Origin of the sequence: Streptomyces flavovariabilis (assembly GCF_000725785.1) — a bacterium.
GTDB lineage: Bacteria > Actinomycetota > Actinomycetes > Streptomycetales > Streptomycetaceae > Streptomyces > Streptomyces hawaiiensis.
Genome location: NZ_JNXD01000017.1, coordinates 1 through 57,671, shown reverse-complemented (window position 1 = coordinate 57,671; position 57,671 = coordinate 1). Strand labels below are relative to the sequence as shown.

The window sequence follows — 57,671 nt, the reverse complement described above, 5'->3', positions numbered from 1 at the left end:
CCGAGACGCCCGCCGCCTCCCCGGCCTCGCCGGTGACGGAGACGTACGAGGCGGCATGCTCGGTGGCGCCGACCTTCCGCGAGTGCGGCGCGGTCGCGCTGCTCAGCGGGGACGTGGCGACGGCCCTGCGGCTGATGCGCGTGGCCCGGGCCGGCGGTGACGGCTCACCCGCCGGGCCCGTCGGACACGGCACCGTCGCCACCGTCGACGCCGTCTCCACGGCCTGGGCCGAGCGGTTCGCGCGGGCGCTGGCGCCGCTGCGGACGGACGGCCCGGCGAGCGAGCGCCAGCCGCGCGTCTCGGCGCCGCTGCCGCAGGCGGCCCGGCTGCTGGACGAGCTGGGGCTGGCCCGTGCCACCCCGGCGTCGCTGATGGCGCGCTGGGCGGACGCGGCCGACGACGCCGATGCGCTGGGCGGGCGCGTACGCGCGGTGCTGGGCGCCGGGCCGCGCGGGCCGGTCTGCGCGGACCTCGCGGTCCAGGGACCGCATCTGCTGATCGAGGGCCCGCCGGGCAGCGGCCGTACGGAGCTGCTGCGGGCGATCGTCGCGTCCCTGGCCGCCGCCGAGCGGCCGGACCGCCTCGGCATCGTGCTGGTCGACGGCCAGGGCGGCCCGGGGGCGGGCGGCGGACACGGCGAGGGACTGCGGGTGTGCACGGACGTACCGCATGTCACCACGCTGCTCCTGGCGCACGACCCGGTCCGGATGCGGGAGTTCGCGCAGTCCCTGAGCGCCGAGCTGAAGCGGCGGGCCGAGCTGCTCGGCCGGTCCGACTTCGCCGAGTGGCACGCCGGGCGCGAGCTGTCGGGCCGTATGGTCGCCCAGCGCACGGCGACGGCACGGGGTGGCGCCCAAGCTCAGGCCGCCGCCGCGGGAGGCTCCGGCGACCTCGACTCCCCGACCAGTTCCACGATTCGGCTGCGACCCGGAGCGGCCCGGCGGCAGACGGAGGCGGCCGCGCCCCCGCTCCCCCGGCTCGTCGTGGTCGTCGACGACCTGGACGCGCTGGTCTCCCCGGCGCTCGGCTCGACCGGCCGGCCCGCGGCCGGGTCGGTGATGCGCGCGCTGGAGGCCGTGGCCAAGGAGGGTGAGCGGCTCGGCGTCCATCTGGTGGCGGCCACCGGCCCGTGCGCCCGTACGGCGGAGACGGAACCGGCGCGCCGGGCCACCCTGCGCGTCACGCTCGACCTCCCGGCCCCGGGCCGTGGGGGCACCTCCCTGTTCGAGCGAAGCCGAGAACCTGGGGGAGAGCCGGCGCCCGGGCGGGGCCGGCTGACCGGTGCGGACGGGCGGGTCACGCCGTTCCAGGGCGGGCGGGTCACCGGCCGGATCCCCCGGACGGCGACGCTGCGCCCCACGGTCGTACCCCTGGAATGGCACCGCATGGGTGACCCTCCGGCCCGGCGTCCGGTGCGGGAGCTCGGAAACGGCCCGACCGACCTGGCACTGTTGGCCAGCGCGCTGGAAAGGGCGGCACGGGAGGTCGCGGCGGCGAAGGTGCCGTCGCTCCTGTGACCGGGGACGGCCGCCGGCCCCACGGGCGTCCTGGGGCCGCGTCCCTGGTCACGAGGGAGTCACGATCCCCCGCTTGACAGCCGACGCCATCTTGCCGCCCCCGCACACCCGGGCGTAGACCAGATCGCACGGGAGCGCGCTCGACGTTCGACGAGGAACGAAGAACGGGGCAGTCATGCGCATGACGAGCAGCACCATCCGGACACGCTGGTCGCCCAAGCGGGACAAGGCGACCCCCCAGCACCGCAGAGCCGCCAAGGCCGCGGCAGCCGTCGCCGCGGGAGCGCTTGCGCTCTCGCTCACCGCCTGCGGAGGCGACGACAACGACAGCACGGGAAACACGGGCGACAGCGAGGAGACCGCCAACAGCGTCACTCTTCCGAAGCTGGACGGCACGAGCCTGGAGATCGCCGCCGTGTGGAGCGGTACGGAACAGGCCAACTTCAAGAAGGTCCTGGCGGAGTTCGAGAAGCGCACGGGCGCCAAGGTCACGTTCGTGCCCGCCCAGGACCCCATCGTCAACTTCATCGGCTCGAAGGTGGCCGGCGGGCAGCCGCCGGACATCGCGATGCTGCCGCAGCCGGGCGCCATCAAGCAGGCCGTCGACCGGGGCTGGGCCAAGCCCCTCGGCTCCGAGGGCCTCAAGGAGCTCGGCGAGAACTACTCACAGGGCTGGCAGGACATCGGCAAGGTGGGCGGCAAGCAGTACGGCGTCTACTACAAGGCCGCCAACAAGTCCCTGATCTGGTACAACAACCAGGTCTTCGAGAACGCCGGGGCGAGTGAGCCCGAGACCTGGCCGGACCTGCTCAAGACCGCGCAGACGGTCTACGACTCCGGCGTCACCCCGTTCTCCGTCGGCGGCTCCGAGGGCTGGACGCTGACCGACTGGTTCGAGAACGTGTACCTCTCGCAGGCCGGGCCGGAGAAGTACGACCAACTGGCCAAGCACGAGATCAAGTGGACCGACCCGTCCGTGAAGGACGCGCTGACCACGCTCGCGCAGGTCTGGGGCAAGCCGGACTACATCGCGGGCGGGGCGAACGGGGCGTTGCAGACCGACTTCCCGGCGTCCGTCACCCAGGTCTTCACCGGCGGGGACCAGCCCAAGGCCGCGATGGTGGCCGCGGGTGACTTCGCGCAGGTCAACATCCCCTCCAACATGAAGATCGGCACGGACGCGAAGGTGTTCCCGTTCCCGGCGGTCGGTGACAACGGACCGGTGGTCTCGGGCGGCGACGCGGCCGTGATCCTTCAGGACTCGAAGGGGTCGCAGGCCCTGGCCACCTGGCTCGCGTCGCCCGACGCGGCTCAGATCCAGGCCAAGCTGGGCGGCTACCTCTCGCCGAACAAGAACGTGCCGAACTCCGCGTACCCGAACGCGGTGCAGCAGAAGATCGCCAAGGCGCTCATCGACGCCGGTGACGACTTCCGCTTCGACATGTCCGACCAGGCCCCGCAGGCCTTCGGCGGGACGCCCGGCAAGGGCGAGTGGAAGATCCTCCAGGACTTCCTGAAGAACCCGAAGGACATCGCGGGGACGCAGGCGAAGCTGGAGGCCGAAGCGGCCGCGGCCTACGGGAACTGACGTCATGACGCCGGTTCCGGCGGCAGGGGGCACCAAGCCCCCTGCCGCTCCCAAGTCGCGCAAGAGTGTGACCGGCACCCGCAGGACCGTCGCGGCGCTGTTCCTGCTGCCCGCGCTCGTCCTGCTCGGCGCGCTCGTGGTGTACCCGATCGGGTACTCGGTCGTGCGCAGTTTCTACGACCAGTCCGGTGACGGCTTCGCCGGAATAGACAACTACAAGGCCCTCTTCACCGACGAGGGCATCCGCACCGCGCTGAAGAACAACATCATCTGGGTGGTGTTCGCGCCGACGGTCGCGACGGCGCTCGGCCTGATCTTCGCGGTGCTGACCGAACGGGTGCGCTGGGGCACGGCGTTCAAGCTGGTCGTCTTCATGCCGATGGCGATCTCGATGCTGGCGGCAGGCATCATCTTCCGCCTGGTGTACGACCAGGACCCGGACAAGGGCGTCGCGAACGCGGTGTGGGTGGGCGTGCACGACACGTTCTCCCAGGCCTCGGCGTTCCCGAAGGCCCACCCGGGCCGGGACTCGCCGCTGGAGCCGGCCGGCGGCGGCGCGTTCATCACCACGTCGCCCGTCCGCACCGGCGAGCCGGTCTCGCTGCCCCTGGTGGGGGTGGCGCCCGACATGATGCCGGACGGCGCGAAGGCGGCCGCGGCGCCGGAGCCGGAGCCGGAGCCGGACAAGGTCACGGGGACGACCTGGCAGGACTTCACGCGCGGCAAGGGCGTCGGCACGCTCAACAGCGTCGACACGGCCGAACTGGGCTATCCCGGCATGAAGATCGAGGCCGTGAAGGACGGCAGGGTGGTGGCGTCGGCGACGGCCGCCGGCGACGGCACCTTCACGCTGCCCGCCTCGGCCGACGGGGCCCAACTCCGGCTCCCGGCGAGCAACTTCAAGGAGCCGTACAACGGCCTGGACTGGCTCGGCCCGTCCCTGGTCACCCCGGCCATCATCGGCTCGTACATCTGGATGTGGGCCGGCTTCGCGATGGTGCTGATCGCGGCCGGGCTCGCGGGCATTCCCCGGGAGCTGCTGGAGGCGGCCCGGGTCGACGGCGCGAGTGAGTGGCAGGTGTTCAGACGGGTCACGGTGCCGTTGCTGGCGCCGGTCCTCGCGGTCGTCGCCGTCACCCTGATGATCAACGTGCTGAAGATCTTCGACCTGGTCTTCATCATCGCTCCCGGCTCCTCCCAGGACGACGCGAACGTCCTCGCACTGGAGCTGTACCGCAAGGGCTTCTCCGAGGACCAGCCGGGCATCGCCAGCGCCATCTCGGTGTTCCTGCTGCTGCTCGTGATCCCGGTGATGTGGTTCAACGTGCGTCGGCTGCGGCGGGAGGTGCGGCGATGAAGGCGAAACAGTCGCTGGGGTCCCGACTCGCCGAGGGCGTCAGTGGTGGGCTGGTACGGGTGCTCCTCATCGTGGTCGGCCTGTTCTGGCTGGTGCCGACGATCGGTCTGCTGCTGTCCAGTCTCCGCTCGCCGGAGGACATCGCGGCGAGCGGCTGGTGGAAGGTGTTCACCGAGCCGTCCCAGATCACCTTCGACAGCTACTCGAAGCTGCTGCAGAACGAGGACATCACCAGCAGCCTGCTGAACACCGTGTGGATCACCGTCCCGGCGACCCTGCTGGTGGTGATCATCGGCTCGCTGGCGGGCTACGCCTTCGCCTGGATGGAGTTCCCGGGCCGGGACTGGTGGTTCCTGGGCGTGGTCGGCCTGTTGGTCGTGCCCGTGCAGGTCGCGCTGATCCCGATCGCCGAACTCTTCGGCAAGCTCGGCATCTTCGGCTCGGTGATCGGCGTGGTGCTCTTCCACGTCGGATTCGGTCTGCCGTTCGCGGTGTTCCTGCTGCGGAACTTCTTCGCGGAGATTCCGAGAGAGCTGCTGGAGGCGGCGCGCCTGGACGGGGCCGGTGAACTGCGGCTGTTCTTCCGCGTCGTGCTGCCGCTCGGCGGACCGGCGATCGCCGCCCTCGGCATCTTCCAGTTCCTGTGGGTGTGGAACGACATGCTGGTCGCGCTGATCTTCTCGGACTCCGGGAGCCAGCCGATCACGGTTGCACTCCAGACGCAGGTACGGCAGTTCGGCAACAACATCGACGTGCTGGCACCCGGCGCGTTCATCTCGATGGTGGTCCCGCTGGCCGTCTTCTTCGCGTTCCAGCGGCAGTTCGTGTCCGGCGTGATGGCGGGCGCGGTCAAGTAACAGTCGGAACAGAGTAGTTGAAGGGGCGGGCCGCGGGCGGTCCGCCCCTTCCACGTTCCCCCGGATGCCGTAGCCACCGTAACCAAGTCGGCCCACCGGCCGTTCCCGGGCCGAACGCCCGCGCCGACCGATGGATGGCCTCTTGCCCAGGTTCAGTGTCATTGTCCCCGCGTACCAGGTTCAGGCGTACCTGCACGAGTGCCTCGAATCGGTGCTCTCCCAGTCCTGTCCCGATCTGGAACTGATCGTCGTCGACGACTGCTCGCCGGACGCGTGCGGCGCGATCATCGACGAGTTCGCCGCCCGCGACACGCGCGTACGCCCCGTCCATCTGCCGCAGAACGTGGGCCTGGGCCGCGCGAGAAACGCCGGTGTGGCGCACGCGAGCGGCGACTACCTGCTGTTCCTCGACAGCGACGACACCCTGACGCCCGACGCGCTGCGCTCGATCGCCGACCGGCTGAAGGAGACGGGCGAGCCGGACGTGCTGGTCTTCGACTACGCGCGCACGTACTGGACGGGTGAGGCGATCCGCAACCAGGCGGCCCTGCAGCTCACCGAGCAGGGCCCGGCGCCGTTCCGCCTGGAGGACCGGCCTGGGCTGCTGCGACTGCTGATGGTCGCCTGGAACAAGGCCTACCGGCGGGAGTTCGTCGAGCGGGAGGGGTTCGCCTTCCCGCCCGGCGTCTACGAGGACACGCCGTGGACGTACCCGGTGCTGATGACCGCCGAGTCGATCGCGACCCTGGACCGGGTCTGCGTGCACTACCGGCAGCGGCGGCAGGGCAGCATCCTGCGCACCACCAGCGAGCGGCACTTCGACGTCTTCGAGCAGTACGACCGGGTCTTCGCGTTCGTCGACGAGCGCCCCGGGCTGGCCCAGTGGCGGCCGGTGCTGTTCCGCCGCATGGTGCACCATCTGGCGATCGTGTACTCCCGGCGGGACCGGCTGCCCCGGGGTTCGCACGCCGACTTCCTGCGCCGGGCCCGCGCCCACTACCGCCGGTACCGCACCCCCGGCGTACCCGTCCCCCTGCGCTGCCGGATCCACCACGTCCTGATCCGCTTCGGCCTGCACCGCACCTACCGCACCCTCCAGCTGGCCTCGGCCCTGCACCGCGCCACCGCCAGGGCCGCCGGGAAGCTGCTGCGGGGCCTGCGGTCGGCCGCCCTCAGGACCCACTACCGCATCCAGCGCTGCCTGCCGCTGCGCGCCGACCGCGCCGTCTTCGCCGCCTACGACGGCCGCGGCCACGGCTGCAACCCGGGCGCGCTGGAGACCGCGTTCCGCGGCCTCGCGCCGCACATCCGCACGGCGTGGATCGCCCGCCGCGAGCACCACCACACGATCCCGCCCGGCCCGCGCCGCCTCGTCCCCGGGACGGCCGCCTACTGGACGGCGCTCGCCCGCTCCCGTTACCTGGTCAGCAACACCGGCTTCGACGACCACCTGGCCAAGCGGCGGGGCCAGGTCCTGGTGCAGACCGGGCACGGCACCCCGCTGGGCCACATCGGCCTCGACCTCCAGGAGCGCCCCGCGGCGGCCCGCGGCCGGGACTTCGCACGGCTGCTGAAGGACGTCGACCGGTGGGACTACGTGCTGTCCGCCAACCGCCACACCACGCTGACCCACGAGCGCGTCCACCCCGGCCGCTACACCACGCTGGAGTACGGCTACCCCCGCAACGACGTGTTCCGGACCGCGACCCCGGTGGACGTGGCCCGGCTGCGCGCCTCGCTCGGCATCCCGCGGGGCGCGGTGGCGATCCTGTACGCGCCGACCCACCGCGACTACCGCCGCTCCCAGCGCCACCCCCTCGACCTCCAGCGGATCGTGCGGCGCCTCGGCCCGCGCTTCGTCGTCCTGGCCCGCGCCCACCACGCCTACGACGCCCCGCTCACCAGCACCTGCGGCCGGGTCGTCGACGTCTCCGGCCACCCGAGCGTGGAGTCGCTCTGCCTGGCGTCGGACGCCCTCGTCACGGACTACTCGTCGCTGATGTTCGACTACGCCAACCTGGACCGGCCGATCGTGATCCACGCCGACGACTGGGAGGCGTACGACGCGGCCCGCGGCACCTACTTCGATCTGCGCGACGTCCCGCCGGGCGCGGTCGCACGCGGCGAGGACGAGCTGATCGACATCTTCGCCACCGGCCACTGGCGCGGCTCCCGGTCGGCCCAGCTGCGGGCGGCGTTCCGCGAGCGGTTCTGCACCTACGACGACGGCCGGGCCGCCGAGCGGGTCGTGCGCCGCGTGGTCCTCGGGGAGTCGGAGCTGCCGCCGGTCGTGCCGCTCGGCGAGCGCCGCCCGGTGCCCTCGGCGGCGGCCTCGCTGGTCCGCGAGCCGCTCACCACGGTGCCGCTGCCGGCCGGTCCCCACGCCGTCACCGACAGCCTCTGACCACGGTTCCCACCCCGGGGAGTCCGCATGCCCTCCAGCCCGTCGCGGCCGGCACCCAGCCGGCCGCCCTCCTGCCGTCCGTCCGGGCGGCGGGGACGCCCGCGCGCCGTGTGAGACGGCCCGGCCTCCGACAGACCAGCCTCCTGACAGAAAGAGCGCAATGCCCCGCTTCAGCATCGTCGTCCCGTCCCATGGGGTCGCGGGCCGGCTGTCCCTGGCACTGGACTCCGTCCTCGCCCAGTCGTTCGGCGACTTCGAGCTGATCCCGGTGTGCGACGCACCCGACGCACCGGCGGCGGACGTCGTCACCGGGTACGCCGAGCGGGACTCCCGGGTGACGCCGGTGCACTCGCCGCCGTCGGCCGGACTGGCCGGGGCGCGCAACACCGGGCTGAAGGCGGCGGTCGGCGGCCATGTGCTGTTCCTCGACGGCGACGACGTCCTGGTCCCGGGGGCGCTGGCGGCGCTGGACGCCCGGCTCGGCGAGACCGGCGACGTGGACGTGCTGTACTTCGAGCACGAGCGCACCCCCTGGTGGGAGGGCGAGCCGACCAACCCGGCCGCGCCCCTGCTGGCCCGCACGCCGGAGGGGGCCTTCTCCCCCGGCCTGGCCCCGCGGCTGACGGGCGTGGCGCTGCCGGCGTGGAGTGCGGCCTACCGCCGGGCCTTCCTCACCGAGCAGGACCTCGCCTTCCCCGGGGGCCACTTCACCGATGTCGGCTTCGGCGGGCTGGTCACCCTGCGGGCGGAGCGGGTGGCGGCCCTGCGCACGGTCGTCGTGCGGCATCTGCTGCGCCGGCAGGGCAGCCGGCTGAATCTCCCCGGCGAACACCACACCGAGCTGCTCGACCAGGCCGAACTGGTGCTGACGCGGGCCACGGAGCAGGGGCTGGCGGCGGACCGGCTGACGCCGCTGTTCGAGCAGCTCTTCGCCGCCGTGCTGAAGACGGCCGCCCACCCCCGGCGGCTGACGTCCGGACGGCGGGCCTTCTTCCGGCGGGCGAGCGCGCTCCACCGGCGGCACCGCCCCGCCGGCTACCGGTCGCCCGGGGGCAGCCTCGGCGTCCAGCACCGGCTGCTCGCCTCCGGGTCGTACCCGGTGTTCCGCGCCCTGCGCGCCGCCAACCGCGGTGCGCTGCGGGCCGCCGCGCTGCTCCCCCGCCCCCGTGGGCTGCGCACCCGTCTGCGGTACGCGGCGGGCCTGCGTCTCCCGCTCGACGAGAACCTCGTCGTGTACTGCGCGTACTGGGGCCGCGGCTACGCCTGCAACCCGGCCGCGATCCACGCCAAGGCCCGCGAACTCGCCCCGCACCTGCGCGCGGTGTTCCTGGTGGAGCCGGGCGCGGTGGGCAGCGTGCCGCCGGACGTGGAGTACGCGGTGATCGGCAGCCGGAAGTACTGGCAGGTGCTGGCCCGCGCCAAGTACCTGGTCAACAACGCCAACTTCGCGGACGCCGTGGTCAAGCGCCCCGGCAGCGTGCACCTCCAGACCCAGCACGGCACCCCGCTGAAGACCATGGGCGCCGACCAGTCGACGTACCCCGTGGTGGCGGCGGCGACCGGGAGCTTCGCCAAGCTGCTGGCCCGGGTGGACCGCTGGGACTACAACCTCACGTCCAACCGCCACTCGACCCAGATGTGGGAGTCGGCGTTCCCCGGCGACCACGAGACCCTCGAGTACGGCTATCCGCGCAACGACGTCTACTGCTCGGCGTCCGCCGAGGACGTCGCCCGCGTCCGCAAGGAACTGGGCGTCCCCGACGGCAAGAAGGCCCTGCTCTACGCGCCCACGCACCGCGACTACGCCACCGGCTTCGCGTCGGGCCTGGACCTGGCCGAGTTCTGCGAGGCGATCGGCGACGACTACGTCGTCCTGCTGCGCGCCCACTACTTCTACGACCAGGGCTCCTCCCGGGGCGGCGGCCGGATCATCGACGTCACCGGGCACCGCTCGTCGGAGGACGTGTGCCTGGCCGCCGACGCGCTGATCACGGACTACTCGTCGATCATGTTCGACTACGCCAACCTGGACCGGCCGATCGTCGTGTACGCCGACGACTGGGACGTCTACCGGGAGACGCGGGGCGTCTACTTCGACCTGATGCGGCTCCCGCCCGGCCGCATCGCCCGTACGCCCGGGGAGCTGGCGGCCGTCTTCCATGACGGCTCCTACGCGGACGAGTCCGCCACCTCCGCGCGGGCCGCGTTCCGGGAGCGCTTCTGCCAGTTCGACGACGGGCGGGCCGCCGAGCGCGTCGTGCGCCGGGTGCTGCTGGAGGAGCCGCCCGAGTCGATCCCGCCCGTGATCCCGCTGGCGGAGCGCGTCCCGGCCCCCGCCGCCACCCTCGTGAGGAGCTGACCGAAGAAGTGCCCCGCTTCAGCATCATCGTCCCCGTCTACAAGGTGCAGGGCTTCCTGCGCGCGTGTCTCGACTCGGTGCTCGGCCAGTCCTACGGCGACTTCGAGGTGATCGCCGTGGACGACCGCTCGCCCGACGGCAGCGGCGAGATCCTCGACGAGTACGCCGCCCGGGACGCCCGGGTGCGGGTGCTGCACCTGCCCGAGAACGTCGGTCTGGGCCGGGCCCGCAACGCCGGCCTGGCGCAGGCGGCCGGCGACTACGTCCTGTTCCTGGACAGCGACGACCAGTACACGCCGGGTCTGCTGGCCGCCGTCGCCGCGCGCCTGGCGGCGACCGACGACCCGGACATCCTCGTCTTCGACCATGTGCGCACCCACTGGTGGGGCCGGGGCGGGCGCAGCGAGGCGGCGGACCTGCTGGCCACGGCGGGCCTGGAGACGTTCGGCATCCGGCAGAGCCCGCAGTACCTGAACCTGTTCCTGGTCGCCTGGAACAAGGCCTACCGGCGCTCCTTCTTCCAGGAGCACGGGCTGGAGTACGCGCCCGGGCTGTACGAGGACGCGCCGGTCACCTACCGGTCGATGGTGCTGGCCGACCGGATCGCCTGTCTGGACCGGATCGGCGTGGAGTACCGGCAGCGCCGCCAGGGCGCGATCACCAAGACGCCCGGGCGCCGGCACTTCGACATCTTCCCGCAGTACGAGGGCCTGTTCGCGTTCCTGGAGCAGCGCCCCGACCTGGACTGGGCGCGGCCGCTGCTGCTGGAGCGGGCGCTGGACCACATGCTGTTCGTGCTGGCCCGCGAGGACCGGGTGCGGCCCGCGGACCGGGGCTACTTCTACCGCGAGATCCGCTCCTTCCACCGCCGTCACCTCCCCGAGGGCGGCTTTCCGCAGCCGGACGGCTGGCGCGGGGTCGAGATGCGGCTGCTCGCGTCGGCGCCCTACGCGTCGTACGCGGCGGCACGCGGGCTGCGGGATCTGCGCGCGGCGGCCCTGGGCGGGCGGCGGCGGGTGGCGAAGAAGGCGTCGGAGTCGGCCCTGCGCGGCTGGTACGCGGCCCAGTCGAAGCGCCCCCTCGATCCGCACCTCGCCGTCTACTCGGCGACCCACCACCGGGGCGTGACGGGCGACCCGGCGGCGATCCACGCCAAGGCCCTGGAGATCGCCCCGCACATCCGGGGCGTGTGGGTGGTCCGGGAGGACGCGGTGGACGCGCTGCCGCCCGGCGTCGACCATGTGACACCGGGCTCACGGCGCTACCACGAGGTCATGGCGCGGGCCACGTACTGGGTGAACAACGTCAACTGGCCCGGCACCCTGGCCAAGCGGCCCGGCAGCGTCCACATCCACACCCACCAGGGCACCCCGCTCAAGTACATGGGCGCCGACCTGCTGACCAAGCCGGGCGCCCGGCAGGGCTTCGACGTGCCGCAGATGCTGCGCCGGGCCGACCGCTGGGACTACAGCCTGGTCGCGGGGCGGCACGCGGAGCGGGCCTGGGAGCGGGCGTACCCGTGCCACTTCACCTCGCTGCGGACCGGCAGCCCGCGCAACGACGTGCTGGTCGGGGCCGGCCCGGAGCGGGGCCGGGAGGTGCGTGAGCGGCTCGGTGTCCCGGCCGGTGACACGGTCGTGCTGTACGCGCCGACCCGGCGCGACTACCGGCGGGGCGGCCATGTCGACCGGTTCGACCTGGCCCGGTTCGCCGAGGACCTGGGCCCCGGGCACACGCTGGTCGTCCGTCTGCACCCGTCGCTGGCGGTGGGCGTCGCGCGGGGTCTCGGCCTGGCCGACCTGCACCGGCGGGGCGTGGTCGTGGACGCGACGGACGAGCCGCACGTCGAGGACGTGCTGCTCGCCTCCGACGTGCTGGTCACCGACTACTCCGCCCTGATGTTCGACTACGCCCTGCTGGACCGGCCGATCGTCGTCCACGCCGACGACTGGGGGGCCTTCGCGGCGAGCCGGGGCGCCTACTTCGACATCACGGCCGACGCGCCCGGCCATGTGTCGCGCTCCTACCGGGAGCTGGCCTGGCTGTTCGCGTCCGGCACCTGGCAGGACGCGGAGGCGGCGCGGCTGCGCTCCGGCTTCCGGGAGCGGTACTGCGAGTTCGAGGACGGGCGGGCCGCCGAGCGGGTCGTGCGCCTGCTGATGCTGGGCGAGCGGGGCGGGGCGCTGCTGCCCGCGGCCCGCCGTACCGAGGGTTCCCGCACACGTCCCGAGGCGCTGATCGAGAGATGAGAACTCCCGCGACCCCCGAGGCCGTCCCCTCCCTGCCCGGCCAGCGGGCCTCCTCGGCCCGGCCGCCCGCCGCCGCCGAGCGGCTGCGGCGGGCGGGCGCGTGGCACGCGGCCCTGGTCGCCGTGCCCACCGCGGCCCTGTTCGTGCTGGGCTACCGGCGTCGCTGGATCTGCGACGACGGGCTCATCTACCTGCGCCCGGTCCGGCAGATCCTGGCGGGCAACGGGCCGGTGTTCAACGTCGGGGAGCGGGCCGAGAGTTCGACCGGCACCCTCTGGCAGTGGCTGCTCGCCCTCACCACCTGGGTCACCGGTGAGGACCCGGCGTTCCTCGCGGTCGGGCTCGGCCTGGGCCTGAGCACCGCCGGGTTCGCGTTCGCCCTGCTCGCCACGTGCCGGCTGCACCGGGGCGCGGGGCTGCTGCTCCCGGCCGGTGTGTTCGTGCTGCTGGCCGTGCCGCCGTTCTGGTCGTACATGACCTCGGGTCTGGAGAGCGGTCTCGGCGCCTTCTGGACCGGCCTGTCGTGGTGGCTGCTGACGCGGACCCGGCGCGGTCAGCGGGCCCGGGAGACGTACGCGGCCGCCTTCGTGTTCGGGCTGGGTCCGCTGGTCCGGCCCGATCTGGCGGTGGTCACGGCGTGCTTCCTGGCCGCGCAGTGGTGGGTGCTGCGCCCCTCGCGGCGGGGCACGGCGGCGATGCTGGCCTCGGCGGGAGCGGTGCCGCTGGCGTACGAGGTGTTCCGGGCGGGGTACTACGGGATCCTGGTGCCGCTGCCCGCCATCGCCAAGGAGGCGAGCGCCAGCGACTGGGGCCGGGGCGCCGGGTATGTGCAGGAGACGCTCGGGCCGTACTGGCTGTGGCCGGCTCTCCCGGTGCTCGGGGTGCTGGCCGCCCTGCTCGTGCGGCGCACCCGCCGGGAGCAACGGGACCGCGCCCCGGGGCGGGCCTCGCTCGCGGTGCTGCTGGCGCCGTTCGCGGCGGGCCTGCTGCTCGCCGGGTACGTCGTCCGCGTCGGCGGCGACTACATGCACGCCCGCATGATCCTTCCCGCGCTTCTGCTGCTGCTCCTGCCGGTGCTGGTCGTGCCCGCCACCAGGTTCACGGGTGTCGCGAGCGCGCTGCTGGTGGTGTGGCTGTGCGCGGCGGTCAGTCCGCTGCGGGCGCCGTTCGACGTGCGCAGCACGCCCGGGTCGTTCAACGTGCGCAGCTCCGACGTGGAGGGCCTCGGCGACCACAACCCTGTGCGCACCGCCACCTGGGTGGCCAACTGGCCCGCCCTGCCGGAGGGGCGCGCCATGCTGGCCCGGGCCGAGCGCGCGCCCGCGCCGACGCTGCTCTACTTCGACGCGGGGCGTCGGCTGCACGCCACACCGGCGCGCGCGGACTCCCCGTACCAGGTGGTGATCGTGGGACGTCACCTCGGAGTGACGGGAGCGGCGGCGCCGCTGGACGCCTATGTCAACGACGCCTGGGGGCTGGCCAGTCCGATCGGCGCGCATCTGGCGCTGGAGCGGTGGAGCTGGCCCGGGCACGAGAAGTTCCTGCGCAACTACTGGGTCTTCGCCCAGTGGGCGGCCGAGCATCCGCCGCAGCGCGACCTGCTGCGGGCCGGGGCCCCGCGGGATGCGGTCGAGGCGGCCCGGGCCGCGCTCGGGTGCGGCGAACTCGCCGAGCTCAGGGAGTCCGTGCGCGCGCCGCTCACCGCCGAGCGGTTCTGGCGGAACCTCACCGGGGCGGCCGAGCGGACCCGGTTCCGCTTCGCGCGCTGGCCGGCCGCGGCGCAGCAGGCGCTGTGCGACCGACCGGCAGGTGGGCGTAGCGGCCTCACCCGATGAAGTGATCCGGTGTCAGGGCATGCGTAGGGCGGGAACATTCGGCGCATGCCCCAGACCCCTTCCGCCCTCCTGTGAGCGCCCCGGTCCTCGTCCGGCGGGCCGTGCGCGGTGCGACGGCGCTGCGCGGCGGCCGTGCCGGGCGGCTCACCCCGTACCAGGTCTTCGGCGCCCTGTTCTGGCTGATGATGACGCTGGCGTACTGGCGCGTCCCGCTGTGCTGCGACGCCGGACAGCACGCGGCGGTCGTCGAACGCCTGAAGGACGACCTGCTCCACCCGGCCCACACGATGGCCGATCTCCCGGGCGAGGGCAGCCCGTACTACGGCCCGTACGCCGTCGCCCAGGGCGTCCTGGCCCGGCTGACGGGGCTGGCGGGCTGGGAGGTCGTGAAGCTCGCCGGGCCGGTGCATCTGCTGGTGCTGCTGACGGGGCTCGGCCGTTTCGTCAGGAGCCTCACCCCGCGTCCCTGGGCGCCGGTGTGGGCCCTGCTGTTCATGACGCTGCTGTGGGGCACCGCGCGGATCCTGTGGAGCGGCTACCTCGGGCTGATGTCGATGACGACGAACCTGGGCTACCCGTCCGCGCTCGCGATCGGGCTGACGTTCTGGGCCTGGGCCTGGACGGGCACCCGCGCGCGGGACGACGCCCCCGCCGTGCGGTTCGTCGGCCCGAGCGGGCTCGGCGGCTGGTGGGGGTACGCCGGGACCGGCGTCCTGTACGGGCTGATCCTGCTCACCCATCCCGTCACGGCGGCCTCGGCGCTCACCGGGGCGGTGGCACTCGTGGCGTCCCGGCAGCGCGGCTGGCGCCGGCCGGTCGTGGCCCGCTGGGCGCTCACCGCGGCGGCCTGCTCGACGGTCGCCCTGACCTGGCCGTACTACGACGTCCTGACGCTGGTGGGCGACACCGGCATGGACGCGATGCACCGGCAACTGTACGAGAGGATGCTCGCCAACTCCTGGCTGGCGCTGCTCGGCCTGCCCGTGCTGTGGCTGCGGGCGCGCGGGTCGGCGCGTGATCCGCTGGTGCTGATGTTCCTGCTGGAGTGCCTGCTGGTGGCGTACGGCTGGGTGAGCGGGCATTACACGTACGCCCGGGCCCTGTGGGCCGTGCTGGTGCCGCTGCAGTTCGCGCTGGCGGTGGAGCTGGCGGCGCCCCGGCCCTGGCGCCGGGCCAGGCGGGTGCTGGGCGGGGCGGCGGCGGTCGGGGTCTGCGTCGGGTTCGTCACCGTGCACGCCGGGGCGGTCGTGCCGCGCTCGGTCGACCCGGTGGGATTCACGCAGCCGACGCGCTGGCCGTCGTACGACTGGGCGGCGCGGCACATCGGCCCCGGCGAGGTCGTGATCACCGACGGGTACTTCGCCGGGCACGCCATCGCCGGGTACGGCCCGAACCTCGCCGCGCCCATCTGGCCCGACCCCGCCCTGGACGAGCGGGAGCGGAAGCGCCGGGCGGCCGACGTCCGCGCCTATCTGGCCCCCGGCTCGACCCGCGCCGAGCGGTCCGCCGTCGTCCGCCGCTATCACGTGCGCTGGCTGCTGCTGACGCGCTGGCACCCGGTGCCCGAGGAGGCCGTGGTGGTGGCGTGGAGCAGACGGACGGGGGAGGTGCTGGCGCGGGTCGGGGGGTGACCTTCGCGGGCTTTCGGGACTACTCGATGACGAGGTCGACCTCGATGTTGCCGCGGGTGGCGTTGGAGTACGGGCAGACCTGGTGGGCCTGCTCGACCAGCTTGCGGCCGGTCGCCTCGTCCACGCTGTCGGGCAGCTCCACGCGGAGGGTGACGGCGAGCCCGAAGCCCTCGCCCTGCTTGCCTATGGAGACCTCGGCGGTCACGGCGGCGTCGCTGACGTCGACCTTGGCCCCACGGCCGACGAGACCGAGGGCGCTGCCGAAGCAGGCGGCGTAACCGGCGGCGAAGAGCTGCTCGGGGTTGGTGCCCTGGCCGTTGCCGCCCAGCGCCTGGGGCATGCCCAGGGCGAGGTCCAGCACGCCGTCGGAGCTGACGGTCCGGCCCTCGCGGCCGTGGGTGGCGGTGGCGACAGCGGTGTAGAGCGCGTCCATGGAAAACCTTCCCTCTCACGTCAACGTTCGGCGGCCCGCTTCCGGGCCGCCTGACACCCAGGATTAGAGCACACAATTTAGTTGTGCGCAATTGAATGACGGGCGCGAGCTATCCTGGAGGCATGAACACGCCCGACGACGACTGGCTCCGCCTGGACCAGCAGATCTGCTTCTCCCTGCACGCGGCCTCCCGCGCCTTCAACGGCGTCTACCGCGGGATCCTCAAGGACCTCGGGCTCACCTACCCGCAGTACCTGGTGATGCTGGTGCTGTGGGAGCACGACGAGCTGCCCGTGAAGAAGCTCGGCGAGCACCTGCGACTCGACTCCGGCACCCTGTCGCCGCTGCTCAAGCGGCTGGAGGCGGCCGGTCTGGTGCGCCGCGAGCGCAGCCCGCGCGACGAGCGGTCGGTGGAGGTGCGGCTGACCGGGGAGGGCGTCGCGCTGCGCGGGCGGGCGCTTCAGGTGCCGCGCCGGATCGCCGCCTCGACCGGCTTCGACCCCGAGGAGGTCCGCGCCCTGCGTGCCCGCCTCGACGAGCTCACCACCGCGCTGGACGCGGCCGCGCTCGCGGAGCCGCAGGGCGGTCAGTCCGCCGACGAGCGGCCGTAACGGCACCGGGCGCTACGGCACCGGCCCGAACAGGGGCGACGGCGCCGGGGGCATGCCGGGAACCGGAGCGCGGGGGCTCACGCCGGGCGGCACCCGGACCACCGGGGCGAGAGCCGGGGCGCCGAGGGCCGGGGCGCCGGCGGATACGCCGGGCGACCGGCCGTCGGCCGGTTCGCGGGGCGGCTCATCGCCGGTCGGGGTGTCGTCGGACCGGCGCCGGACGTAGAGGCGCAGGAGCACGTCGTCGCGGACGCGTCCCTCGCGGACGTGCTCCTCACGGACGGTGAACTCCTCGGCCAAGACCGCCAGCTTGGTGCGCTCGACCGGGTCGGGCGGGCTCCGGCGCGGGTCCAGGGCGGACCGCTCGGCGACGACCCAGACCCGGTCCACCGAGGCGAGCCGCCGGCGCAGCTCCCCGGGCGTCGCCTCCCGGCCCCACAGCGTCCCGGAGCGGGGCGCGGACTCCCGCAATGCGACGTCCCGGGCCCGCTGGAACCCCTTCGGGTAGGCCAGCGCGGCGAGCCTGCCGACCGACGGCACGAACAGCACCGGGTCGCCCGGCCGCATCTGCCGGACGGCGAGCGCGGAGACCACGGCGAGGTTGTCCGGGCGGTGGGAGGCGGACCGGTCCTGGCGATGCACGGGGAGCTGAGCGAGGAAGGTGGAGGTGAGGGCGAGGACGCCCGTGACGCCCAGCAGGGTGTGAATCTGCCGGCCGCGGACCCGCATCCGCCGCCCGTCGAACCGCACCCGGCCCAGCGCCCGGGCCACCCGCCCGGCCCCGGCCGCGACCAGCAGGGACGCGCCCGCCAGCGCGTAGAGCACGTACCGGTCGTGGTAGAGCGGCCGCGCCTGCGAGACGGTCATCAGGACCGCGGGCGGCACCAGCAGCAGCGGAAGCGCGACCGCCGCCGCCCGCCGCTCCCGCAGCCCCATGGCCATCAGCAGCAGCGACCCCCAGAACACCGGCCCCGCCGGGCCGGGAGTGAAGTTCCGGACCAGCCTCTCGACCCGGTCCCACCCCGGTGACACCAGCCACGCCACCTGCCCGGACTGCCCCTGCGTCACCCACACCAGCGGCAGCAGGAGCAGCGCGACCGCCCCCGCCGCCCGCCCCCAGCCGGACCAGACCCCCTTCGGCACCCGCAGCAGGGCCAGCGTCACCGCGTGCGCGCCCAGCACCGGCACGGCCAGCTCGTGCAGCGCACAGGTCAGGGCGACGACCGTCCCGTACGGCCACCAGGACCGGGCACCCACTCCGTCCACGGTTCGGTCCACGGCCCTCAGGAGCATCAGCGTCGAGCCCGCCGCACCCGCCGCGACGAGCGCGTACGACCGTCCCTCCTGGGCGTAGTGGCCGGTCATCGGCGTGATCGCGTAGAGGACACCGGCCCACAGGCCCACCCGGGGCCCTGCCAGCCGGACCCCCAGGGCCGCGACCAGGCCGGCGGTCGCCGCCGCCGCGCACACCGACGGCAGGCGCAGCACGAGCTCGCTCGGGTGGACGGCGAGGACGGCGTGCATGAACAGGTAGTAGAGGCCGTGCACCGCGTCCACCTCGTGCAGCAGCCGCCAGATCTGCGGGACCGTGCGCTGAGCGACCTGGAAGGTGACGCTCTCGTCGCCCCACATGCCGCCGCGGTCCAGGCCCCACAGGCCGGTCGAGAGCATCACCGCCACGGACACCGCCACCGGCAGCGCACCCGCGCCGAACCGGCCGCTCCCCCTCGACTGTCCGCTCTTCACGGCCCGATTCTGCGATGATTAGAGCTCTTTGGACTGGTTCAGTGGTGTGTTAACACTTTCATGTCATTCGCCCGGCTTACGATCCGCTGTGATGAACGCCGAGACGCATACCGAGAGGCCGCTCGCCGAGGTCGCCGTCGTGGTGATCGGTTATGACGACGCCGCCCATGTGACGGACGCCGTGCGCTCGGCACTCGCCCAGGGGCCGGCCGTGCGCGAGGTGGTGGCCGTCGACGACTGCTCGAAGGACGGCAGCGCCGGCTTGCTGGACCGGCTCGCCGCCTCGGAGCCACGCCTGAAGGTGATCCGCCGCCGGGTCAACAGCGGCGGCTGCGGCACTCCCCGCAACACCGGGCTCGACGCGGTGACCTCGCCGTACGTGATGTTCCTGGACAGCGACGACGTCCTGCCGCCCGGCGCGGTCGACGCGCTGCTCGAAGCGGCCGCGGGTGCGCACGCCGAGGTCGCCGGCGGCCTGTGCGTACGCCGGGAGCTGCCGTCGGGGCGCGAGGTCCCCTGGCAGGCACGCCTCTACGCGCTGCACGCCGTGGTGGCGCACCCCGCGCGTCGAACGCGCCTGGTCCACGACACGCTCTGCGTCAACAAGCTCTACCGCACCGCCTTCCTGCGCGCGCACGGCATCCGCTTCCCCGAGGGCCGCTTCCCCTACGAGGACGTCGTCTTCACCGCGCGCGTGCTCGCCGCTGCCCCGCGTATCGCCCTGGTCCCGGACCGGGTGTACGTCTGGCACGTGCGCCGGTCCGCCGAACGGCTGTCGATCTCCCTGGACCGGGCCGGCGTCGCGAACTGGCGGGCCCGTACGGAGGCCTGCCGGCAGGCGTACGAGGTGCTGCTGGGCGCCGGGCAGAAGGAACTCGCGCGGGCCGTGCGCGCCAAGTTCCTCGACCACGACCTGCGGATGTACCTGCGTGAACTGGGGTTGCGCGACGCCGCCTACCGGCGCGCGTGGTGGGAGCTCGCGCGGTCGTATCTCGCGGAGTACGACGCCGACGACTGGGCGCGCAACCCGGCCGCTCCCGGCCGGCTGCTCGGGCGGGTCGTCCTGGCCTCCCCGGAGCCGCGCGACCTGCCCCGGCTGCGGGAGCTCGCGGCCCGCCCGGCCCGTCTGTACCCGCCGTACGCCCGTGCCGCGGACGGCACGCCCGTCTGGTCGGACGGTCTCGCGCAGGTCTCCCTGGAGCCGCTGCTCACCCGGCCCGTGCGGGCGCTGCCCCTCGCCGTCGACGCGGAGCTGCGGCCGGGCGCGCGCGGCACCCGGCTGCGGCTGCGCCTGCACGAGCTGTACGGGCGGGTGGCGCAGGCGGGGCCGGAGACGGTGGAGGCCGAGTGGCGGCACCGGGACGACGGGGACGTGGTGGTCCGGGGTGGGAGCGCGGCGCTCGTGCCGTGCACGGGGGTCCTCGAGGCCGCCGGTTCCGCCGGGCCCGGCCGCACCTGGTCGGCGGAGACGGCCGTCGACCTCCCCGCACTGGCCGCGCTCGGCGCGGGCACCTGGGACCTGCGCCTGCGCATCCGCTTCCGTGACGGCGCGAGCCGCGACGTCACGGCGCATGCCCTCACGGGCGCCGGTCTGCTGCGCCGCAGGGCCGTCCCGAGCGCCCGGCACGGCGTGGTACTCGTACAGCCGTACACCACCCACTCCGGGGCGCTGGCGCTGCGGGTGGCCCCGGGCGTACGCGGCGTGCTGTCGGTCACCCGCGCACGACTGCGCCGCCTGCTTCACTGAGAGCACGACGACCACGACGGATCAGCGCACAGCACCACCACCACGGGGCAACTGACGAGGGGACGGCCGCACATGACCTGGTTGATCACCGGCGGCGCCGGCTACATCGGCGCGCACGTCGTACGGGCGATGACCGCGGCGGGGGAACAGGCGGTGGTGTACGACGACCTGTCCACCGGCATCGCCGAGCGCGTGCCCGACGGGGTGCCGCTGGTGGTGGGCTCGACCCTGGACGGCGAGCGGCTCGCCCGCACGCTCGCGGACCATCCGGTCACCGGTGTCGTCCACCTCGCGGCGAAGAAGCAGGTGGGCGAGTCGGTCGAACGACCGCTGCACTACTACCGGGAGAACGTCGAAGGCCTGCGGATCCTGCTGGACGCCGTGACGGCGGCGAAGGTGCCGTCCTTCGTCTTCTCCTCGTCGGCGGCGGTGTACGGCATGCCGGACGTGGACCTGGTCACGGAGGAGACGCCGTGCGTGCCCATGTCGCCGTACGGCGAGACCAAGCTGGCCGGTGAGTGGCTGGTCCGCGCGACGGGCCGGGCGACCGGGCTGGCGACGGCGTCGCTGCGCTACTTCAACGTGGCGGGCGCGGCGGGCCCGGAACTCGCGGACGCCGGTGTCTACAACCTCGTGCCCATGGTCTTCGAGAAGCTCACGCAGGACGCGCCGCCGCGGATCTTCGGCGACGACTACCCGACCCCGGACGGCACCTGCGTGCGCGACTACATCCACGTCGTGGACCTGGCCGAGGCCCATGTCGCCGCGGCCCGGGCCCTGAGCTCCTCCCCCGGCCGCGGCCTCACGCTCAACATCGGCCGGGGCGAGGGCGTCTCCGTCCGCGAGATGATCGACCGCATCAACGCGGTCACCGGCCACGACCGGCCACCCGCGGTCGCCCCCCGCCGCCCGGGGGACCCGGCCCGCGTCGTCGCCTCCGCCGACCGCGCGGCCACGGAGCTGGGCTGGAAGGCCCGGCTCGACGCGCAGGACATGATCACCTCGGCGTGGGAGGGGTGGCTGCGGCTGCATCCGGAGGCGGGGCGCGGCTGATCCGCCTGCGCCGCGCGTGAGTGAGCCCCGGCCGCCCGCCTGCCGGGGCTCACTCACGCGCGGCGCACTCGCCGACCGGCGAAGTCCCGTTCTACAACGCCTTCAGCCCCTCCGACGTAGCCCGGGCCAGTGCGCCCAGATACCCCTTCGGCAGCTTCGGGTTGCGGATCACCACCGAGCGCCAGTAGAGCGGGCCGGAGATCAGGTCGAGTGCCAGGTCGTGGTCGATGCCCTCGCGGAGCTCGCCGCGGCGTTCCGCCGCCGTCACGATGCCCGTGGCGACGCCGTCCTGGCCTTCGCGCAGGGCCTTCTGCATGGCCTCGGCGATGTCGGGGTTGCGGGCCGCCTCGGCCTGGAGGTCGGGGATGACCTGTGAGGCGACAGGGTGGCGCAGGGCGCGGGACGTCACCTCGTAGAGCAGCCGCAGGTCGCCCTCCAGGGAGCCGGTGTCCGGCGCGGGCAGGCCCTGCACGGCGAGCGCCGAGACGATGTCGAGGACCAGGTGCAGCTTGGAACGCCAGCGGCGGTATACCGCCGTCTTGCCGACCCCCGCCCGGCGCGCGATCCCCTCGATGGACATCCGCGCGTATCCGACGGCCGCGAGTTCCTCGAAGACGGCCGCCCGGATCGCTTCCGTCACGTCCTCCCGCAGTACGGCCGCCCCCGCGGGGGCCCGGCGGCGCGGGGGCTGCTGGGGCTCGTCGGGCTTCGTCGTCATGCCGACAGCATAGGGCGTCACGACGAAACGGTTGCGTTCCGACGCTCGTCCGACGTACGCTCCCGTTACGACGATACGGTCCCGTCCCGACGTAAGAGGGCGTGAAGAGTCCGGTAAGAGCCGCTCCCTCCGGCTTCCGGGACGTCCACCGCCCCAGGCCCCCGCCCCCTCCCCCGAGCGAAAGCAGCGGATGTGAGTACGGTCCTCCACACACCGCCCCAGACCCCCGCCCCGGCCGACCACGACCTCGCGGACCTCGCCGCCCGCCACGGCCTCTCGGTCAGCGGCGCCCGGCCCTCCCTGCCCGAGTACCTCCGCCGGCTGTGGGCCCGCCGCCACTTCATCACCGCGTTCGCCACCGCCAAGCTCACCGCCCAGTACAGCCAGGCGAAGCTCGGCCAGGTCTGGCAGGTGATGACCCCCCTGCTGAACGCGGCGGTCTACTACTTCATCTTCGGCGTGCTGCTCGGCACCAAGCACGGCGTGCCGGACTACATCCCGTTCCTGGTCACGGGCGTGTTCATCTGGACGTTCACGCAGAGCTCGATCATGGCGGGCACCCGCGCGATCTCCGGCAACCTCGGCCTGGTGCGGGCCCTGCACTTCCCGCGCGCCGCGCTGCCGATCTCCTTCTGCCTCCAGCAGCTCCAGCAGCTGCTGTTCTCGATGGGCGCCCTGGTCGTCATCCTGCTCTGCTTCGGCGTGCCGGTCGGCGTGTCCTGGCTGCTGGCGCTGCCGGCCCTGTTCCTGCAGTTCACGTTCAACGCCGGCGTCTCCATGGTCATGGCCCGGATGGGTGCCAAGACCCCCGACATCGCCCAGCTGATGCCGTTCGTGCTGCGCACCTGGATGTATGTCTCGGGTGTCATGTGGAGCATCGACAAGCTGGCGCAGAAGGACAGCCTGCCCCACGCGGTGACGATCGCGCTGGCGGCGAACCCGGCCGCCGTCTACATCGACCTGATGCGCTTCGCCCTGATCGACAGCTTCCACGCGAGCCAGCTCCCCGCCCACGTGTGGGCGCTCGCCGTCGGCTGGGCGCTGGTCGCCGGTGTCGGCGGCTTCATCTACTTCTGGAAGGCTGAGGAGACGTACGGCCGTGGCTGAGCACCCGAGCGAGAAGATCCCCACCGTCGTCGCCGACGGCGTCGACATCGTCTACCGCGTCAACGGCACCGGCGCCGGACGCGGCTCCGCGACCGCCGCTCTCAACCGCATCGTGCGCCGCAAGCAGACCGAAAAGGCGTCGGGCGTACGCCGGGTGCATGCCGTGAAGAACGTGTCCTTCGTCGCCTACCGGGGCGAGGCGATCGGCCTGATCGGCACCAACGGCTCCGGCAAGTCGACCCTGCTGAAGGCCGTCGCCGGACTCCTCCCCGTGGAGAACGGCCGTATCTTCACCGACGGCCAGCCCTCCCTGCTCGGCGTCAACGCGGCCCTGATGAACGATCTGACCGGTGAACGCAACGTCCACCTCGGCGGCCTGGCCATGGGCATGTCGCGCGAACAGGTCAAGGACCGCTACCAGGAGATCGTCGACTTCTCCGGCATCAACGAGAAGGGCGACTTCATCACGCTGCCGATGCGCACCTACTCCTCCGGCATGGCCGCCCGGCTGCGGTTCTCCATCGCCGCCGCCAAGGACCACGACGTCCTGCTGATCGACGAGGCGCTGGCCACCGGCGACCGCTCCTTCCAGAAGCGCTCCGAGGCCCGTATCCGCGAGCTGCGCAAGCACGCGGGCACGGTGTTCCTGGTCAGCCACAACAACAAGTCGATCCGCGACACCTGCGACCGGGTGCTGTGGCTGGAGCGCGGCGAGCTGCTCATGGACGGGCCGACGGAGGACGTCCTCAAGGAGTACGAGGCGTTCACGGGGGACAAGGCACCGAAGCCCAAGCCGAAGGCCGCCGTTCCCTCGTGAGGCGCACCCGGTCGGCCCTTTTGTCTCATTGATGGCAGCATGACCGCATACGGTGCAGCTGCGAGAGGGGTCCCCGTGATGGCCGAGCTCAGTGTCATCGTCCACGGGCCGAACGTCCAGGACCATCTGACGGAACTCCTCGGCTCCCTCGCCGCCCACCCCCTGCCGGACGCCGAGGTGATCGTGGCCGCGGTCGGCGACTGGGCCCGGGAGACCGCCGAGCGGCACGCCCCGGAGATCCAGGTCGTGCCGCTGCCGGACGGCACGGACGACGCGGCGGCCCGGGCGGCGGGCGCGGCCCGGGCCCGCGGCCGCTGGCTGCACTTCGTCCACGCCAAGGACGGCCTGCCCGCCGGCACCCCGCGCACGGTCGCCGAGCGGGTCGCCGAACTCCCCGTCGAGGTCGACGTCCTGCTGCTCGACCACGTCCGCAGCACCTGGCACACCTCCGGCATGCCCTCCCCGGACGGCTCGCTGCTCGCCCGGGCGGGCCGCGCCGACGTCGTCCTCGACGACTGCGCGCCCCTGCTGCGGCTGACCCCGCTGCTCGGCACCCGCGTCCTGCGCGCGGACTTCTGGCGGGCGCACGAACAGCGGCTCACCACCGACGACGAGCCGTACGCCGCCCTGGCCGCCCTGCTGCTCGCCGACCGCGTCGCCTGCCTGCCGCACGTCGCCTACGAGGACCGCCGGCTGCGTCCCGCCAGCCTGCCCCCGGTCACCCCCGAGCAGCGCTACGGCCTCGTCGAGCGCTACGAGTCCCTCCTCGACCTCACTCGCGACCGGCGCGCCGCGCACACCGTGCTCTACGACCTCATGGTCGGCGACTGCCTGCGCACCTTCGCGCGCGGCGGCATGCCGGAGGAGGTCGCACGGGAGTTCTTCCGCCGGGCGTCCCTGGCCGCCCTGCGCCGCCGCCCCGAGAACCACCGCCGCCCGGCCGGACTCGAAGGCGTCCGCCGCTCCCTGCTCGAAGAGGGCGCCTACGCGAAGTACCGTGCCTTCCAGACCGTCAACCGCACCCGCCGCACCGCCAAGTCGGCTCTGCGGACCCGTAAGCGCCAGGCCGGTGCCAAGCTCCGCGACCACCAGTACCGCAGGGCGCTCGGCCGCCCCGTCAACCCGCACCTCGCGGTGTTCTCGGCGTACTGGAACCGCGGCGTCGCCTGCAACCCCGCCGCGATCGCCGCCAAGCTCGCCGAACTCGCCCCGCAGATCCACCCGGTGTGGGTGGTCACCGAGGAGAACGCGGCCCTGCTGCCGCCCGGCACCGACCACGTCGTGCCCGGCAGCCGCCGCTACTGGGAGGTGCTGGCGACCGCCAAGTACCTCGTCAACAACGTCAACTATCCGAACGCGGTGGTCAAACGCCCGGACGCCGTCCACGTCCAGACCCACCACGGCACGCCCCTGAAGCGCATGGGCATCGACCAGATGGCGTTCCCGGCCGCCGCGCAGGGCCTGGACTTCCGGGCGCTGCTGGAGCGCATCGACAAGTGGGACTTCAGCGTGTCGGCCAACAGCCACACCACCCGCATGTGGGAGCGGGCGTACCCGTCGCACTACGTCTCCCTGGATCACGGCTATCCCCGCAACGACGTCTACTACACGGCCGGCGCCGCCGACATCCGCACCGTCCGCGACCGCCTCGGCATCGCCCCGGGCCACCGGGCCGTCCTCTACGCGCCCACCCACCGCGACTACGAGGCCGGCTGGACCCCGCGCCTGGACCTCGCCACCCTCGCCGACCGCCTGGGCGAGGACACGGTCCTGCTCGTGCGCGGCCACTACTTCTACGGCGGCGCCGCCTCCCCCCTCACCAACCTGCGCCGCACGGGCCGGATCATCGACGTCTCCTCCTACGACCCGGTCGAGGAGCTGTGCCTGGCGGCGGACGCCCTGGTCACGGACTACTCCTCGATCATGTTCGACTACGCCAACCTCGACCGGCCGATCGTGATCTACGCCGACGACTGGGAGACGTACCGCACGACCCGGGGCGTCTACTTCGACCTGATGGCGGAAGCCCCGGGCCCGGTCGCCCGCACCCAGCAGGAGCTGACGGAGATCCTCACCACCGAGGCCTGGCGCGACGAGAGCGCGGCGAAGACCCGGGCCGTCTTCCGGCGCCGGTTCTGCGAGTACGACGACGGGCGCGCCGCCGAACGCGTCGTCCGCCGGGTCTTCCTCGGCCAGGACGAACGGGACCTGCCGCCCGTGCTGCCGATCGAGGAACGGACCCCGGCTCCGACCCCGCAGGAGGCGACCGCATGAGCACCCCCGACGTCACCGTGACGGTCATCGTCCACAACGACGCCGAGCGCCTCAGCCGCGCGGTCGACTCGGTCCGCCGCCAGACCCACGCGAACCTCGAGATCATCATCAGCGACGACCACTCCACGGACGCGACCCCTGCGGTGGCCCAGCGGCTGGCCGCCCAGGACCCGCGTGTCCGCCACCTCCGCCTGGAGCGGAACAGCGGCGGCTGCAGCGTCCCGCGCAACCGCGCCCTGCGGATCGCGCGGGCGCCGTTCCTGATGTTCCTCGACAGCGACGACGAACTCCCCGCCAACGCCGTCGAACTGCTCCTCGCCGCGCACCGCGAACGCGAGATCGACTTCGCCATGGGCGCGGTGCAGCGGGTCCGGGTGGACAACGGCCGCCGCTCGACGTGGATGCCGCACCTGGTCGCCGAACGCCGCACCCTCGACGGCATCGAGGCCGACCCGCGTCTGCTCTTCGAGCACCTGGCCACCAGCAAGATGTACGCCCGCGCCTTCCTCGACCGGCACGGCCTGCGCTTCCCCGAGGGCATCCACTACGAGGACCAGCTGTTCTCGGCGCAGGCCTACTGCCTGGCCAAGAGCTTCACGATCATCCCGGAGCCGGTCTACCGCTGGTACGTGGCGCCCTTCGCGGCCTCCGAGGCGGCCTCGATCTCCAACCAGCGGCACAAGCTCGCCAACGTCCGGGACCGGGTCCACGTCCAGCACCTCATCGACACGTTCCTGGCCGAGAGCGGGCACGAGTCGCTGCGCGAGGACAAGGACCACAAGTTCCTCAAGCACGACTTCCGGATGTACGCCGGTGACCTGCCCTACCGGGACGACGCCTGGCTGACGTCCTTCGCGGACATCGTCTCCCCCTACCTCGACACGCTCACGCCGGGCGCCTTCGCCCGTCTCCCGCGCGCCGAACGCGTGGTCATCCAGCTGATCCGCGACCGCCGCCTGCCGGAGGCGCGCCTGGCGGCCCGGGGCCTGGGGCACGGGGTGGCGCCGAGGCGAGTGACCGCCGACGCGGAAGGCCGCACCTACTGGGGGGACAAGGTCCCCGAGTCGGAGTGGTCCCGCCGCGAACTGGACATCTCCGACCTGGAGCTGGAGACCCGCCCCTTCCCGAGCGCCCAGTTCCGCCACGAGATCAAGGAGATCACCCGAGGCCCGGGCGCTTCGATCGACCTCACGATCCGCACCTACGACCCGGCGCTGCGCCTCCCCGTCGGCCCCCTGCGCGCGACACTCCTCATCGCCCCGGGCGGCCGCCGCCTCCGCGTCCACTTCCGCCTCTCCCCCGTCCGGCCCGGCATCTTCGAGGGCCACGTCCACCTGGACCTCGCGGCGGCCCCGCTCCCCCTCCAGGGCTTCGCGGGAATCCGCCACCCGCTGCTCCGCCTCCAGCACCAGGGCCTGTCCCACACGGGCCTGCTGCTGGCCCCCTTGACCTTCCCGACGCTGACGACACGCATCCCCTCCCACCACCTGACGGTGGAACCGGAGGGCCACGGCCCGGGCCGCCTGCAGGTCCGCTGGGAACCGGTGGGAGTGACGGCGAACATGATCCGCCCGGCGGTTCGCAGAGTGGCCCGCCCAAGAGTGAAGAGAGCAGCACGCTTGGTGGCGAGCGCACTGAAGTAACCACCGCCGCTAGCTGCGGGCTTGCGTGCCGCTGGGGGCGGCAGGGTGGGCGATGGGGGTCCCCCCTGCTCGAGCGAAGCCGAGAGCTTGGGGAGGGTGGGCGCAGCGGCCGCTCGCTCCGCCGCTGCGGGCATGCGTGCCGCTGGGGGCGATGGGGGTCCCCCCTGCTCGAGCGGAGCCGAGAGCTTGGGGGAGGGTGGGCGCAGCGGCACCCCGCTCCGCCGGGCTGAGGACCCACCCGGCCTCAACCACCCCGCAGCGCCCGCTAAGGCACCACCTCGTACAACACCTGCCCTTCCGGCCCCCGAGCCACTTCCCGCAGCCCCGCTCCCCCACCCCCTGTGTCCACAACCCACCGCACCCCGTACTCCCGCAGAATCTCCCCCCGCTCCTCCCCCGACGCCCCGGCCGCGAAGTACCTCCGCACAGCCCCCACCCGACGCCCCTCGTCCGGCAGGAAGAAGTCGGGATACCCGGGCGCCACCGTGTACGCCCCGTACGCCGGGATCTGCCGGGCCGGCCGCCCTTCCCGCGCCATCACCACATCCCCGTACTTCACCCAGGGCGTCATCCAGAAGTACCCGGCCCACGGCCGCCGGTACTTCTCCGCGACGGCCTCCGGCAGATCCCCCCGCGGCACCACGTACCCGACCGTCCCCGCCTGCGTCCACGCCCCCACAGCCAGCGCCGCGCCGAGCACGCACGCCCACCCCACCCGCACCCCGCGCCGCCCGGCCTCGCACACCTCCACGGCCACCGCTAGCTGCGCCGGAATCAGCGCCGCCGGCAACGCCCGCCCCCACGACCAGTGCCCGCTCACCCCGCCCACCGTCACCACCACGATCCCCAGCACGAAGAACAGCACCAGCGGATCCCACCGGTCCCGCCACCCCCGCACCCCCAGGGCCACCACCCCGAGCAGCACCAGCCAGTACCGCCCGAGCAGGTCCTCGTACAACGGCCGGTGCACCGCCTCCAGGCCCTCACCCGCCCCGAACAGCGCGAAGAAGTCGTAGTACGGCCACAGCGCCAGCACCCCGAGCCCCACAGCCAGTGCGCCACCGAGCCGAAGCCACACCCCCCGGCCGGGCCGCGCGGCGGCCACCGTCGCCACCGCCCCCAGCGAAGCCACCACCCCCGAGAACTGATGGCACAGCAGAGTCACCGCCCACAGCGCCCCCAGCCCGAGCCACACCCCCCACCCGGCACCGCTCCGCGACACCGCCCGCCGCAGCCACGCCCAGAGGTGAAACGCCAGCCCCAGCGCGAACAGGCTCGGATAGGACACCGTCAGCGCGAGCGAGTCGAGCCCGTAGAAGCCGCTCCACTTGAACAACGCCGTTCCCCACAGGAACAGCAGGCTCAGCAGGGCCAACGCGGGCGCGGCACGATGGCCGGTCAGGGTCCGTACGTAGCGCCACACTCCCGTCACCAGCAGCCCGAGCCCGGCCAGCGCCCCCAGTCGCAGCACCACGAAGACCGACAGGCCGCTCACCCGCGCGACACAGCCGAGCACCAGCATCCAGGGCGAGTAGTACGGGCTCGGCGTGTCCGCGTCGACAAGCGGATTGCCCGGGTCGCCGAGGTCGTGCCGCAAGCGCTGGACGGTCGCCGCGTGCATCCCGAGGTCCCCGGCCCACGGCAGCCGGACGATGACCAGGAGCAGCAGCAGGACGACCAGCGCGGCAGCGGCCTGTGCGACGACGGCCGGTCCGGGCGCGGCGCGCATCGTGCCAAAACACCCCCGCCCGGTGGACGAGGAACCGGAAGGCGGAGGCCAGGATCGCTCCTCGGAGACATTCACCGTCACGCCCCAAGCCTGAGCCGGATTCGGTGAGTCCTCCAGTCGAATCGCCCTGAGGCCTGCAAAGAACAGGCGCCCCGGGCCGGAACCGGCCCGGGGCGCCTGTCACGCCGTACGCCCTACGAGTGCGTGCGCAGCAGCGTCCTCATCGTGCGCATCGCCACCGACAGGTTGGCGAGGTCGAACGAGTCGGAGCTCTGGATGTCCTCCAGCGTGGTGCGGGCCCGGCCGAGGATGGCCGCGTTCTTCTGCTCCCACGCCTTGTAGCGCTGCTCGGGCGTCGAGGTGCCGTCTCCCACCGCCAGGACGTCGGCGGTCAGCGACGCGTGCGCCGCGTACAGGTCCTCGCGGATCGCCGCGCGGGCCATGGACTGCCAGCGGTCGGCGCGGGGCAGCTCGATGATGCGGTCCATGAGCTGGGTGATGCGCAGCCGGTCGGCGAGGTCGTAGTAGACCTCGGCGACCTCCAGCGGCTCCCGGCCCATGCGGTCGGCGATCGAGACGATGTCGAGCGTCGGGAAGGCCGAGGAGAAGCCCGCCACCCGGGTGGCGAGTTCGTCCGGCACGCCGGCGCCCGTCAGCTCGTCGTGGATCTTCTGGTACCACTCCAGGTCGGCGCCGCGCAGCAGCTTCGGCAGCTCACCCCAGACCTGCTCGACCCGTTCGGCGAAGAAGTCGACGGTCCCGGCGAGCTCCAGCGGCTGTGGCCGGTTGTTGAGCAGCCAGCGCGTGCCGCGCTCCACCAGGCGGCGCGCATGCAGCCGGATGCGGGTCTGGACCTCGGCCTCGACCGTGTTGTCGAGCGCCTCGACCCCGTCCCACACCGGGGACTGGCGGAAGATCGCCCGGGCCGCGGTCTGCGCCCGCACGATCTCCTCCAGCGACGCGCCGGTCTCCTCGCGCAGGCGGTGCAGGTACGTCGTACCGCCCGTGTTGACCGTGTCGTTGACCAGGACCGTCGTGGTGATCTCGCGGCGCAGCGGGTGGCCGTCGAGCCGGTCGGGGAACTGCTCGCGCAGCTCGGTCGGGAAGTACGCGTGCAGCAGACCCTTCAGGTACGGGTCGTCCGGCAGCGTGGTGTGCAGCAACTCCTCGGCGACCGTGATCTTCGTGTAGGCCATCAGTACGGCCGTCTCCGGGCCGGTCAGGCCATGGCCCTGGGCGAGCCGCTCGCGGATCTGCCGGTCGGTGGGCAGGAACTCCAGCGCCCGGTCGAGGTGCCGCTCCCTGACCAGGTGCTTCATGAAGCGCTGCTGGGCGTGGAGCATGGCGCTGGACTGGGCGAGGGCGTTGGCGATCGCCGTGTTCTGCGCGTAGTTGTTGCGCAGCACCAGGTGGCCGACCTCGTCGGTCATCTCGGCGAGCAGCTTGTTGCGCTGCTTGACGGTCATGTCACCGTCCCTGACCAGGCCGTTGAGCAGGATCTTGATGTTCACCTCGTGGTCGGAGGTGTCCACGCCCGCGCTGTTGTCGATGGCGTCGGTGTTGATCCGGCCGCCGTGCAGCGCGAACTCGATCCGGCCGAGCTGGGTCAGGCCGAGGTTGCCGCCCTCGCCGACGACCTTGACACGCAGGTCCTTGCCGTCGACGCGGATGGCGTCGTTGGCCTTGTCGCCCGCGTCCGCGTTGGACTCGACGGAAGACTTGACGTATGTGCCGATGCCGCCGTTCCACAGCAGGTCCACCGGTGCGTGCAGGATCGCCTTCATCAGGTCGGCCGGGGTCAGCTTGGTGACCTTGGCCTCGATGCCGAGGGCCTCGCGGATGTGCGCGTTGACCGGGATCGCCTTGGCGGTGCGCGGGAAGATGCCGCCGCCGGCCGACAGCAGCTCCTTGTCGTACTCCTCCCAGCTGGAGCGGGGCAGCTCGAACAGGCGGCGGCGCTCGGCGTAGGAGGTGGCGGCGTCCGGGTTGGGGTCGATGAAGATGTGCCGGTGGTCGAAGGCCGCGACCAGGCGGATGTGCTCGGAGAGCAGCATGCCGTTGCCGAACACGTCACCGGACATGTCACCGATGCCGACGACCGTGAAGTCCTCGGTCTGGGTGTCCACACCCATGTCGCGGAAGTGCCGCTTGACGGACTCCCAGGCGCCTCGGGCGGTGATGCCCATGCCCTTGTGGTCGTATCCGGCGGAGCCGCCGGAGGCGAAGGCGTCACCGAGCCAGAAGTTGTACTGCTCGGCGACCCCGTTGGCGATGTCGGAGAAGGTAGCGGTGCCCTTGTCGGCGGCGACGACGAGGTAGGTGTCGTCCTCGTCGTGCCGGACGACGTCGGCGGGCGGGACGACTTCGCCGGCGACCATGTTGTCGGTGATGTCGAGCAGCGCCGAGATGAACGTCTTGTAGCTGGCGACGCCCTCGGCGAGCCACGCGTCCCGGTCCACGGACGGGTCCGGCAGCTGCTTGGCGACGAAGCCGCCCTTGGCGCCGACCGGCACGATGACGGTGTTCTTCACCATCTGCGCCTTGACCAGGCCGAGGATCTCGGTGCGGAAGTCCTCACGCCGGTCGGACCAGCGCAGGCCGCCGCGCGCGACCTTGCCGAAGCGCAGGTGCACGCCCTCGACGCGCGGCGAGTAGACCCAGATCTCGAACGCCGGGCGCGGCGCCGGCAGGTCGGGGATGGCCTGCGGGTCGAACTTCATGGAGACGTACTCGTGCGGCTTGCCGCCCGCGGCCTCCTGGAAGAAGTTGGTCCGCAGCGTCGCCTTGATGACCGTCAGGAAGGACCTGAGGATCCGGTCCTCGTCGAGCGAGGCCACCTGGTCGAGGGCCGCGTCGACCTCCTCCAGCAGCGCGTCCACGATCTCGTGCCCGGCGCGCTGCCGGTCCGGCGACATCCGCGCCTCGAACAGGGAGACGAGGAGGCGGGTGGTGTGGACGTTGTTGCGGAGGGTGTCCTCCATGTAGTCCTGGCTGAACGTCGACGCCGCCTGCCGCAGGTACTTGGCGTACGCGCGCAGCACCACGGCCTGGCGCCAGTTCAGCCCGGCGCTCAGCACGAGGGCGTTGAAGCCGTCGTTCTCCGCCTTGCCCGTCCAGGTGGCGGCGAAGGCGTCCTGGAAGCGCTCGCGGGCGTCGTCGCCGAAGTAGTCGCCGCCGTTCGAGCGGGGCATGCGCAGACCGAAGTCGTAGATCCAGGCCACGCTGCGGTCCGAGCAGCGCAGCTCGTAGGGCCGCTCGTCGACGACCTCGACACCGAGCCGGTTGAGGACCGGCAGCACGGCCGACAGGGAGATCGCGTCACCCGTGCGGTAGATCTTGAAGCGGCGCTCTTCGGGGGCGGCGCCCACCGGCTCGTACAGGCTGAGCGCGAAGTCCTTGTCCGCCTCGGCGTTCAGCTGCTCGAGGTGGACGAGGTCGGCGACCGCGGCGCGCGGGTTGTGGTCGGCCTTGTAGCCCTCGGGGAAGGCGTGCGCGTACCGGCGCATCGCTTCGGCAGCGTGCTCCTCGCCGAGCTCGGCGTTGAGCGCCTCGGCGAAGGCGTCCTCCCAGGAGCGGGCGGCCTCCACCAGCCGGGCCTCGATGCGCTCCTTGTCGGAGTCGGACAGCTCCGGCAGCTCGGTGCCCTGCGGGACCCGGACCACGAAGTGCAGCCGGGACAGGATCGACTCGGTGTTCCAAGCCGTGAAGTCGACGCTGATGCCGCCCAGCTCCTCCTTGAGGATCTCGATGATCCTGAGGCGCACGGCCGTGGTGTAGCGGTCGCGCGGGAGGTAGACGAGGGCGGAGTAGTAGCGCCCGTACTCGTCCTGGCGCAGGTAGAGCCTGAGGCGCCGGCGCTCCTGGAGGTAGAGCACGGAGGTGACGATGGCCCGCAGCTCGTCGACCGGGGTCTGGAACAGCTCGTCGCGCGGGTACGTCTCCAGGATCTGCGTCAGGTCACGGCCGTCGTGGCTGTTGGGCGAGAACCCGGCGCGCTTCAGGACCTCCTCGACCTTGCGCCGGATGACCGGGACCCGGCGCACGGACTCGGTGTAGGCGGCGGAGGAGAACAGTCCGAGGAACCGGCGCTCGCCGACGACGTTGCCGTCGGCGTCGAACTTCTTGACGCCGATGTAGTCCAGGTACGACGGCCGGTGCACGGTGGCCCGGCTGTTCGCCTTGGTCAGCACGAGCAGCTTGTGCTCGCGCGCCTTGGCCCGGGCGTCGGCGGGCAGCCGCTCGAACGAGGGGCTGACGGGGTGGCTCTCCTCACCGGCGTGCTGCGGGTCCGCGCGCAGTATGCCGAGCCCGGTGCCGGGCACGGCGGCCAGCGAGTCGTCGTCGCGCAGCTGGTACTCGCGGTAGCCGAGGAAGGTGAAGTGGTCGTCGGCGAGCCAGCGCAGCAGCTCGCGGGCCTCCTCGACCTGGGGACCGGGCAGGTCACCGGGGATGGGCTCGTCCGGCAGCCCCTCCGCCAGCCGGATCGCCGCCTCCCGCATCTTGCCCCAGTCCTCGACGGCCTCACGGGCGTCGGACAGCACGCGCAGCAGGTCGGCGGTGATCTGCTTCAGGTCGGCCCGGTCGGTCTCGCGGTCCATCTCGACGTGGATCCACGACTCGACGTGCGCGTCGTGCGGAAGGTCGCCGGTCGCCGGGGTCGACAGGACCTCGATGAGCTTGCCGGTGACATCGCGCCGCACGACGAACTGGGGGTGGATGACGACGTGGATCCCACGCCCCTGCCGCGTCAGCTCATTGGTGACGGAGTCGACGAGGAAGGGCATGTCGTCGGTGACGACCTCGACCACGGAGTGGCTGCAGGTCCACCCGTTCTCTTCCACCGTGGGGGTGTGCACCCGCACGTTGGCCGTGCCCTGGGGGCGGTTCTCGGCCAGCCGGTAGTGCGATACGGCAGCTCCGAAGACATCGACCGGGTCGCGGTCGGTGAGGTCCTCCGGGGCCGTGTGCAGGTAGTAACGCTGGAGGAACGTGAGGAGGGTCTCGCGGTCCGGGGCCTCCTGGGCGTCTGGGGTCTCCTCGCCCGTCGACCCGGTCGGTAGGTGCCCCCCGACCGGGCTGTTCTCAGCTACCCGGGCGGCCCTCTCGAGCAACTCGGCCTTGGCTTCGTCCAGCTTGGTCTGCATTGTCCTCTGGCTCCTGTCGCGCGCCGTTGCGTGACGTAGAAGGAAGTACGGCCTCTGCGCTTACGACCTCACGTCGTGACACGGGGTATCCGGTCTGTGCCGACGCTATGCCGCAAGGTGAGATGAGCGGGGGTGTCTGAGCCATTCTTGAGCTGCTCCACCGGTGTGATGCTGCTCTCTGCGACGCCCGGATCCTGATGATGTCCGGCGTGCCGGGAATCCTCGATGCCACGTCCCGCCCGCGAAGACCAGCGACCGCCGCCCGGTCACGGATGTCGTCCGTGCTCTCCGGGCGCAGGGCAGGGACGACGACGTCCCCGCGAACTATCGCGCTGATCACGCCACCAAGGCTATCGCTCCTTACAGGGGCTCCGTCATGAGCCGTATGTGTACAAAACAAGCCCCGGAAGTTTGACGTTCTGCACAGTGCCGCTACGGATTTCGGTCAGGCGGCGAGCCGCGCCGCCTCCGCAACCGCTTCCTCCAGCGTGTCCACGACAGGCACGCCGACGGCTTCCAGGCTCACCCGGCTGTGCGACCCGCCGGTGTACAGCACGGCCCGGGCCCCCACGTGCAGCGCGGCCACCGCGTCGTCCGCGGCGTCCCCGATCACCACGGTCCGCTCCGGTGCCACCCCGCTCAGCGACGACAGGTGGCGCACCATGTGCTCGGCCTTGCTGCCCCCGGACGGCCCGGTGCGTCCGTCCACCCGTATGAAGTGCGGCTCGATGCCGAATCCCCGCACCAGCGGAACGAGCTCCTCGTGCACGTACATGCTCAGGATCGACTGGCTGCGCCCCGCCGACCGCCACCCGGCCAGCAGCTCCACGGCTCCCACCGTGAGTCCGCACGCCGTCCGGTGCTCGGCGTAGTACCGGTGGAAGATGTCGTCCATGGCCTCCCACTCGGCCTCGGTCGGCAGCCGCCCCATCAGCCGCTCATAGAACTTCGGCACCGGTACGCAGTACAGCTCCCGGTACTTCTCCAGCGTCAGCGGCTCCAGCCCCAGCTCGGCGAAGGCCGCGTTCGTCGCCCCGATGATCGCGTCGATGTCGTGGAACAGCGTCCCGTTCCAGTCCCAGACAATGTGCGCGCCCGTCTTCATCCCCATGCCCGAAAACGTACCCGGCCCCACTGACAATCAAGAGACCGGCGCCTCAACGCGCCCCCCGCCGCCGGTTCAGTCCCCACGTCCCACCAGGTTCGCGATCTCCTGCGTGGCGAACCACAGCAGTTCGTGGTCCTCCGCCCCGTCCACGACGACCTGCGCGTCGTCGTCCCCGGCGTCCGCCGTCGGCAGCGCCTCGGCCGCCGCCGTCACGTCGGCCTCCGCGTCCGCCGCGTCGACATGCACCGACGCCGCCTTGCCCAGCGGGACCGCACCCGCGACCCGCACCTCCCCCGGCGCCGCGTCGGGCCCCCGGCCGGGATCCGCGCTCGCGGCCCGGTCGGCCACGTCGACTGCGATCACGACCCGGCGCCGCGGCGCCCCGGGCGCGGCCGCCAGCAGGCGCAGCGAGGCCTGCGCGGCCCGGCCGAGCGCCGCGTACTCCAGTTCCTCGATGTCGTCGGAGGCGTACCACTCGCGCAGCCCGGGCGTCACGGCGTAGGCGGTGAACGGCCCCGCTCCCAGCTCACCCGTCCTGTACGCCTCGGCGAGACCGGGGAGGGTCAGGGGCACGTAGACACGCATGGCTGGCCGCTTTCGTGGTCGTGGTCGCAGGGCCCCGGGGGGCTCCGGAGGGCCTTCAGGATACGTGCGGGGTGTCCCCTTTCGAGTCCCGCCCCGTGACGCCGGACACGTCCACCCCGGGCCCGGAATTCACCCGGCCCACCCCCGCGCCCATGGGCTCCACGCCCCCGACATCACCCGGATAGGTGAACCCTCCGGCGCCCGCGACCCGAATCAGGCTCCTTGCCGCGGCCCTCGTCGGCCCCGTACAAGATCACCAACCCGAAGTTACTCCCCGGTATCCACCGGGCCCACGAAACGGGGACCCCCCATGCACAAGGTCATGACCAGGACCCGGCACCGCTCCACCACCCACCCACCGGCCGTCCACGACAGCCGCCCCACCCCGCCCGCGGCACCCCACCGACCGGCGAACCCCACACCCGGCACTCCGGCCGACACCACGCCTCACACCCCCGTCAAGCCCACGCCTCGCACCCCTGCTGGTGCCGCGCCCCCGCGTTCGCCCGGCGGCGGCAGGGCCCGGCCTCCGGCGGCGGGTGGCCGTCCGCCGGCCTCCGCCCGTGCCAAGACGTCCCGCACCCGTCCGGCGGACACGCGCCCACCGACCCCCTCCGCGACCCGCACAGCACCCCGCAGGGCCACGGCAACCACCACCCCGGCGCGCACGGACGCCGCTGCCGCGGCCACCACCGAAACCGCCCCCCGCGTCCCGGTCCAGGGTTCCCGCCACGCGGAGGTCCCCCAGCTCCTCCCGACCGACCTCTTCGCCGATCTCCTCGTCGCCGTGCTGAGCGGCCACCGCCCCGTCCACTCGATGCTCCGCCACACCCGCGGCCGTGCCTACGACGAACTGGCCTGGCTGGCCGAACGCGGCCCCCTGCGCACCCGCGGTGCCCGACCCGTCGTCCGCGACATCGGGTACTTCGAACCCCGCCCGGGCGCGATCGAGGCCTTCGCCCGCATCGGCGCCGGCGACCGGCTGCGCGCCATGGCCTTCCGCCTGGAACTCGGCCGCGACCTCCGCTGGCGCTGCACAGCGGTGGAACTGGGCGGCCCGCGCCCACCCCGTCCGGAGTCCGGCTGAGGCCTGCTGAGGCCGTCTGAAGGGGTGTGCGGCCGCTCCCAGGCCGAAGGGCCGGACACCCCTCGGGTGTCCGGCCCTTCGAACCGCTACGGCGCCTCGGCAACCGTCACTTCTTGCGGCGCCCCCGGCTCCGCGCCTGCTTGCGCCGCTCCGCACGCGTCAGACCGTCGGCCTCGGAGCGCACCGGCTCGCCGTCCTCGGTGAAGTCGCCCTCGATGGTGCCGCCCTCGCCGTCGACCGTCGGCGCGGAGAAGTGGAGGTTGCGGCGCTGCGGGACGTCGAGCCCCTTGGCGCGGATCTCCGGCCGGGAGCCCGCCTGCGCCGGCACCGCGTCCTGCTTCTCGAGGTCGGCCACCGGCTTGGTGTCCTCGACCGGGACCTCCTCGACCTGCTGCTCGACCTGGACCTCCAGGTTGAACAGGTAGCCGACGGACTCCTCCTTGATGCCTTCCATCATGGCGGTGAACATGTCGAAGCCCTCGCGCTGGTACTCGACCAGCGGGTCCTTCTGCGCCATGGCGCGCAGGCCGATGCCCTCCTGGAGGTAGTCCATCTCGTAGAGGTGCTCGCGCCACTTGCGGTCGAGGACCGACAGCACGACCCGGCGCTCCAGCTCACGCATGATCTCGGAGCCGAGCTGATCCTCACGCGCCTGGTACTGATCGTGGATGTCGTCCTTGATGGAGTCGCCGATGAACTCGGCGGTCAGCCCGGCCCGGTCGCCGGCCGCCTCCTCCAGCTCCTCGATCGTGACGTTGCACGGGTAGAGCTGCTTGAAGGCGCCCCACAGCCGGTCGAGGTCCCAGTCCTCGGGGAAGCCCTCGGCGGTCTCGGCCTGGACGTAGGCGTCGATGGTGTCGTCCATGAAGTGCTGTACCTGCTCGTGCAGGTCCTCGCCCTCCAGGACGCGGCGCCGCTCGCCGTAGATGACCTCGCGCTGGCGGTTGAGGACCTCGTCGTACTTCAGGACGTTCTTACGCGTCTCGAAGTTCTGCTGCTCGACCTGCGACTGGGCGGAGGCGATCGCGCGCGTGACCATCTTGTTCTCGATCGGCACGTCGTCCGGGACGTTCGCCATCGACATCACGCGCTCGACCATCTGGGCCTTGAACAGGCGCATCAGGTCGTCACCGAGGGAGAGGTAGAAGCGGGACTCGCCCGGGTCGCCCTGACGGCCGGAACGACCGCGCAGCTGGTTGTCGATGCGCCGCGACTCGTGCCGCTCGGTGCCCAGCACGTAGAGCCCGCCGAGCTTCTCGACCTCGTCCTTCTCGGCCTGGACGGCCTTCTCGGCCCGCTGGAGCGCCTCGGGCAGGGCGTGTGCCCACTCCTCGATGTGCTCCTCGGGGTCGAGGCCGCGCTGGCGCAGCTCCGCCTCGGCAAGGTCCTCCGGGCTGCCGCCGAGCTTGATGTCCGTACCACGGCCGGCCATGTTGGTGGCCACCGTGACGGCGCCCTTGCGGCCGGCCTGGGCGACGATCGTCGCCTCCCGGTCGTGCTGCTTGGCGTTGAGCACCTCGTGCTGGATGCCGCGCTTGCTGAGCTGCTGCGAGAGGTACTCGGACTTCTCGACGGAGGTTGTGCCGACGAGGATCGGCTGGCCCTTGCGGTGCTTCTCCTCGATGTCGTCGACGACCGCCTCGAACTTGGCGACCTCGGTCCGGTAGATCAGGTCCGACTGGTCCGCGCGGACCATCGGCCGGTTGGTCGGGATCGGCACCACGCCGAGCTTGTAGATCTGGTGGAACTCGGCGGCCTCGGTCATGGCCGTACCGGTCATGCCGCACAGACCGGGCTGCTCCTTGCCGCTGTGGTCGTGGCGCTTGTAGAGGCGGAAGAAGTTCTGGAGGGTGATCGTGGCGAGCGTCTGGTTCTCGTCCTTGATCGGCACCCCTTCCTTCGCCTCGATCGCCTGGTGCATGCCCTCGTTGTAGCGGCGGCCCGCGAGGATACGTCCGGTGTGCTCGTCGACGATCATGACCTCGTCGTCGATGATGACGTAGTCCTTGTCCTTCTTGAAGAGCTCCTTGGCCTTGATGGCGTTGTTCAGGTAGCCCACCAGCGGGGTGTTCACCGACTCGTAGAGGTTGTCGATGCCCAGCCAGTCCTCGACCTTGGCGACACCGGACTCGTGGATGGCGACCGTGCGCTTCTTCTCGTCGACGTCGTAGTCGCCGGTCTCCTCGATGCCCTTCAGCGGCTGGCCGGCCTCGCCGCGCTTGAGGCGCTTCACCAGCTTGGCGAAGTCCCCGTACCACTTGGTGGCCTGGTCGGCCGGACCGGAGATGATCAGCGGCGTACGGGCCTCGTCGATGAGGATGGAGTCGACCTCGTCGACGATGGCGAAGTTGTGGCCGCGCTGGACGAGCTCGTCCTGGGACCACGCCATGTTGTCGCGCAGGTAGTCGAATCCGAACTCGTTGTTCGTGCCGTACGTGATGTCGCAGGCGTACTGCTCGCGGCGCTGAGCCGGCGTCATGTTGGCCAGGATGCAGCCGACCTCGAGCCCCAGGAACCGGTGGACGCGGCCCATCATCTCGGAGTCGCGCTCGGCCAGGTAGTCGTTGACCGTGATGATGTGGACGCCCTTGCCGGACAGCGCGTTCAGATACGCCGGCAGGGTGCCGACGAGGGTCTTGCCCTCACCGGTCTTCATCTCGGCCACGTAGCCCATGTGCAGGGCGGCGCCACCCATCATCTGCACGTCGTAGTGACGCTGGCCGAGGACGCGCTTGGCGGCCTCGCGGACGGTGGCGAAAGCCTCGGGCAGCAGGTCGTCCAGGGTCTCGCCGTCGGCGTAGCGCTGCTTGTACTCATCGGTGAGTGCGCGCAGCTCGGCGTCGGAGAGGTCGACGAAGTCCTCTTCGATGGAGTTGACCTGGTCCGCGATGCGGTGCAGCCTGCGCAGGATCTTTCCTTCGCCTGCACGCATGATCTTCGAGAGGACGGACACGGGGGTTGGTCTCCTTGCCGGTCGGGCCTGGGACGGTCGGTTACCACTTGACTCACTGAGCAACGGCCATCGTATGCGAGGACCCCACCGCGCCGGGAGGGCCTGCTGCGACGGCGACCGTCCGCTGCTTCAATTCTGATTCACGTCTGCTTCAAAGGGGACAACGTCCGGCCCCCTCGGATAGTGCCGCACCCTTCCACCGAATCGCACAACGCGTGACAATCCGCTCACTCACGGCGAACCGATGGCATCGGGCCCGGCCTCCGAGCAGAATCGGCCGATGGACCCCGTCACCCTCACCACGGACCGCCTCCTGCTGCGCACGGTGGGCCCCCAGGACACCGACGCGGTGTACGACGCCTGCCAGGACCCCGACATCCAGCGCTGGACCACGCTCCCCTCGCCCTATCTGCGCGAGCACGCCCTGGACTTCACGGAACAACTGGTCCCGGACGGCTGGGCGGACGGCTCCATGTTCACCTTCGGCGTCTTCCTGCGCTCCGGAGAACTGGCGGGCATGCTCGGCATCGCGATGCGCGCCCTGGGCATGGGCGAGATCGGCTTCTGGGCCGCGAAGCAGCACCGCGCGAACGGCTACCTCACCGAGGCCGTCCTCACCGCCTGCCGCTGGTCCTTCACCCGCGCCGCACTCGATCGCGTCGAATGGCGCGCGGAGGTGGGCAACCGGGCTTCCCGCGCGGTGGCGGAGCGAGCGGGTTTCACGATCGAGGGCACGCTGCGCTCCGCGACGAACAACAAGGGAGTACGCCGGGACGCCTGGGTGGGCTCCCTGCTCCCCTCCGATCTGGGCCTCCCGTCCACGGCCCCGTACCTGCCGGCGCGCTGACCGAGTCGGCCGCCCCGGCAAAACCGCAGGTCACACTCCGCTGTCAGTCCCACCCCATACTCTGCGGCCATGACCACCCCGCCCCCCAACGCAGACCTCTCCGCGGACGAGGCCCGCAGGATCGCGCTCCGCGCCCAAGGCTTCCTCGGCGCGCCCGACCGCCGCTCGGGCGTCCGCGGCATCCTCCGCCACCTGGGCGCGATACAGCTCGACACCATCTCGGTCCTGGCCCGCTCCCATGAGCTCGTCCCGTACGCCCGCCTGGGCGCGGTCGGCCGGAAGACGGTCGAGGACGCCTACTGGCAGGACACGCACTCGTTCGAGTACTGGTCCCACGCCGCCTGCATCCTCCCCATCGAGGAGTGGCCCCACTTCGCCTTCCGCCGCCGCGCCTACCGCAACCGCCCGCACTGGAACCACGAACTCCCCGACGGCGCCTACGACCGGGTCATCAAGCAGCTCCGCTCCGAAGGCCCCCTCACTGCCACGGAGTTGGGCGGCGCGAAGAAGACGAGCGACTGGTGGGACTGGTCCGGCTCCAAGGTCGCCGTCGAACGCGCCCTGATGTACGGCGAGGTGGTCTGCGTGGAGCGCCGTGGCTGGAAGCGCCTGTACGACCTGGCCGAGCGCGCCGTCCCGGGCGACCTGCTGCACGACGAGCTGGACGACACCGAGTGCCTGCGCCGCCTGGTGCGCCTGGCGGGCCGGTCCCTCGGCGTCGGTACCCGCGCGGACATCGCCGACTACCACCGCCTCAAGGGCGAGCAGGTGGACGCGGTGATCGCCGACTCGGGCCTGGTCCCGGTCTCGGTCGAGGGCTGGGGCAAGCCGGCCTGGGCCGACCCCGCGGCCCTGCAGACGCCCCCGCGCGGCCGCCACCGCACCACGCTCCTGTCGCCCTTCGACTCCCTGATCTGGGAGCGGGCGCGCACGGAGCGGATCTTCGGCTTCACGCACCGCCTGGAGGCCTACGTCCCCAAACAGAAGCGGGTCTACGGCTACTTCGCGATGCCGGTCCTGGCCGGCGGCCGTCTCGTCGGCCGCGTGGACCCCGCCCGCGAGGGCCGCACGCTGGTGGCCAAGCAGGTCACGCTCGACGGCCCGAAGGCCGTCCCGGCCGTCGCCCAGGCCCTGGCCGAGGCGGCGACCTGGGTGGACTGCACGGATGTCCGCGTGGAACGGGTCGACACGCCGGACCTGCGTGAGCCTCTGGCGAAGGAACTCGCCGGCCTTCTCGGCTGAGACCGCGTCCTAGCGGATTTCGAGGATCTTCTCCCGCATCGCGTACACCACCGCTTCCATCCTGGAGTGCAGCTGCAGCTTCTCCAGGATGTTGCGGACGTGGTTCTTCACGGTGTTCTCGGAGATGAACAACTCCTTGGCGATGTCACGGTTGTTCATTCCCGTGGCGACGAGCTTGAGGACTTCCAGTTCCCGGTCGGTCAGGCGCGGCGCGGGCACCAGCCGGCGTTCGTCCGTGCGCTGGATCATCGACTTGAACTCGGTGAGGAGTTTCGACGCCATCGACGGGCTGATCTGCGACTGCCCGTCGGCCACCGCGCGAATGGCGGTGGCCACCTCGTCCGTGGAGATCTCCTTGAGGAGATAGCCGGTCGCGCCCGCCTTGATGGCGTCGTAGAGATCGGCTTCCTCGTCGCTGATCGTCAGCATGATGATCTTGGCGCTGGGTGCCACCTCCTTGATGGAGGTGCACGCCTCGATCCCGCCCCGCTTGGGCATCCGCACGTCCATCAGGACGATGTCGGGCAGCAGGTCGGCGGCCTTCTCGACGGCCTCCGCGCCGTCGCCCGCCTCTCCTACGACCTGGATGTCCTCCTCGGCCGCGAGCACGATCTCCAGGCCACGGCGGAACAAGGCGTGGTCGTCCACCACAAGGACTCTGATCGGTTCCTTGCGTGGAGTCCCCGAGTCCGGGCCCATGCCGACGACGCCGTCGTCGGCATCACGCATCGGTCCGAAGCTGTCCGCCATCGTTCCTCCCCCTGAAGGCTGTGGCCTGAGGTCCTGAGCCATCGCCAACCCAGAGCAACGACCCACCGGTTGGGCCGTGGCCACCATGATTTCATGCCCGGACGGCACCGGGGTGCCGGAGTGGGGCGCGAAGTGGTCGCACGGGGGTGCCCCTGGGGGCGCACACGCGCTCCAGGGGCACCTGTTCCGCTGTCACCCGGCACGGTCAGCCGCCGAGCGCACCTCCCGCGTCGGGGGAGTGCGCCTGTGTGACCATCGTGTCCGTACTGAGGTGGATCACGCCGTAGTCGTAGGCGTGCCGCCGGTAGACGACACTCGGTTCCTTGGTCTCGGAGTCGACGAACAGGTAGAAGTCGTGCCCGACCAGCTCCATCTCGTAGAGAGCCTGGTCGAGGGTCATGGGGGCTGCGACGTGGGTCTTCTCGCGGACGACGATGGGGCCGTCACCCTGCACTTCCAGCGAGCCGATCTTCTTCGTGGGTACGGCCTCGGGCTCCTCCTCGGGAGCCGGCGCCAGACCGTTTCCATTGAGCGTCGCCACGCCCGGGACGTGGTCGGCGACCTCGGCGGCCGGGATCCGGCGCGCACCACGGCGCGAATACCGCTTGTCGTGCTGCCTGCGCAGCCGGGCTTCCAGCTTTTCCGCCGCCAGGTCGAGCGCCGCGTACGGATCGCTCGCCGCTGCCTCAGCCCGGATCACCGGACCGCGGGAGCGGAGCGTGATCTCCACTCGGTCACAGCGGTCGGCCTGCCGGGGGTTGGGCTCCTTGGACACCTCGACGTCGAGGCTGATCACCTTGCCATCGAGCTTCTGGATCTTCTCCAGCTTCAGCTTCTCGGCCACGTGCTTCCGGAACCGCTCGGGCACCTCGGTCTTGCGGCCCTTGACGACGATGTCCACGCAGAACTCCGTTCCCGGATCGCTCCGCTTCGGTGCGGAGCGTCTCCCTTTTGCACCAGGCTCCGGTGAGTCCCGGAACCTCGGACTCGGTGACTTCCACCTCCTCCCCCGCGAGCGAGATCTCCACTCCACCGTCGCGGGTGATGAAGAAAAACCCGCAGCACGGCATTCGGATTTGAGAGGTGTGGCCTGCGGCTTTCCCTCTCACCGAACATATCTCGCCCGGACGGATGTCGTCACCCTCTACTGCGGCGTACCTCCGTTCAGGTGAATAGGCCCTCTCCTTACCTGCAACGACACAAGATCTCAGTCAGTTCCGGTTTATTTCGAAAGAGTCCGGTGATGCCGCCACCACTGCCGCGCACACCACGTCTACGACTCCGCCGGCGTCCACGGCGCCCGCGTTCACCTGCCGGTCGGGCCGCCGGCCCGTCCTCTCTCGCCTTGATCCGACGTTCTGTTCCTCTCTGCTTTCCCACGTCTCTCCCCCGTACACGGCCGAAGTCCATGCAGCGTTGGGAATCGGCCCGGTCGCCCCGGACGGAATCTGCGGCCGGTACGAGACTGCCCGCACGGCTCGGGCGGCCTCCGCCAGCGAGGCCCCCGTGGTCATCACGTCGTCGACGAGGACGACCGGCCCCCCGGTGAGCAGCCGGGCACCTCCGGGAGCGACCTCCAGCGCGCCCGCCAGATTGTCCAGTCGCTGCCGGGAGTTGAGCCCCGACTGGTCGGCCACGGCCCGCCGTTGCCGCAGCACGCCGGCCACCCGGGCCGGAAACCCCCTCCGCCGCAACTCACCCGCCGCCGCGAGCGCGATCCGCCGCGCCGGATCATGTCCCCGGGCTCGCACCGCCCGCCGCCCGGACGGCACCGGCACGAGCAGCGCAGGAGCCCCACCACCCCGGGACCAGGTCACCCCCGCCCCCGCCGGAGCCAAGGCGCCCCGGAGCCCTGCCAGCACGGCTCCCGCCAGCGCCACCCCGAGCGGTCCGGCGAGCGCCAGGGCGCCCCGCTCCTTGTGGGCCAGCAGCGTCGCCCGGACCTCGTCCGCGTACCGGGCCGCCGCGTGCACCAAGGGCAGCCCGGGCGGCTCCGGCACCGGCCGCACCCGATGCACCGCGCCTTCGCTCAGCACCGCACGGCACCGCGCGCACAGCACCGTACGAGGCATCCCGCAGCCCCCGCACTCGCCCGGCAGCACCAGGTCGGTGAGGTCCTGCCACCACCCCCGCATGGCCACCACTGTGCCCCTATGGGCCCGGCCCGGCCACCCCTGTGGACAACCAACCGCCCCGCCACCTGCTCGTCACCCACACGAGCGACACCCGCAGAACCCACCACCGGCAGCCACGAGCAGCCCCACGCACACCCCCTGAACGCCGACGGCCGCTCCTCCCGAGTCCAGCCTCGGCAGGAGCGGCCGCCCGCACCCAGAACACCCCGGCCACACCTGCCACCGGGGGCGCTCACGCCTCACCCCGGATAGATGGGCGCCGTCCCCTCCGTCACCTTCTGCCACTGCTCGCCCGACGGCAGACGGACGATGCCGTCCACCGAGTACGCCACCAGCGGCAGCTGGTCGTCCTCGGCGGCGGTGACCTCCTCGACGCCGGTCAGGGCCGCGGGCGCCGGCACGTCCGGCGTGGAGCCGTCGACCTGGACGTACCGCATCTGCTCGACGCCCCCGTGCTCGCGCCCCACCACCACGAGCCGGCTGTCCCCGGCCCACGACATGGTGGTGACCTCCTCCAGCTCCGGTGTCGCGGAGCGCAGTTCGACCACCCTGACGGCCGGCTTCTCACCCGGCTTCTCGTCCCGCTCGATCAGCCCGATGAGCAGGGTCTTCTTGTCGCCCTTCTGCACGACGAGCGCGATCCGCACACCGTCGGCGGCGACCCGCACGGACTGGATCCGTCCGTCCAGGTGCGGTGTGCGCACCTCCACCGGATCGCCCTTGCCCTCCTCGAAGAGGAGCAGCCGGGGATGCCCGGGGTCACGGTCGGCCACCCACAGGCCGTCGTCAGCGTCCCAGCTGGGGGTCGTCAGCCGGTCCTTCTCGGCCTTCCCCTGGCTGCGCAGCACCGGCTCGCCCAGTGAACCGCCCGAGACCAGCGACCCCACGTACAGCGACCGGCCGTCGAGGCCGACGCCGGCCGCGGTGCGCTCGTCACGCGCCACCGACACCGACCGGATCGCCGTGTCTCCCTCACCGAGCGCCCCCGGCACCGGGTCCGGCTTGGTGTCACTGCTGCCCGCGGAGATCCGCACGAGCCGGTGCTTGCCGTCGACGAAGTACAGGTAGCCGGGCGGCCGCGCCGAGCTCCGGGAGGCCGCCGAATCGGCCCCGGCCTGCGTGAGCGAGCACAGCTCCGCCCCGTCGGCCCGCAGCTCGACCTCGTCCACCGCCGGGCTGAGGTTCCGCAGCGTGAACAGCAACTGGGCGGCCATCTCCTGGCACCGGTTGATGCCGATGCCCGCGGCCTTGTCGTTGAGCGGGACGGTCAGCTTGCTCCGGTCGTCGGGCGTCAGCGCCCCGGCGTCCTTGGCCAGCGCCGTACCGGTGGGGAAGCTCGACCTGACCACGGGTCCGAGCCACCGCGTGGGCCCGTTGAGCAGGGAGTTCACCATCTGTGTCATGGGCTCCACGCGCCGGCGCACGTAGACGGGGTCGGCGACCGCCGTGGGCTGCGACTGCGCACCGGCCGCTTCGCTGTTCGAGGCGAAGTAGTACTTGCTGACGGACATGTAGTTGCGCTGGAAGTCCGACTCGCCCATGACGACGCCCTGTGGCAGCGCGTCGATCCGCCACTGCCGCTTGTCGTCCTGCGACAGGTGCACGCTCCTGCCGTACGCCCCGGTCGCCGGCGCGTAGGCCTGCTGCGCGTCGACGGTGGCGACCTTGGTGCCGGTCAGCATGTACGAGATCTCGCCGGTGTCCTCCCCGCCGCCGCCCGGCTCGGGCTTGGCGCCCGGCCCGTCCGTCAGCACCGTGGCGGACGCCTCGGGCCGCCACGACTTCGCGGCTTCGCCGGTCAGGTACTGGCGCGCGGTCTTGTAGTGGGCGTCGTCGCTGGTGAGCGCCTCCAGGAAACCCTGCACGATCTCCGAGGGCGGCGCGTCCTCCCCCGGCGGCACGGCGAACACCTGTACCTGGGTCTCCTGGCGCGGTGTGGACTCCACACCGCGCAGATCCCCGCTGTCCGGCATCGAGGCACACCCTGCCAGCACCAGAACGCCACCGGCTGCGTACACCGTCACCCGCGCGTGCCTGCGCCGGCCCCGCCCTTCGCGGTCAGCGCCCACGAGATGCCTCCCCTTGCCTGTCCACGTCCCCGAACTCGCTCTCCCGGCTGCCCGGGCCCGTGGAGCCGTCGTCCTCGCCCCGCGGCCCGTTCACGACCGGATCCCGTCCGGACCGGCCGTGGGCGTCCTCGTCGCGCCCTGCCCCCTCCGGGCCGCTCACGTCCCCGCCGGGAGCCGGCTCCCCCGCCCCCGCCGACTCGTCCTGCCTCCGCGTGCCCGAGGCAGGCCTGGGCACCACTCGCGAACCATTTCCGGGCAGCGCCGTCGGGTCCGCCGTAGGGGCGACACGCGGGGGTATCGGATCCCGCTTGGCCCCCTGTGCCACCGGCCCGCTCACCGGCTGCGCCGGCACGGTCGCCCGCTTCTCGCCGTCCCCGCCGCCGCACGGCAGACCGGCGTCGTCGAGCCCCCGGTTGCGCCGTGAGTCCTTGGGCTCCAGCGGTATCGGGGAGCCCCGCAGCGGCTCGTCGGCGGTCCTGGGCAGCGTCAGCCGGAACTGCGAACCGCCGCCCGGCTCGCCCCACGCCTGCAGCCAGCCGCCGTGCAGCCGCGCGTCCTCCAGGGCGATGGACAGCCCCAGGCCCGTACCACCCGTGGTCCGCGCGCGTGCCGGGTCGGCCCGCCAGAAGCGGCTGAACACCCGGGTCGCCTCGCCCGGCTTGAGCCCGACGCCGTAGTCCCGCACCGCGACGGCGACGGCACCGCCGGCCGCGGCGAGCTTGACGACGACGTCCCTGCCCTCGCCGTGCTCGACGGCGTTGACGACGAGGTTGCGCAGCACACGCTCCACGCGCCGGGCGTCGGCCTCGGCGACGACGGGCTGCTGGTCGCCGAGGATCCGGATCCGTGTGTCCTTGCGCTCCGCGAGCGGCTCGGCCCCGCTGACCACTCGCCGTACGACGTCCCTGAGGTCTATCGGCTCCGCCTCCAGGGCCGCGGCCCCGGCGTCGAACCGGCTGATCTCCAGCAGGTCCGCGAGCAGCGATTCGAACCGGTCCAGCTGGTCGGCGAGCAGCTCCGCCGACCGCGCGGTCACCGGGTCGAAGTCCACCCGCGCCTCGTGGATGACGTCCGCGGCCATCCGTACGGTCGTCAGCGGCGTACGCAGCTCGTGCGACACGTCCGACACGAACCGGCGCTGCATCCGCGACAGGTCCTCCAGCTGGCTGATCTTCAGCTGGAGGTTCTGCGCCATCTTGTTGAAGGCCTCACCGAGCCGCGCGATGTCGTCCTCGCCGGTGACCTTCATACGCTCCTGGAGCCGCCCGGCCGACAGCCGCTCCGCGATTCCCGCCGCCATCCGCACCGGCGTGACGACCTGCCGCACGACGAGCCAGGCGATGGCCCCGAGCAGGACGACGACGAACAGCCCGGCCGTCGCCAGCGTGCCCTTGACCAGGCTCAGCGACTTCTCCTCCTGGGTGAGCGGGAAGAGGTAGTAGAGCTGGTACGGATCGCCGTTGGGGTCGTCGACCTGCTTGCCGATGACCAGGCCCGGCTGGGAGTCCTTGGTGGCGTTGGTGTAGGTGATGCGGGTGTAGCTCTGCGCGGCCGTCGTACTGCTGCCGATCCGCTCGCGCAGGTCAGCGGGCACGCTCCTGTTCCAGTCCACCTCGCCGGAGGCACGCTGCCCGCGGCCGCCCGCGCCGTCCGCGCCGGTGGCCGGGAGGGTCACCACCTCGAAGGCGCCCTGGCCGCCACTGGAGAGCGAGGAGACGAGGTCGCTCATCCACGGGGTGACGTTCTGCGCGGGACGCCCGTCCGACGTGGCGACGTCACCGCCGGTGCCGCTCGCCGCTTCGGCGGCCCGCTGCTCGGCCACCGCGAACCCGCCCGTGGCCTGGCTCTGGGACGCCTTCACCTTGGCGTCCAGCAGGCCGTTGCGCACCTGCCCGATGACGACGAAGCCCAGCAGCAGCACCACGCCCAACGACATCAGCAGCGTCGTGACGACGACCTTGAGCTGGATGTTGCGCCGCCACAACCGCATGACGGGCAGCAACGGCCGGCGCACCCACCGCATGAACAGGCGGATGACCGGGCTGCCCTGGACCCCACCCTGGAGCAGCAGCCCGCTCTCCAGGAACCGCCCCCAGCGGGAGCCGGACTTCTTGCGTCCGACAGGCCGCTCCGGGCGGGCCCCGGACCGGCCGGGCGCCGAAGCGGCACTGTCGCCGGACATGTCAGCTCGGTCCTGCCTTGTACCCGACACCACGGACGGTCACCACGATCTCCGGCTTCTCCGGGTCCTTCTCGACCTTGGAGCGCAGCCGCTGCACATGCACGTTGACCAGCCGCGTGTCCGCCGCGTGCCGGTAGCCCCAGACCTGCTCCAGCAGCACCTCACGCGTGAACACCTGCCACGGCTTGCGCGCGAGCGCGACCAGCAGGTCGAACTCCAGCGGCGTCAGCGCGATCGACTGCCCGTCCCGCTTCACCGAGTGCCCGGCCACGTCGATGACCAGGTCACCGATGGCGAGCTGCTCCGGAGCGGGCTCCTCCGACCTCCTGAGCCGCGCCCGGATCCGGGCCACCAGCTCCTTCGGCTTGAACGGCTTCACGATGTAGTCGTCCGCGCCCGACTCCAGGCCCACGACGACATCGACCGTGTCGCTCTTCGCCGTCAGCATCACGATCGGCACGCCCGACTCCGCCCTGATCAGGCGGCACACCTCGATGCCGTCCCGGCCGGGCAGCATCAGGTCGAGCAGCACCAGATCGGGCTTGGCCTCACGGAACGCGGCCAGCGCCTTGTCTCCGTCGGCCACGAACGACGGCTCGAAACCCTCACCACGCAGCACAATGCCGAGCATCTCGGCCAGTGCGGTGTCGTCGTCGACGACAAGGACTCGTCCCTTCATAAACGACATCATCCCATTCTCATAACAGCGGCGAAGGCAGTGGTGAGGTAGGTCACCGGCCAGTGACCATAGTCGCAGCAAGCGCTACTGTCTGCCCTCGCCCGCCCTCAGATGATCTCCAGCAGGGCCGGGAGGGCGAGGGTGCCGGAGCCCGCCCCGCCCCGCACACCCCTCCGCAGCGCCCCGCTCAGCCCGCCGCCACCCGGCGCGAACGCGCACACAGCTCGGCGAGTGCCTCAGCAGTCACAGGCGAAACAACACCCTCCTCCGTGACGATCGCCGTCACCAGCTCGGACGGAGTCACATCGAACGCCGGGTTGTACGCCTGCGTCCCCAGCGGCGCCACCGGAATCCCACCGCCCGCCTCCACACCGGCCACCGGCACCTGCGGAGCCGTCACCTCGGTCACCTCATGCCCGGGACGCTGCTCCACCTCGATGGACGCCCCGTCCGCCGTGTCCAGATCCACCGTCGTCACCGGCGCCACCACGATGAACGGCACATGGTGGTACCGCGCCAGCACCGCCAGCGGATAGCTCCCGACCTTGTTCGCCACCGAACCGTCCGCCGTGATGCGGTCCGCCCCGATCAGCACCGCGTCCACCTCCCCCGCGGCGAACAGAGACCCCGCCGCGTTGTCGGTGAGCAGCGTGTACGCCATCCCGCTGCGAGCCGCCTCGTACGCCGTCAGGCGCGCGCCCTGCAGCAACGGCCGCGTCTCGTCCACCCACAGCCGACGCAGCCGCCCCGTCCGGTGCGCCGCGAGCGCCACCGCGAACGCCGTGCCCTCCCCGCCCGACACCAGCGAACCGGTGTTGCAGTGGGTGAGGATCCGGTGCCCGCCGCCGGGCAGCAGTTCGTCCAGCAGCGCCAGCCCGTGCTCGGCCATCCGCCCACTGGCCTCGGCGTCCTCCCGGTGCAGCTGCCGCGCCGCGGCCAGCGCCGTCGCGGCCGCCTGCCCGACGTCACCGCCCTTGGCGAGCGCCGCCTCATGGGCCGACTGGGCCCGGCGCACGCCCACGGCCAGGTTCACCGCGGTCGGCCGGGCGCCCGCCAGCGCGGCCGCGGCCTCCTCCACGTCGAAGCCCCGCACGGCGGCGAGCGCGACGCCGTACGCCCCCGCGATGCCGAGCAGCGGTGCCCCGCGCACGGCCAGCGAGCGGATCGCCTCCACGAGTGCGGACGCGTCCGTACAGACCAGTTCGACCTCCTCGGCCGGCAGCCTCGTCTGGTCGAGCAGGACCAGAACGGGGCCTTCCGGTGGCTCTTCCCAGCGGATCGCCGGAATCTCGGTCGGCCGTTTGTCATCGCCGCTGTGCGCGTACTGATCAGCCATGCGGTCAGTCTGCCCCCTATCGAGCGGACAATTGAAGGTACGCAGCCCATACCGCGGCCGGTCACTCCAAGACCACCCCATGGCACGATGGCTGCCAACCTGCCGCCGCGACCGCGGACGGGCACCGTGAAGGAGCGACGATGAACGACACTCCGGGTTGGGCCTCGCCCGGATCCGCCCCGTCCGACGGCCAGAAGCCGGACCAGTCCGGCCCTGCCGAGCCCACCGACCGCCCCGCACAGCCCGCGGACCAGCCGGCCCAGCCCGGCCAGGCCCCGCAGGGCCCCGGCTCGCAGTGGTCCAGGGAACAGCCGCCACCGGCCCAGTGGTCCGCCCCCAGCGGCCCGCCCGCCCCCGGCCAGGCTCCCCCGCCTCCGCCCCCCGGCCCCGGCTGGGGCAGCCAGCCCCCCGGCGGATACGGTCCGGGAGGCCACGGCGGATACGGCGCCCCCGCAGGCCACGGCGGCTGGGGAAGCGGCTGGGGCGGTCCCCCGCCCGCCGCCAAGCCCGGCATCATCCCGCTCCGGCCGCTCGGCGTGGGCGAGATCCTCGACGGCGCGGTCTCCACCATGCGCACCTACTGGCGCACGGTCCTGGGGATCTCGCTGACCGTCGCGGTCCTCACCGAGGTCATCGTCGTCCTGTTCCAGGGCCTCGTCCTGGAAGACTCCAGCACCGACGCCCTCAACGACCCCAGCGCCACCCTCAGCGAGCTGAGCCGCGCCATGGGCGACGCCCTGCTCAACTCCAGCGTCGTCTTCGTGATCTCCCTGGTCGGCACCGTCATCGCGACCGCCCTGCTCACCACCGTCACCAGCCGCGCCGTACTCGGCAAGTCGGTGACCATCGGCGAGGCCTGGCGCGACGCCCGCCCTCAGGTCCTCAAACTGTTCGGCCTGATCTGCGTGTTGCTGCTCATCACCGTCGGCGTCGTCACCGTGGGAGCCCTGCCGGGCCTCCTCGTCACCGTCGCCGGGAACAGCGGCGCAGGCGTCGCCCTCACCGTCCTCGGCATCATCGGCGCCGGCATCGTCGCGCTGTGGCTGGCGATCCGCTTCTCCCTCGCCTCGCCGGCCCTGATGCTGGAGAAGCAGGGCATCAAGAAGGCCATGAGCCGCTCCGCGAAGCTCGTCCAGGGCACCTGGTGGCGGATCTTCGGCATCCAGCTGCTCGCCACGCTCATCGCGAACGTCGTCGCCTCGATCATCGTCATCCCCTTCACCCTCCTCGCGGCGGCCCTCAGCGGCGACGGCCTCACCGGCTGGCTCAACACCGGTGTCGGCAGCCTCGGCTGGACGTTCCTCATCATCAGCGGCATCGGCTCGGTGATCGGCTCCATGATCACGTTCCCGATCACGGCTGGCGTCACCGTGCTCCTCTACATCGACCAGCGCATCCGCCGAGAGGCCCTCGACCTCGAACTGGCCCGCGCCGCCGACGTCCAGGGCTACGGCCCCACCACCGCCCCCGGCGCCACCCCCGGGAGCTGATGCGGTGAGCCGGGCGGGGGAACTTCTCACCACGGCGCTGCCACGCGCCGGCATACGGACGCTGCTGAGCGCCGGCGACACCTCCCTGCTGTCGCCGGCCCGCTCCGCCGACGAGCCGCCCCTCACCATCCCGCGCGACCCCGCGCGGGAGGCGGCCCGGCGCGAGCTCTCCAAGCGGATGTACCACGAGGACGACCCCAGCCTGTTCCAACGCGCCCTCGACGCCTTCTGGGACTGGCTCGGCAAACTCTTCAACGCCGCCTCGACCGCCACCCCCGGCGGCGCACTCGGCCTGATCGTCATCATCCTGGCCGTCATCGCGGTCCTGGCCGCCCTGTGGTGGCGCCTGGGCACCCCGCGCCGCCAACCCACCTCGTCCGCGGCCCTGTTCGACGACCGCCCCCGCAGCGCCGCCGACCACCGCGCCACCGCCGAGGCACACGCCGCCCAGGGCCACTGGAACCAGGCCCTCCAGGAACGCATGCGTGCCCTCGTCCGCGCCCTCGAGGAACGCGCCCTCCTCGACGTCCGCCCCGGCCGCACCGCCGACGAGGCCGCAGCCGAAGCCGGCCGGGCCCTGCCCGCCCACACCGACCGGCTGCGCACCGCCGCCCGCGACTTCGACGACGTCACATACGGCGGCCGCTCGGCGACCGAGCAGTCGTACCACCGCCTCGCAGAACTCGACCGCGACCTGGAACGCACCAAGCCCCAGCTCGCGGCGAGCAGCGCCCACACGGCCCCCAACACCCGCCAGGGAGCCGCCGAATGACCACCGAGGCCACCCTCACGTCCACCTCGGCCTCGCCCACCGCCCGCCAGGTGTGGACCCGCGCGCGCGGTATCGCACTCGCCCTCGTGGTGCTCGTCGCGGGAGCCGTCGCCATCGCCGTCCTCCGCTCCGACGCCCGCCACGGCGAACTCGACCCGCGCTCCGCCGATCCCAACGGCAGCCGCGCCGTCGCCGAACTCCTCGCCGACCGGGGCGTGGACACCCGCGTGGTCACCACCCTGGACGAAGCAGCCACCGCAGCCGGCCCGGACACGACCCTCCTGGTCGCCGCCCCCGACCTGCTGACCCGCAGTCAGCAGACCCGGCTGCACAAGGCGTTCGCCGACTCCCGCGGCCGCACCGTCCTGGTCGCCTCCGGCAGCGCCTCCATCGAACGGCTCGCCCCCGGCGTCACCGCCGACCCCGCCACCAGCCTCGACTCGATTCTCTCCCCCGACTGCACTCTGCCCGCCGCCCGCCGCGCCGGCACCGCCGACACGGGCGGCGTCCGCTACACCACCACCCACCTCGGCGCCGACGCCTGCTACCCCAGCGAACGCCTGGCCACCCTGCTGCGCATCCCCGACGGCACTGGGGACGGCGACACCGTCGCCCTGGGCGCGCCCGACATCCTTCTCAACGACCACCTCGACGAGCAGGGCAACGCCTCGCTCGCACTCCAACTCCTCGGCTCCCGCCCCCATCTGGTCTGGTACCTCCCCACGCTGTCCGACACATCGGCCACCGGCCCCGACGACGAACGCAGCTTCTTCGACCTGCTCCCCTCGGGCTGGCTCTGGGGCACCCTGCAACTGTTCATCGCCGCAGCCCTGGCCGCCCTCTGGCGGGCACGCCGACTCGGCCCCCTCGTACCCGAAAAACTCCCCGTCGCGATCCGCGCCTCGGAAACCGCCGAAGGCCGCGCCCGCCTCTACCGCAAGACCGACGCCCGCGACCGCGCGGCCGACGCTCTCCGCTCCACCACCCGCACCCGCCTCGCCCCCCTCGTAGGCGTCCCCGTCACCCAGGCGCACACGCCCGAGGCCCTGCTCCCCGCCCTGTCCGCCCACCTCCACGGCGACGGCCAGGACCAGCACGCCCTCCTCTTCGGATCACCGCCCAGCGACGACGCAGCACTCATCGCACTCGCCGACCGACTCGACGCCCTCGAAAGAGAGGTACGCCGTCCATGATGGACCCGACCACTGACAACGCCGGGCAGACCGGGGACCCGGGCACCGCCCGAGACGCCCTGGAGGCCCTGCGCGCCGAGATCGCCAAGGCCGTGGTCGGCCAGGACCCCGCCGTCACCGGCCTCGTCGTCGCCCTGCTCTGCCGCGGCCACGTGCTCCTCGAAGGCGTCCCCGGCGTCGCCAAGACCCTCCTGGTCCGCGCCCTCGCCGCCGCCCTCGAGCTCGACACCAAACGCGTCCAGTTCACCCCCGACCTCATGCCGAGCGACGTGACCGGCTCCCTGGTCTACGACACCCGCAGCGCCGAGTTCTCCTTCCAGCCCGGCCCGGTCTTCACGAACCTCCTCCTCGCCGACGAGATCAACCGCACGCCCCCCAAGACCCAGTCGTCCCTCCTGGAAGCCATGGAGGAACGCCAGGTCACCGTCGACGGCACCCCCCGCCCCCTGCCCGACCCGTTCCTGGTCGCGGCAACGCAGAACCCGGTGGAGTACGAGGGCACCTACCCCCTCCCGGAAGCCCAGCTGGACCGCTTCCTCCTCAAACTGACCATCCCCCTGCCCTCCCGCCAGGACGAGATCGACGTCCTCACCCGCCACGCCGAGGGCTTCAACCCCCGCGACCTCCACGCCGCCGGCGTACGCCCCGTAGCGGGCCCCGCAGATCTGGAGGCGGCCCGCGCGGCGGTCGCCAAGACGGCCATCTCCCCGGAGATCACCGCCTACGTGGTCGACATCTGCCGCGCCACCCGCGAGTCGCCGTCCCTCACTCTGGGCGTCTCCCCTCGAGGCGCCACGGCTCTCATGGCCACGGCCCGCGCCTGGGCCTGGCTCACCGGCCGCGACTACGTCATTCCCGACGACGTGAAGGCCCTCGCCCTCCCCACCCTCCGCCACCGCGTCCAGCTCCGCCCGGAGGCCGAGATGGAAGGCGTGACGGCCGACTCCGTCATCAACGCGATCCTCGCTCACGTCCCCGTCCCCCGCTGATGGCACTCACCGGACGCACCGCCCTCCTCGCGGCCCTGGGCTCCCTCCCCGTCGGCATCTGGGAGCCAAGTTGGACGGGCATCCTGGCGGTCAACGCACCCCTGGCCGTGGCCTGCGCCTGCGACTTCGCGCTGGCCGCCCCCGTACGCCACCTGGGCCTGACCCGCTCCGGCGACGCCTCCGTACGCCTCGGCGACACGGCGGACGTCACCCTCACCATCACCAATCCGTCCCGCCGCACTCTGCGCGCCCGACTCCGCGACGCGTGGCCCCCCAGCACCTGGCAGCCCGGCACGGAAACCACGGCCTCCCGCCACCGCCTCACGGTCCCCCCGGGCGAACGTCGCCGTTTGACGACCCGTCTACGCCCCACCCGCCGAGGCGACCGCCAGGCCGACCGCGTCACCATCCGCTCGTACGGCCCGCTCGGCCTCTTCGCCCGCCAGGGCAGCCACCAGGCCCCCTGGACGGTTCGGGTCCTGCCCCCGTTCACAAGCCGCAAGCACCTGCCCTCGAAGCTGGCGCGTCTCCGCGAACTGGACGGCCGCACCAGTCTCCTCACGCGCGGCGAGGGAACGGAGTTCGACAGCCTGCGCGAGTACGTCCCCGGCGACGACACCCGCTCCATCGACTGGCGCGCCACTGCCCGCCAGACCACGGTCGCGGTACGCACCTGGCGTCCCGAGCGTGACCGCCATATCCTCCTGGTCCTCGACACCGGCCGTACTTCGGCCGGCCGCGTGGGCGACGCACCCCGCCTCGACGCCTCGATGGACGCGGCCCTCCTCCTCGCCGCTCTCGCCTCCCGGGCCGGCGACCGCGTGGACCTGCTCGCCTACGACCGGAAAGTCCGCGCTCTCGTCCAGGGCCGCACCGCAGGCGATGTCCTTCCCGCCCTGGTCAACGCGATGGCCATGCTCGAGCCGGAACTCGTCGAAACGGATGCCCGAGGCCTCACGGCCACCGCACTCCGTACGTCCCCCCGCCGTTCCCTGATCGTCCTGCTCACCACGCTGGACGCGGCCCCCATTGAGGAGGGTCTGCTCCCGGTCCTCGCTCAGCTCACGCAGCGCCACACGATTCTGGTGGCTTCGGTGGCTGACCCGCACATCACAGAAATGGCCACAGCACGCGGCAAGGTCGAGGCGGTCTACGAGGCCGCCGCAGCCGCTCAGGCCCAGTCGGAGCGTCATCGCACCGCAGAACAACTTCGCCGCCACGGTGTCACGGTCGTCGATGCCACACCGGACGAGCTGGCGCCGGCACTGGCGGACGCGTACTTGGCATTGAAGGCGACCGGACGCCTCTGACATAAATCGGGCCCCCGAAAGGGGGTCTAAACGCAGAAAACCCCCGCATCCGAAGATGCGGGGGTTTTCCCAAAAATTGTTCGGCGGCGTCCTACTCTCCCACAGGGTCCCCCCTGCAGTACCAT

The 57,671-nt window shown here is 72.2% G+C and carries 39 protein-coding genes (1 of these 39 running past the window's edge); 24 read left to right on the top strand and 15 right to left on the bottom strand.

What is annotated here, in order from left to right; translation table 11 throughout:
- The 9 genes from IO24_RS0127230 to IO24_RS0127190 form a co-directional block, all read left to right on the top strand.
- Positions 1-1,517, top strand: the final stretch of a protein-coding gene (locus tag IO24_RS0127230) for an FtsK/SpoIIIE domain-containing protein (RefSeq protein ID WP_031139963.1). It extends 2,428 nt beyond the left edge of the window; only the last 1,517 of its 3,945 coding nucleotides appear in the window; its start codon lies off the left edge, out of view; it ends in the stop codon at positions 1,515-1,517.
- 175 nt (positions 1,518-1,692) lie between these two features.
- Positions 1,693-3,105 (top strand): ABC transporter substrate-binding protein, encoded by a 1,413-nt coding sequence (locus IO24_RS0127225; RefSeq protein WP_031139961.1) that lies wholly within the window; start codon positions 1,693-1,695, stop codon positions 3,103-3,105.
- Positions 3,106-3,109: 4 nt separating this feature from the next.
- Positions 3,110-4,462 (top strand): carbohydrate ABC transporter permease, encoded by a 1,353-nt coding sequence (locus IO24_RS0127220; RefSeq protein WP_420823227.1) that lies wholly within the window; start codon positions 3,110-3,112, stop codon positions 4,460-4,462.
- Positions 4,459-5,319 carry a carbohydrate ABC transporter permease gene (locus tag IO24_RS0127215; RefSeq protein ID WP_045296674.1) on the top strand — a complete coding sequence of 287 codons (861 nt, stop codon included), beginning with the start codon at positions 4,459-4,461 and terminating at the stop codon, positions 5,317-5,319. The genes IO24_RS0127220 and IO24_RS0127215 overlap by 4 nt, the downstream gene beginning before the upstream one ends.
- Positions 5,320-5,461: 142 nt before the next feature.
- Positions 5,462-7,723, top strand: a complete 2,262-nt coding sequence (locus IO24_RS0127210) for a bifunctional glycosyltransferase/CDP-glycerol:glycerophosphate glycerophosphotransferase (protein ID WP_031139955.1) — start codon at positions 5,462-5,464, stop codon at positions 7,721-7,723.
- Between the two features lie 160 nt (positions 7,724-7,883).
- Complete coding sequence (locus IO24_RS0127205) at positions 7,884-10,082, top strand: bifunctional glycosyltransferase/CDP-glycerol:glycerophosphate glycerophosphotransferase (protein ID WP_031139953.1); 2,199 nt, start codon at positions 7,884-7,886, stop codon at positions 10,080-10,082.
- An 8-nt stretch (positions 10,083-10,090) separates the two neighbouring features.
- A complete protein-coding gene (locus IO24_RS0127200) occupies positions 10,091-12,331 on the top strand; it encodes a bifunctional glycosyltransferase/CDP-glycerol:glycerophosphate glycerophosphotransferase (protein WP_031139950.1) in 2,241 nt (746 codons plus the stop codon).
- Positions 12,328-14,166: an arabinofuranosyltransferase AftB family protein gene (locus IO24_RS0127195; RefSeq protein WP_045296672.1), complete on the top strand. Its 1,839-nt coding sequence runs from the start codon at positions 12,328-12,330 to the stop codon at positions 14,164-14,166. The genes IO24_RS0127200 and IO24_RS0127195 overlap by 4 nt, the downstream gene beginning before the upstream one ends.
- Positions 14,167-14,237: 71 nt before the next feature.
- Positions 14,238-15,797, top strand: a complete 1,560-nt coding sequence (locus IO24_RS0127190) for a hypothetical protein (protein WP_031139946.1) — start codon at positions 14,238-14,240, stop codon at positions 15,795-15,797.
- 19 nt (positions 15,798-15,816) lie between these two features.
- On the opposite strand, the gene IO24_RS0127185 is transcribed toward IO24_RS0127190, so the two are convergent.
- The gene (locus tag IO24_RS0127185) at positions 15,817-16,230 is read right to left on the bottom strand and encodes an organic hydroperoxide resistance protein (RefSeq protein WP_031139944.1); all 414 of its coding nucleotides are present in this window, start codon (positions 16,228-16,230) and stop codon (positions 15,817-15,819) included.
- Between the two features lie 122 nt (positions 16,231-16,352).
- On the opposite strand from IO24_RS0127185, the gene IO24_RS0127180 reads away from it, so the two are divergent.
- Positions 16,353-16,841: a MarR family winged helix-turn-helix transcriptional regulator gene (locus tag IO24_RS0127180; protein WP_037668563.1), complete on the top strand. Its 489-nt coding sequence runs from the start codon at positions 16,353-16,355 to the stop codon at positions 16,839-16,841.
- Positions 16,842-16,853: 12 nt separating this feature from the next.
- Here IO24_RS0127180 and IO24_RS0127175 read toward each other — a convergent pair whose 3' ends face one another.
- Positions 16,854-18,587 carry a glycosyltransferase family 39 protein gene (locus IO24_RS0127175; protein ID WP_234335294.1) on the bottom strand — a complete coding sequence of 578 codons (1,734 nt, stop codon included), beginning with the start codon at positions 18,585-18,587 and terminating at the stop codon, positions 16,854-16,856.
- 91 nt (positions 18,588-18,678) lie between these two features.
- Here IO24_RS0127175 and IO24_RS0127170 point away from each other — a divergent pair, with 91 nt between their 5' ends.
- Both IO24_RS0127170 and galE read left to right on the top strand, forming a co-directional pair.
- Complete coding sequence (locus IO24_RS0127170) at positions 18,679-20,334, top strand: glycosyltransferase family A protein (RefSeq protein WP_031139938.1); 1,656 nt, start codon at positions 18,679-18,681, stop codon at positions 20,332-20,334.
- 72 nt (positions 20,335-20,406) lie between these two features.
- Complete coding sequence (gene galE / locus IO24_RS0127165; RefSeq protein WP_031139935.1) at positions 20,407-21,387, top strand: UDP-glucose 4-epimerase GalE; 981 nt, start codon at positions 20,407-20,409, stop codon at positions 21,385-21,387.
- A gap of 91 nt (positions 21,388-21,478) precedes the next feature.
- Here the strand turns inward: galE and IO24_RS0127160 are convergent, their stop codons facing one another.
- Positions 21,479-22,105: a TetR/AcrR family transcriptional regulator gene (locus IO24_RS0127160; RefSeq protein ID WP_031139933.1), complete on the bottom strand. Its 627-nt coding sequence runs from the start codon at positions 22,103-22,105 to the stop codon at positions 21,479-21,481.
- 192 nt (positions 22,106-22,297) lie between these two features.
- Between IO24_RS0127160 and IO24_RS0127155 the strand changes: the two genes are divergently transcribed.
- The 4 genes from IO24_RS0127155 (at position 22,298) to IO24_RS0127140 (ending at position 27,946) form a co-directional block, all read left to right on the top strand.
- Positions 22,298-23,212 carry an ABC transporter permease gene (locus IO24_RS0127155; protein WP_031139931.1) on the top strand — a complete coding sequence of 305 codons (915 nt, stop codon included), beginning with the start codon at positions 22,298-22,300 and terminating at the stop codon, positions 23,210-23,212.
- Positions 23,205-24,029: an ABC transporter ATP-binding protein gene (locus IO24_RS0127150; protein ID WP_031139929.1), complete on the top strand. Its 825-nt coding sequence runs from the start codon at positions 23,205-23,207 to the stop codon at positions 24,027-24,029. The genes IO24_RS0127155 and IO24_RS0127150 overlap by 8 nt, the downstream gene beginning before the upstream one ends.
- Positions 24,030-24,107: 78 nt before the next feature.
- Positions 24,108-26,303, top strand: coding sequence for a CDP-glycerol glycerophosphotransferase family protein (locus tag IO24_RS0127145; RefSeq protein WP_031139927.1), 2,196 nt, complete (start codon positions 24,108-24,110; stop codon positions 26,301-26,303).
- Complete coding sequence (locus IO24_RS0127140; protein WP_031139924.1) at positions 26,300-27,946, top strand: glycosyltransferase family 2 protein; 1,647 nt, start codon at positions 26,300-26,302, stop codon at positions 27,944-27,946. The genes IO24_RS0127145 and IO24_RS0127140 overlap by 4 nt, the downstream gene beginning before the upstream one ends.
- Before the next feature lie 265 nt (positions 27,947-28,211).
- Here IO24_RS0127140 and IO24_RS0127135 read toward each other — a convergent pair whose 3' ends face one another.
- From IO24_RS0127135 to IO24_RS0127120, 4 genes are all read right to left on the bottom strand, one after another.
- The gene (locus IO24_RS0127135; protein ID WP_031139922.1) at positions 28,212-29,675 is read right to left on the bottom strand and encodes a hypothetical protein; all 1,464 of its coding nucleotides are present in this window, start codon (positions 29,673-29,675) and stop codon (positions 28,212-28,214) included.
- Between the two features lie 194 nt (positions 29,676-29,869).
- The gene (locus IO24_RS0127130) at positions 29,870-34,819 is read right to left on the bottom strand and encodes an NAD-glutamate dehydrogenase (RefSeq protein ID WP_031139920.1); all 4,950 of its coding nucleotides are present in this window, start codon (positions 34,817-34,819) and stop codon (positions 29,870-29,872) included.
- A gap of 445 nt (positions 34,820-35,264) precedes the next feature.
- Positions 35,265-35,930 carry an HAD family hydrolase gene (locus IO24_RS0127125; RefSeq protein ID WP_031139918.1) on the bottom strand — a complete coding sequence of 222 codons (666 nt, stop codon included), beginning with the start codon at positions 35,928-35,930 and terminating at the stop codon, positions 35,265-35,267.
- A gap of 69 nt (positions 35,931-35,999) precedes the next feature.
- A complete protein-coding gene (locus tag IO24_RS0127120; protein WP_031139916.1) occupies positions 36,000-36,512 on the bottom strand; it encodes a DUF6912 family protein in 513 nt (170 codons plus the stop codon).
- A gap of 310 nt (positions 36,513-36,822) precedes the next feature.
- Between IO24_RS0127120 and IO24_RS0127115 the strand changes: the two genes are divergently transcribed.
- Positions 36,823-37,599, top strand: coding sequence for an Rv3235 family protein (locus IO24_RS0127115; protein WP_031139914.1), 777 nt, complete (start codon positions 36,823-36,825; stop codon positions 37,597-37,599).
- A 106-nt stretch (positions 37,600-37,705) separates the two neighbouring features.
- Here the strand turns inward: IO24_RS0127115 and secA are convergent, their stop codons facing one another.
- A complete protein-coding gene (gene secA, locus IO24_RS0127110; protein WP_031139912.1) occupies positions 37,706-40,552 on the bottom strand; it encodes a preprotein translocase subunit SecA in 2,847 nt (948 codons plus the stop codon).
- 280 nt (positions 40,553-40,832) lie between these two features.
- Here secA and IO24_RS0127105 point away from each other — a divergent pair, with 280 nt between their 5' ends.
- Both IO24_RS0127105 and IO24_RS0127100 read left to right on the top strand, forming a co-directional pair.
- Positions 40,833-41,399: a GNAT family N-acetyltransferase gene (locus tag IO24_RS0127105; protein WP_031139910.1), complete on the top strand. Its 567-nt coding sequence runs from the start codon at positions 40,833-40,835 to the stop codon at positions 41,397-41,399.
- A 69-nt stretch (positions 41,400-41,468) separates the two neighbouring features.
- Positions 41,469-42,641 carry a winged helix-turn-helix domain-containing protein gene (locus IO24_RS0127100; RefSeq protein WP_031139908.1) on the top strand — a complete coding sequence of 391 codons (1,173 nt, stop codon included), beginning with the start codon at positions 41,469-41,471 and terminating at the stop codon, positions 42,639-42,641.
- Between the two features lie 9 nt (positions 42,642-42,650).
- Here the strand turns inward: IO24_RS0127100 and IO24_RS0127095 are convergent, their stop codons facing one another.
- The 7 genes from IO24_RS0127095 to mtnA all read right to left on the bottom strand — a co-directional run bounded on the left by IO24_RS0127095 (position 42,651) and on the right by mtnA (position 51,792).
- Positions 42,651-43,391 (bottom strand): response regulator, encoded by a 741-nt coding sequence (locus IO24_RS0127095; protein ID WP_031139906.1) that lies wholly within the window; start codon positions 43,389-43,391, stop codon positions 42,651-42,653.
- A gap of 205 nt (positions 43,392-43,596) precedes the next feature.
- Positions 43,597-44,292: a ribosome hibernation-promoting factor, HPF/YfiA family gene (gene hpf, locus IO24_RS0127090; RefSeq protein WP_031139904.1), complete on the bottom strand. Its 696-nt coding sequence runs from the start codon at positions 44,290-44,292 to the stop codon at positions 43,597-43,599.
- Between the two features lie 310 nt (positions 44,293-44,602).
- A complete protein-coding gene (locus IO24_RS0127085; RefSeq protein WP_031139902.1) occupies positions 44,603-45,526 on the bottom strand; it encodes a ComF family protein in 924 nt (307 codons plus the stop codon).
- 239 nt (positions 45,527-45,765) lie between these two features.
- Positions 45,766-47,595 (bottom strand): LpqB family beta-propeller domain-containing protein, encoded by a 1,830-nt coding sequence (locus IO24_RS0127080; RefSeq protein WP_031139900.1) that lies wholly within the window; start codon positions 47,593-47,595, stop codon positions 45,766-45,768.
- Entirely contained in the window at positions 47,585-49,777 is a 2,193-nt protein-coding gene (mtrB, locus tag IO24_RS0127075; RefSeq protein WP_037668559.1) for an MtrAB system histidine kinase MtrB, read from the bottom strand. Before mtrB ends, IO24_RS0127080 begins: the two co-directional genes overlap by 11 nt.
- Before the next feature lies 1 nt (position 49,778).
- Positions 49,779-50,468, bottom strand: a complete 690-nt coding sequence (mtrA, locus tag IO24_RS0127070) for a two-component system response regulator MtrA (RefSeq protein ID WP_009188938.1) — start codon at positions 50,466-50,468, stop codon at positions 49,779-49,781.
- A 175-nt stretch (positions 50,469-50,643) separates the two neighbouring features.
- Positions 50,644-51,792 (bottom strand): S-methyl-5-thioribose-1-phosphate isomerase, encoded by a 1,149-nt coding sequence (gene mtnA, locus IO24_RS0127060; RefSeq protein WP_031139894.1) that lies wholly within the window; start codon positions 51,790-51,792, stop codon positions 50,644-50,646.
- A 140-nt stretch (positions 51,793-51,932) separates the two neighbouring features.
- Here mtnA and IO24_RS0127055 point away from each other — a divergent pair, with 140 nt between their 5' ends.
- Genes IO24_RS0127055 through IO24_RS0127035 form a run of 5 tightly spaced genes read left to right on the top strand, consistent with a single transcriptional unit; the run spans position 51,933 to position 57,546 of the window.
- Positions 51,933-53,282, top strand: a complete 1,350-nt coding sequence (locus IO24_RS0127055) for a glycerophosphoryl diester phosphodiesterase membrane domain-containing protein (protein ID WP_031139892.1) — start codon at positions 51,933-51,935, stop codon at positions 53,280-53,282.
- A gap of 4 nt (positions 53,283-53,286) precedes the next feature.
- Positions 53,287-54,054 (top strand): DUF4129 domain-containing protein, encoded by a 768-nt coding sequence (locus tag IO24_RS0127050; RefSeq protein WP_045296668.1) that lies wholly within the window; start codon positions 53,287-53,289, stop codon positions 54,052-54,054.
- On the top strand, positions 54,051-55,247 hold the full coding sequence (locus tag IO24_RS0127045) for a DUF4350 domain-containing protein (protein WP_031139888.1): 1,197 nt from the start codon (positions 54,051-54,053) through the stop codon (positions 55,245-55,247). The genes IO24_RS0127050 and IO24_RS0127045 overlap by 4 nt, the downstream gene beginning before the upstream one ends.
- A complete protein-coding gene (locus IO24_RS0127040; RefSeq protein WP_107063033.1) occupies positions 55,247-56,236 on the top strand; it encodes an AAA family ATPase in 990 nt (329 codons plus the stop codon). The genes IO24_RS0127045 and IO24_RS0127040 overlap by 1 nt, the downstream gene beginning before the upstream one ends.
- Entirely contained in the window at positions 56,236-57,546 is a 1,311-nt protein-coding gene (locus tag IO24_RS0127035) for a DUF58 domain-containing protein (RefSeq protein WP_031139883.1), read from the top strand. Before IO24_RS0127040 ends, IO24_RS0127035 begins: the two co-directional genes overlap by 1 nt.
- Positions 57,547-57,671: the final 125 nt, after the last annotated feature.

Bases quoted from the DNA above. Each gene is read 5' to 3' on its own strand.
- IO24_RS0127225 (WP_031139961.1), top strand. From the start codon at position 1,693: ATGCGCATGACGAGCAGCACCATCCGGACACGCTGGTCGCCCAAGCGG.
- IO24_RS0127220 (WP_420823227.1), top strand. From the start codon at position 3,110: ATGACGCCGGTTCCGGCGGCAGGGGGCACCAAGCCCCCTGCCGCTCCC.
- IO24_RS0127215 (WP_045296674.1), top strand. From the start codon at position 4,459: ATGAAGGCGAAACAGTCGCTGGGGTCCCGACTCGCCGAGGGCGTCAGT.
- IO24_RS0127205 (WP_031139953.1), top strand. From the start codon at position 7,884: ATGCCCCGCTTCAGCATCGTCGTCCCGTCCCATGGGGTCGCGGGCCGG.
- IO24_RS0127195 (WP_045296672.1), top strand. From the start codon at position 12,328: ATGAGAACTCCCGCGACCCCCGAGGCCGTCCCCTCCCTGCCCGGCCAG.
- IO24_RS0127185 (WP_031139944.1), bottom strand. From the start codon at position 16,230: ATGGACGCGCTCTACACCGCTGTCGCCACCGCCACCCACGGCCGCGAG.
- IO24_RS0127180 (WP_037668563.1), top strand. From the start codon at position 16,353: ATGAACACGCCCGACGACGACTGGCTCCGCCTGGACCAGCAGATCTGC.
- IO24_RS0127170 (WP_031139938.1), top strand. From the start codon at position 18,679: ATGAACGCCGAGACGCATACCGAGAGGCCGCTCGCCGAGGTCGCCGTC.
- galE (WP_031139935.1), top strand. From the start codon at position 20,407: ATGACCTGGTTGATCACCGGCGGCGCCGGCTACATCGGCGCGCACGTC.
- IO24_RS0127160 (WP_031139933.1), bottom strand. From the start codon at position 22,105: ATGACGACGAAGCCCGACGAGCCCCAGCAGCCCCCGCGCCGCCGGGCC.
- IO24_RS0127145 (WP_031139927.1), top strand. From the start codon at position 24,108: ATGGCCGAGCTCAGTGTCATCGTCCACGGGCCGAACGTCCAGGACCAT.
- IO24_RS0127140 (WP_031139924.1), top strand. From the start codon at position 26,300: ATGAGCACCCCCGACGTCACCGTGACGGTCATCGTCCACAACGACGCC.
- IO24_RS0127135 (WP_031139922.1), bottom strand. From the start codon at position 29,675: ATGCGCGCCGCGCCCGGACCGGCCGTCGTCGCACAGGCCGCTGCCGCG.
- IO24_RS0127130 (WP_031139920.1), bottom strand. From the start codon at position 34,819: ATGCAGACCAAGCTGGACGAAGCCAAGGCCGAGTTGCTCGAGAGGGCC.
- IO24_RS0127125 (WP_031139918.1), bottom strand. From the start codon at position 35,930: ATGGGGATGAAGACGGGCGCGCACATTGTCTGGGACTGGAACGGGACG.
- IO24_RS0127120 (WP_031139916.1), bottom strand. From the start codon at position 36,512: ATGCGTGTCTACGTGCCCCTGACCCTCCCCGGTCTCGCCGAGGCGTAC.
- IO24_RS0127115 (WP_031139914.1), top strand. From the start codon at position 36,823: ATGCACAAGGTCATGACCAGGACCCGGCACCGCTCCACCACCCACCCA.
- IO24_RS0127105 (WP_031139910.1), top strand. From the start codon at position 40,833: ATGGACCCCGTCACCCTCACCACGGACCGCCTCCTGCTGCGCACGGTG.
- IO24_RS0127100 (WP_031139908.1), top strand. From the start codon at position 41,469: ATGACCACCCCGCCCCCCAACGCAGACCTCTCCGCGGACGAGGCCCGC.
- IO24_RS0127095 (WP_031139906.1), bottom strand. From the start codon at position 43,391: ATGGCGGACAGCTTCGGACCGATGCGTGATGCCGACGACGGCGTCGTC.
- IO24_RS0127085 (WP_031139902.1), bottom strand. From the start codon at position 45,526: ATGCGGGGGTGGTGGCAGGACCTCACCGACCTGGTGCTGCCGGGCGAG.
- mtrB (WP_037668559.1), bottom strand. From the start codon at position 49,777: ATGTCCGGCGACAGTGCCGCTTCGGCGCCCGGCCGGTCCGGGGCCCGC.
- mtrA (WP_009188938.1), bottom strand. From the start codon at position 50,468: ATGATGTCGTTTATGAAGGGACGAGTCCTTGTCGTCGACGACGACACC.
- mtnA (WP_031139894.1), bottom strand. From the start codon at position 51,792: ATGGCTGATCAGTACGCGCACAGCGGCGATGACAAACGGCCGACCGAG.
- IO24_RS0127055 (WP_031139892.1), top strand. From the start codon at position 51,933: ATGAACGACACTCCGGGTTGGGCCTCGCCCGGATCCGCCCCGTCCGAC.
- IO24_RS0127045 (WP_031139888.1), top strand. From the start codon at position 54,051: ATGACCACCGAGGCCACCCTCACGTCCACCTCGGCCTCGCCCACCGCC.
- IO24_RS0127040 (WP_107063033.1), top strand. From the start codon at position 55,247: ATGGACCCGACCACTGACAACGCCGGGCAGACCGGGGACCCGGGCACC.
- IO24_RS0127035 (WP_031139883.1), top strand. From the start codon at position 56,236: ATGGCACTCACCGGACGCACCGCCCTCCTCGCGGCCCTGGGCTCCCTC.